Consider the following 57671-nt stretch of genomic DNA (forward strand, 5'->3'; position numbering starts at 1 on the left):
GGGGCGGCTGGCCGGCACTGTTCCTGGCCCTGGCGCCGCTCGCTATGCTGGCGTTCGGCATCGCCTGGCGCTGGCTGCCCACCGGCCAGGGAATGCGTGCGCGAGCGCCACAGGCGCAGGGCGACCCGCTGCCCTGGGGCGGCCTGGGCGCCGGCCTGCTGGTGGCCAGCGTCGTGATGACCACGCTGGTGGTCGGTCCCTTCTACCTGTCCGGCGGCCTCGGGCTGGGCAGCGCCGCCGTCGGGCTGGCGATGTCCTGCGGTCCGCTGGCGGCGATGCTGGCCGGCGTGCCGGCGGGCCGCGCGGTGGACCGCTTCGGCGCGCGGCCATCCATGCTCGCCGGCCTGGCCAGCATGGCGGCCGGCTGCGCCCTGCTCGCCCTGCTGCCCCGTGGTAGCGGCATTGCCGGCTACGTTCTGCCGCTGGCAGTCTGCACGGGCGGCTATGCGCTGTTCCAGGCCGCGAACAACACGGCGCTCATGGCGACCTGCGCGCCGGAGCGGCGCGGCGCCCTGTCAGGCATGATCGGCGTGGCGCGCAACCTGGGCCTGATGGCGGGCGCGTCGCTGATGGGCATGCTGTTCGCACGCACCGCGGGCCTGGATGGCGGTACAGCGCCGGTGACGATCGCCGCGGCCATGCGCACGAGCTTCGGCGCTGCCCTTGTCCTGGTACTGGCGGCGTGGGCGCTGACGATGCGCACGTCGGCCCCGCTGCCGCAGACGAGCACGACTGACCGGGCCTCATGAAGGGCTTACCCTTCCTTCAATTTCCTGTATACAATATTCTGATGTGTGGCCGTATGCCGCCGCAAACAGTCAGGGAGAAGAAGGGATGCATGAACAACTCGCGGACCTGCCGGCCCACACGCCCGGTTTCAAGGATACGCTGAAGGCTGCCGTCCAGAAGCGCAACGGGCAGTTGGCCGAGTACTTCGACCACTGGTCCGCCGCCGGGGCCGCCGCCAACGCGATCCGGCAGCTGACTGGGACGTCGGAGACCGGTATCGGCCCCGCGCTTGCCACCCTGGCCGGCATCGAGGCCTGCCTGGACCGGGTGCACGGCTGCTACACGGAACTGGGCTGGATCCCCCGCCACAACGGCGACTTCGACGGCGACAGCTTCCTGCGCATGGTCCTCGAGCGCAACATCGCCAACAGCAAGATCCGCGCGCTGGGCGAGCTCCCGGAAGAATTTCACGACGAGTTCCGCCACCTGTTCGATGGCGGCAGCCCTGCCCTGCGCAACTCGGACAGCATTCGCGAGGAGCTCGACGCCCTGCGCGCCGACCTGGACGCCCTGCTCGGACGCACGGACGACTTTTCGCTGTTCATGGACACCCCGCCGCAAGAGGCCTCGCCGCGCCTGCAGGCCCTGCGCGCCGATCTCGACATGCTGTGGGAAGGCTTCCGCGCCGCCGCAGGCGCCGCCGCCCGCCAGTTCTGAATCAGCGAAGCTCGAGCCGCCCGTCGCGCAGCTTGAGGCGCTGAATGCCGGGCAGCCCGATCAGGTCGCGGTCGTGGCAGGCCATCACAACGCTGCCGCCGCGATCGAGCAAGGTGGGAATCAGGGCGATCACCTGCTCGCGCGCCGGTCCGTCCAGGTTGGCGGTCGGCTCGTCCAGCAGCAGCAGGCGCGGTTGCAGCACGCGGGCGCGCGCCAGCGCCACGCGCTGCTTCTCGCCGCCCGACAGGCGAGACGGATCGGTATCGCGCAGGTGCGCCACGCCGGCCCATTCCATGGCTTCCTCGACCACTGGCGCAACCGCGCGCCGGTTCTCGCCGCGCGCCAGCAGGCCGTAGGCGATGTTGTGGGCGACGCTGGTCGAGAACAGGATCGGGTGCTGGTGCACGAAGCCGATGGCGCGCCGCAGCGATTGCGGATACGGGTACAGCGGCACGCCGCGCCCCTCGAACTCCACGGTGCAGGCCTCGCAGCGTTCCAGGCCCGCCAGCATGCGCAGCAGGGTCGACTTCCCTGCCCCGTTCACGCCGGTCAGCACATAGGCGCTGGCGGCCGAGATATCCAGCCGCTCGATCTCGAACAGCAGGCGCTCGCCGTGGCGCTTGCGCATCCCCTGCACGCTGAGCAAGGGCTTCACCAGCGGCCTCCCGCCGTGTGGGCTTCGCCCTGCAGCAGCACCAGCGCGCCATTCATCAGGAGCGCCAGCGACACCAGCACGATGCCCAGCGCGATCCCCTGCGCGAACTCGCCCTTGCTGGTCTCCAGCGCGATGGCGGTGGTGATGGTGCGCGTCTGTCCTTCGATGTTCCCGCCCACCATCAGCGCGCAGCCGACTTCCGAAATCACCCGGCCGAAGCCGCTGATGACGGCCGCCATCACCCCGTAGCGCGCCTCGTGCAGAACGGTCCACATCACGCGCCAGCGCGAGGCGCCGAGCGAGACGGCGGTTTCGGCGTAGCGCGGGTCGGCCGCCTGCACCGCGGCCAGCGTAAAGGCGAGCAGCACGGGCAGCCCGATCACCATCTGGCCCAGGATCACGCCCTGCTGCGAGAACAGCCATTCGAGTTCGCCCAGCGGACCACGGCGCGACAGCAGCAGGTAGAGCAGCAGGCCGATCAGGACCGTGGGCAGCGACAGCGCGGCCTGGGCCAGCCAGATGGCCAGGCGCCGTCCCGGGAAGCGGTGCATGGCGATGGCGTAGCCGAGCAGGATCGCGGGCGGGGCCGCCAGCAGCAGGCCGAGCACGCTGGTCTTGAGCGAGACCCAGACGATGTGCCACAAGGCCGCGTCGCCGGAAAACAGCAGCGCGAATGCGTGCGCGGTGGCGTCCAGCACGTCAGGCCATCCGTGGGGCGTTCAGTGGTTCCAGCAGGTCGGGCTCGAACACCAGCCGCTCGTGCCCGGCCAGCAGCAGGAAGTGCTTGCCCGAGCAGCGCGCCAGCAGCGACATGCCGACTTTTTCCGCCACCATGTGGCCCATCTGAGTGGTGCCGGAACGCGACAGCAGGAAGGGAATGCCCATCTGCGCGCCCTTGATCACCATCTCCGAGGTCAGGCGCCCGGTGGTGTAGAACACCTTGTCGCCGCCCTCCAGGCCGTCCAGCCACATCAGGCCAGCGATGGCGTCCACCGCGTTGTGGCGGCCGACGTCTTCCACGAAATACAGCAGCTCGCCCGTGCGCGAGAACAGCGCGCAGCCGTGCACCGAGCCGGCCTGCTTGTACACCGACTGCTGGGTGCGAATCAGCTCGACGATGCGGTACACGACCGACTGCGGCAGGCGCGCATCCTTGGGCAGCACGATCTGGTCGACCTCGTCCATCAGGCCGCCGAACACCGAGCCCTGGCCGCAGCCGGTGGTCACGACCTTCTTCGCGGTGCGCTCCTCGACATCTAGAATGCCGTGGCGGGTGACGACCGCCACCGCGTCGACCGCCCAGTCGACCTGGATCGAGACAATGTCCTCGATCGAACGCACCAGGCGCTGGTTGCGCAGGTAACCCAGGGTCAGGGCCTCGGGCGCACCGCCCAGGGTCATCAGGGTGACGATCTCGCGCTTGTCGACGTAGACCGTGAGCGGGCGCTCGGCGGGGATCGCGATGGTGGACGCGCGGCCGCGCTCGTCCAGCGCGCCCACCTCGTGCGTGAGGGGCGCGCGCGCATCAGAGAGCGCCGGACGGTAGCGTGGCAGGTCGGGACAGTTCATGTTGCCGATTGTGCCATGCCTTTCAGGATTTGGCCGCCACCGTAGCTGCCCTGAGCGGCCACTTCGCCGCCCGGGCTCACCTTGATTGCGCAATACTTGAACTCCGGGATCTTGCCGAAGGGGTCAAGCGCCGCATTCGTCAGGCGGTTGATCGCCGCCTCGTAATAACAGAAGGGCACGAAGATCGCCCCCACCGGCGAGCTGTCGTCGGCGCGCGCGTACAGCACGACTTCGCCGCGGCGCGAGCTGATCGTGATGGCCTCGCCCGGCTTCACGCCCAGGCGCTCGAGGTCGAGCGGGTGTACCAGGGCCACCGGATCGGGCTCGATCGCATCCAGCACGGCGGCGCGCCGGGTCATGCTGCCGGTATGCCAGTGCTCGAGCTGGCGGCCGGTGATCAGGACCATCGGGTAGTCGGCATCGGGACGTTCGGCGGCCGGAATGATGTCGGCCGGGACGAAGCGCGCCCTGCCCCCTTCACGCGGGAACAGTTCGGTGAACACCACCGGCTGGCCGGTGTCGCCTTCGTTCATGCAGGGGTAGACCACCGCGCCGTTGCGCTCCAGCCGCTCCCAGGTGATGCCGCCGATGCTGGGCATCATGTGGCGCATCTCGTCGAACACCTCGGCCACGCTGCCGTAGTGCCAGTCCAGGCCGAGGCGCTGGGCCATCTGCTGGATGATCCACAAGTCCTGCTTCGCTTCGCCCGGCGGGTCGATCGCCTGGCGGCCCAGCTGCACCAGGCGGTCGGTATTGGTGAAGGTGCCGGTCTTCTCCGGGAAGCTCGATGCCGGCAGGATCACGTCGGCCAGGTAGGCGGTCTCGGTCAGGAAGATGTCCTGCACCACCAGGTGCTCCAATGCGGCCAGGGCGGCGCGCGCGTGGTTGGCGTCCGGGTCGGACATGGCCGGGTTCTCGCCCATGATGTACATGCCGCGCACCTGGCCGGCGTCGATCGCGTCCATGATCTCGACCACGGTCAGGCCGGGTTTCGGATCCAGGGTCGCCCCCCAGGCCTTTTCAAAGCGCGCGCGCGCGGCCGGGTTGTCGACGCGCTGGTAGTCCGGCAGCATCATCGGGATCAGGCCGGCGTCCGAGGCGCCCTGCACATTGTTCTGGCCACGCAGCGGATGCAGGCCGGTGCCGGGGCGGCCGATCTGGCCCGTCATCAGGGACAGCGCGATCAGGCAGCGCGCATTGTCGGTACCGTGCACGTGCTGCGACACGCCCATGCCCCACAGGATCATCGATCCTTTCGAGGTGGCATACAGGCGCGCCACGTAACGGATCGTTTCGGCGTCGATGCCGCAGATCGGCGCCATCGCTTCCGGACTGTACTCGGCCACGTTGGCCTGCAGCTCGGCATAGCCGATGGTGCGGCTGGCGATGAAGTCCCGGTCGACCAGGCCCTCGGTGACGATCACGTGCATCATCGCGTTGAGCAGGGCCACGTCGGTGTCGGGCTTGAACTGCAGGTAGCGATGCGCGTGGCGCGCCAGGTCGGAGCGGCGCGGATCGAGCACGACCAGCCTGGTGCCCGTCTTCACCGCATTCTTGATCCAGGTGGCGGCCACGGGGTGGTTGACGGTCGGGTTGGCGCCGATGACGATCACCACGTCGGCCCGGGTCACGTCCATCACCGGATTCGAGACCGCGCCCGAGCCGATGCCTTCCAGCAGGGCCGAAACCGAGGAGGCGTGGCACAGGCGGGTGCAATGGTCGACGTTGTTGGTGCCGAAGCCGGTGCGCACCAGTTTCTGGAACAGGTAGGCTTCCTCGTTGCTGCCCTTGGCCGAGCCGAAGCCGGCAAGCGCCGCGCCGCCGTGCTGGGCGCGGATCTGCGCCAGCCTGCCGCCGGCCAGGGCCAGCGCCTCTTCCCAGCTGGCCTCGCGGAACACTTCATGCACACGGTCGGGGTCCATCGTGAAATCGCCGCTCTTGGGCACGCCCTCGCGGCGGATCAGCGGCCTGGTGAGGCGGTGCGGGTGATGCGCGTAGTCGAAGCCGTAGCGGCCTTTCACGCACAGGCGGCCCAGGTTGGCCGGCCCCTGACGCCCCTCGACGTAGAGGATCCTGTTGTCCTTGACGTTGTAGGTCAGCTGGCAGCCCACGCCGCAATACGGGCAGACCGAATCGACCTGCTTGTCGGGGATGTTCAGGGCCACTTCGCGCGCCGGCATCAGGGCGCCGGTCGGGCAGGCCTGCACGCACTCACCGCAGGCCACGCAGGTGGAGTTCCCCATCGGGTCGTCCTGGTCGAACACGATCTTGCTGTCCTGGCCGCGGAAGGCCAGGCCGATCACGTCGTTGACCTGCTCGTCGCGGCAGGCGCGCACGCAGCGCGTGCACTGGATGCAGGCGTCCAGGTTGACGGTGATCGCGGCGTGGCTGCGGTCCGGCGGCGGCTGGCGCCGGGTCGGCACGAAGCGCGGCTTGCCCACGCCGAGCTTTTCCGCCCACAGGTCGACTTCGTTCCTGCGGGTGTACTCTGCCTCGGGCATATCGGCCTGGAGCAGTTCCAGCACCATTTTCTGGGCCGCCAGGGCGCGCGGGCTGTCGGTCGTGACCTTCATGCCGGCCGAGGGAGTGCGGCAGCAGGACGGCGCCAGCACGCGCTCGCCATCGATCTCGACCATGCAGGAGCGGCAGTTGCCGACAGCCTCCATGCCTTCCTTGTAGCACAGGCGCGGCACCTCGATGCCTTCGCGCGCGGCGACCTCGATCAGGGTCTCGTGCGGCAGCGCCTGGACGCTGCGGCCGTTGAGTTCAATGGTGACGGTTGGGGTGGGCGCGTTCATGATTGGCTCAGCTCGTGCGGGAAGTATTTGATGACGCAATCGAAGGGGTTCGGCGCCGCCTGGCCCAGGCCGCAGATCGAGGCGTCGCGCATCACCTGCGACAGCTCGCCCAGCAGGCCCGTGTCCCACTGCGGCTGGTGGATCAGGTCGAGCGCCTTGGCGGTGCCGTTGCGGCAGGGCGTGCACTGGCCGCAGGATTCGTCCTTGAAGAAGGCGAGGGTATTGCGCGCGGCCGCGACGGCGCTGTCCTGGTGCGACAGCACCACCACTGCGGCCGAGCCGATGAAGCAGCCGTAGGGCTGCAGGGTGTCGAAGTCGAGCGGGATGTCGCCCAGCGAAGCAGGCAGGATGCCGCCCGAGGCGCCGCCCGGCAGATAGGCGTAGAAGCGGTGGCCGTCCTGCATGCCGCCGCAATATTCCTCGATGAGTTCCGTGATCGTGATGCCGGCGGGCGCCAGCTTCACGCCCGGCTCGCGCACCCGGCCCGAGACCGAGAACGAACGCAGGCCGCGCCGGCCGTTGCGCCCATGCCCCGCGAACCAGTCGGCGCCGCGTTCGAGGATCTCGCGCACCCAATGGAGCGACTCGAAATTGTGTTCCAGCGTCGGACGGCCGAACAGGCCGACCTGGGCCACGTAGGGCGGACGCAGGCGCGGCATGCCGCGCTTGCCTTCGATCGATTCGATCATCGCGGACTCTTCGCCGCAGATATAGGCGCCGGCCCCGCGGCGGAGAATGATCGGCGGCATGCCCGCCACCGGCGGATCGGCGCGCAGCTTGTCCAGCTCGGCCTCCAGCATGGCGCGGCAGCCGTGGTATTCGTCGCGCAGGTAGATGTAGATGGCCTCGATACCGACCGCCCAGGCGGCGATCAGGGCGCCTTCCAGGAAACGGTGCGGGTCGCGCTCGAGGTAGACGCGGTCCTTGAAGGTGCCCGGCTCCCCTTCGTCGATGTTGATGGCCATCAGGCGCGGCCCCTGCTCGGCGCGCACGATGCGCCACTTGCGCCCGAGCGGGAAGCCGGCGCCGCCCAGGCCGCGCAGGCCCGAGGCTTCCAGCGTCCCGATCACCTGTTCGACATCGTGCTCGCCGGCCACGCAGGCGCGCAAGAGCGCGTAGCCTCCGGCCGCGCAGTAAGCCGCGTAATCGGCGTAGTCGCCGACGGGCTCGAACGTTTCGCCGGCGCTGACCTTGGCCAGCACCTTCTCGGCGCTGGCCTGGGGCACGGCGCGCTGGCCCACCACCGCCACCGGCGCTTGCTCGCAGCGGCCGACGCAGGGCGCTTCAAGCACCCGCACTTCACGCCCCAGCAATGCCGGCAGCCTGCCCAGCAGGTCGCGCGCACCGGCCATCTCGCAGGACAGGCCGGCGCAGACGCGCACCGTCAGCGCCGCCGGCACTTCCTCGCCCTCCTTCACCAGGTCGAAATGGTGGTAGAAGCTGGCGACCTCGTAGACCTCGGCCTGGGCCAGGCGCATCTCCTGTGCCAGCGCGGCCAGGTGGCGGCTGGCCAGGCAGCCGAAACGGTCCTGGATCTTGTGCAGGTGCTCGATGAGCAGGTCGCGCTGGCGCGACGCTTCGCCCAGCAAGGCCTGGACCTCGGCCAGCGCCTGCGGGTCGACGCGGCGGCCCTTGGGCGCTTCGCGCTTGCGCTGGCGGCTGGCACCGGCGACGGCGATGGGAATGATGGGATGGTTCATGATGGCGATGGTCCGTGATGAAACGAGGTGCGGATATTCACATGATAGTGGAACGCGCGGCCGGCTCAAGCGGCCGCGCGCCGGGGCGGCTTACTTGAACAGCACCGCCGCTTTCTGCAGCGTGACCCAGATCCCGAACAGCAGCGGAATCCCCACCGAAGCCCAGGCGAACGCGGTCACGGCCGGGTTGACGGTCGCGACGGCGCCAGTGCCGCCGCTGCGGGTACCGCTCGCGGCGGCGACGTCGCGCTCCTGCGCCAGCTTCTTCTCGGCCGCCAGCTCGGCCTCGGTCATGAAGTACTTGTCGTCCAGCGGCTTGATCATCGCGTTGAGCACGATGCCCACCACCACCAGGCCGGCCAGCACGTACATGGTGACGTCGTAGGCCTGCGCCTTCGGCACGCCGTGCTCGATCTGGTACTCGCGGATGTAGTTGATCAGGAGCGGGCCGAGCACGCCGGCGGCGGCCCAGGCCGTGAGCAGGCGGCCGTGGATCGCGCCCACCATCTGGGTGCCGAACAGGTCGGCCAGGTAGGCCGGCACGGTGGCGAAGCCGCCGCCGTACATCGACAGGATGATGCAGATGAAGGCGACGAACAGTGCCAGCTGGCCGTTGTGCGCCATCGACGGGATCGACGCGTACAGGATGAAGCCGAGGATCAGGAACACGAAATAGGTCGCTTTGCGGCCGATGTAGTCCGAGCACGAGGCCCAGGCGAAACGGCCGCCGATGTTGAACAGCGAGAGCAGGCCGGTGAAACCGGCCGCGATCGCGGCGATCTGGCCCTTCTGCGCGGCGTCCAGGTCGTTGAAGCCGGCGTCGACGCCGATCAGGCGGCCGCCGAACACTTCCTGCAGCAGGGGCGAGGCCATGCCGAGGATGCCGATGCCGGCCGAGACGTTCAGGAACAGCACGCCCCAGATCAGCCAGAACTGGGGAATACCCCAGACCCGGCTGGCGTGCACATGGCGCGTCGTGACCATGGTGCTGCTGGACTTGGCCGGCGGGGTCCAGCCTTCCGGCTTCCAGCCGGAAGCGGGCACGCGGTAGGTCAGCGCGCCGGCCACCATGAACACGAAGTAGATCGCGGCCAGGGCCAGGAAGGTTTCCCAGACGCCAACCGAGGTCGGGGTGGCGAAGTACTTCATCAAACGGTCGGCCAGCGGCGCGCCGATCATGGCGCCGCCGCCGAAGCCCATGATCGCCATGCCGGTCGCCATGCCGCGGCGGTCGGGGAACCACTTGATCAGGGTCGACACTGGCGAGATATAGCCCAGGCCCAGGCCGATGCCGCCGATCACGCCGGAGCCGAGCCACATCAGCCAGATCTGGTGGGTGTAGATGCCCAGCGCCGAGATCACGAGGCCGCCGCACCAGCAGACCGCCGATACCAGGCCTGCCTTGCGCGGACCCGCGTGCTCGAGCCAGCCGCCGAACAGCCAGGCGGCCAGGCCCAGGAAGACGAAGAACAGCGTGTACATCCAGCCCAGCATCGAGATCTTCCAGTCGCAGGTGGTCGACATGATCTGCGCCATCAGTCCCATGTCGGCCGGGCAGCTGATCGATTCGGTGATGCCGAGCGCTTTCGACAGCGGCAGCCAGAACACCGAGAAGCCGTAGGCCATGCCGATGCACAGGTGGATCGCGAGCGCTGCCGGCGGCACCAGCCAGCGGTTGAAACCGGGCCCTGCGATGGTGTGTTCCTTGTCCAGAAAACTGAATACAGCCATGTCCCCTCCTTGTTTTTAGAACTGTTTAAATATGCTTAAAAAAGCATATTATTTCGTCAATTTTATTATTTTGAGCGAGAGTAACATGATGCTTTTAGCCAAGAAATAGGCTATTTTCAGCATATGCTCAACATCCACATCCGCCCGCACTGGGAGATCAGCCTGAAGGGCGGACGCCCGCTCGACACCGCCGACCTGCTCGGCCTGCTGCTGTCGATCCAGGATACCGGCTCGATCGCCCAGGCCGCGAAGTCGGTCGGACTGTCCTATCGCTACGCCTGGGGCCTGCTGCGCGCGGCCGAGGAGCTGTTCGGCCAGCAGCTGCTGCAGACCGGGCGCGGACGCGGCACCGGCCTCACGCCGCTGGCGCAAAAGCTGGTGTGGGCCGACCGCCGCATCGCCGCGCGCCTGTCGCCCACCCTGCAAAGCCTGGCCTCGGAACTGGAGGTGGAGCTGGCGCGCGTCACTGGCGCCGCGCTGCGTCCGCTGCGCCTGGACGCCAGCCACGGCTTCGCGGTGGCCGCTTTGATGAGTTGCATCGATCGCGACGCGCTGCCCGTCGATTCGCGCTACCGTACCAGCACCGACGCCGTGACGGCGCTGGCGCGGCGCGAATGCGACCTGGCCGGTTTCCACGTGCCGAGCGGGCGCTTCCAGGCGCAGACGGCCAGCTGGTACCTGCGCTGGCTGGACCCGGCCCAGCATTGCCTGGTGCGCGTGGCCGGCCGCGAACAGGGCCTGATCACGGCGCGCGGCAATCCGCTCGGCCTGCGCGCGCTGGCCGACCTGGCGCGCCCCGGCGTGCGCTTCGTGAACCGCCAGGCCGGTTCCGGCACCCGCATGCTGCTCGAGATGATGCTGGCCGCCGACGGCCCGCCGCCTGACGCGATCCAGGGTTTCAACAGCGCCGAGTTCACCCACTCCGCGGTGGCGGCCTATATCGCCAGCGGCATGGCCGACGCCGGCGTCGGCATGCGCGCGGCGGCCGCCCAGTTCAAGCTCGACTTCACGCTGCTGCTGAAGGAAACCTACTATTTCGCGGTGCGCCAGGATGCGCTCGAGGAACCGGCCATGCGCCAGCTGCTCGAGCTGATGCGCACGCCGTCCTACCACGCGATGGTGGACGCCCTGCCCGGTTACGACGCCCGGGGCACCGGCGACATCGTGACGATCCGCGAGGCCTTCGAACTGGGCGCCTGAAACGCGCCACTTGCAGCTGCGGGCGCGCAGCGGTATAAAGCAGGCCGTTCCTCCAAACTTACGCAAAGTTATGCAGAGCAGGCTTTGCCGTTGGATTCCTGCTTCACCGGGGCCGGTTTCGCCTTGTACTCACGCCCAAGGCCAGCGCCTTCCCCTCCACAGGCAGAGACGGTGGAACTTACCGCCATGTTCTTCAGGTTAATGGCCGCATTGATGTCGCGGTCGTGTTGCGTCTTGCAACCTGGGCAGGTCCATTGCCGTGTTCCCAAACCGAGCGCTTCGTGCTTGTAGCCGCAGCAAGAGCACAGGCGACTGCTCGCGAACCACCTATCGGCGACGACCAGGTGCCCACCCCGCCATGCCGACTTGTACTCGAGTTGGCGACGCAGTTCGTAAAAACCCATGTCGGCGATGGCGCGCGCCAGGCGGGAATTGGCCATCATGCCTTTCACGTTAAGATCTTCGATACCGATCGTGTGAAAGCGCCGCGCGATGCTGGTGCTGAGTTGATGCAGGCTGTCACGGCGGATGTTGGCGATCCGCTCATGCAGTCTGGCCAGCTTCAGCCTGGCCCTGGCCTGATTGCGCGAGCCCTTGACCTTGCGCGACAGCGCCCGAGACAGGCGGCGCAGGCGCCCCAGCAGGAAGCGCAGCGCCTTCGGTCCCGCCCGCTTCTCCCCGGTCGACAAGGTGGCCAACGCCGCGATGCCCAAGTCCACCCCCACCGCGCCTTGGTTCTCGGCAGGCGACAAGGATGGGTGCTCTGTATCGACGGTGATGCTGGCGTACCAGTGGCCGGCGGTGCGGGAGATGGTGGCCGCGATGATCCGGCCCGCGAAACGCAGGGCTTCGCGCATGCGCACCCACCCCAGCCGGGGAATCCGGAGCTTCTTGCCCTCGAGGCGGAATTGGTCGTTGGTCAAGCTGAAACGGTCGTGCCGGCCCTTCTTTCGGAAGGCCGGGTAGCGCGCCCGCCGTTCGAAGAAATTCTTGAAAGCCTCACCCAGCTGCATGATCGCCATCTGCGGGGCGTTCTTGGTCACCTCGAGCATCCAGGGGAATTTTTCACGCTTGATGGCATTGAGCTGGCGGCGCAGGGCCGCTTCGCTCGGCTTCGGCAACGCCTGGTCGAGCTTGCCAGCTTCGTACTGCCGCTTCCACTCGGCCAGCGCCCAGTTGTAGGCGAACCGGGCCACACCAGCGGCGCGCGCCAGGTAGGTCGCCTGCATGTTGCTCGGGGCGAGCCGAATGCGGTGCGCTACGAGCATGGGTTCCTAGTGGTAGCCGCGGTCGTCATACTAAATGAGACCGTGTAGAGTTAAACAAGTTCTGGGCGAACTGCTAAAACCCTATGATCGATCCCTCTTCCCTGCCGCCGCGTATCAGCGACGTCGTCCGCGCGGGCGCCGCGCGCACTCCCACCGCACCGGCCCTGGTCGACAACGCGCGCGCCTGGTCCTACGGGGAGCTGCAATGCGACGTCGAACGCCAGGCACGACAGCTACGCGAGCTGGGCGTGCGCGGCGGCGACCGCGTCATGATCATCAGCGAAAACTGCGCCGCCCAGGTCGCGCTGCTGTTCGCCATCGCGCGCCTGGACGCCTGGAGCGTCAACGTCAATGCGCGCCTGAGCCAGGGCGAGCTGGCCGCGATCCGCGCGCACTGCACGCCGCGCCGGGTGCTCACCATTACGGAGCATGGCGAGGTGGTTGCAGGCCCGCTCGATCCGGACACCGTGCCGGAACCGGTGCGGCGCGATGCGGGCCAGGTCGCCGCACTGGTCTACACCACCGGCACCACCGGCCAGCCCAAGGGCGTGATGCTGACCCACGCGAACCTGCTGTTCGTGGCCGCCACGTCGAGCACCTTGCGCGGCCTGCAGCCATCCGACGTGGCATGCGGCGTGCTGCCGATCACCCACGTCTACGGCTTCAGCTCGGTCATGCTCGGCACCCTGTATGCGGGCGCCTGCCTGCACCTGATGCCGCGTTTTTCCGCCGAGGCGCTGCTGGAACAGATCCGCTCGAACGTCCTGACGATCGTGCAGGGCGTGCCGGCCATGTATGCGCGCCTGCTGGCCCTGGCAGGCAGCGAGCCGGTCCCGTCTCGGCTGCGCTTCTGCTATGTCGGCGGTTCGCCGCTCGACCCGGTGCTCAAGCGCGAGGTGGAGCGCGTGTTCGGGCTGCCCCTGCACAACGGCTACGGGCTCACCGAGAGCGGCCCGACCGTGTCCCAGACGCGCCTGGACGCGCCGCGCGCCGATACCTCGGTGGGCCACCCGATTCCGGGCGTCGAGGTGCGCATCGTCGAGGGGACGGGCGAATTGTGGGTACGCGGACCGAACGTGATGGCGGGTTACTACCGGGATCCAGAGCAGACCCGCGCCGCACTGCGGCCGGGCGGCTGGCTCGCCACCGGCGACGTCGCGACCATGGGGCCGGACGGCGCGCTGTTCATCGCCGGCCGGCTGAAGGAACTCATCATCCGCTCCGGCTTCAATGTCTATCCGCTGGAAGTCGAGACGGCGCTCAACAGCCATCCTGCGGTGCTGCAGTCGGCGGTGGTGGGGCGGCCGGCGGGCGCTGGAGAAGAGGAAGTGGTGGCCTACGTGGAGCGTACCGGCGACATCGATGCGGCGGCGCTGCGGGACTGGCTGCAGACTCGCCTGGCGCCCTACAAGCGGCCCTCGCGCATCGTGTTCATGGACGCCCTGCCTGCCGCGCCGAGCGGCAAGGTGCTCAAGAGTAGACTCCCGTAGGGTGGGCGGCTTGACCGCCCACGCGGTGATAGTTTGCAGCAAGATCATCCGGCACGAAAACGGAGCCGATAGCGATCACCGCGTGGGGTGATCTGGTCCGGGGGACCAGATCACGACCCACCCACCCTACCGGCGCCGCTTCTTCCAGTTGTACTCCGGCCCCGTCACGTCCACGCCCGGATGGCCCACCAGGTCCGGGTGCTCGGACGACATAGTGATGAAGCGTATGCCCTCCCCTTCGCGCTGGCGCTTGCGCAGCTCTTCCATGTACTGCATTGCCGCCACCATATCGGTCGTCTCGAACAGCTTCTCGTGCGGCGTGCATTTGTCGGCTTCGACGATCGTCCAGTACACCATGTACATCATGTCCTCCTGTTTGGCCACATTGTCGCCGCTTCGCCGGGTGCACGGCGCACCGGTAAACATGGTTTGATGCCGATAGAAATTTCCAGATAGCAGAAGTTAGCCCCAGAAAAGCGGAACATGCTTACAAAAAGTAGGACTTGTCCGAAAAAGCCTTTTTATGTGTGCCATTTCACACAACCCATCGCAGTGGCCAATTAGGCTGGAGCCTGTCTTCACAAATAGCGGGTCAGAACATGAACACTGAGATGGTTAACCAGCCGAACCGAAGCCCGGAGCTTGAACTCTGGGGTGGACTCGAATGCACCGTAAACCGTGTGCGCGACAATTACTTCAGCCAGATGGACCGTAATGGTCACGCTGAGCGCCTGCAGGACATCGATCGTTTCGCCTCGCTCGGCATCAAGGCTATCCGTTACCCGGTGCTGTGGGAACGCACTGCTCCCGATGGCATCGAGTCCGCCGACTGGTCGTGGTCGGACGAGCGCCTCCCCGCCCTGCAGCAGCTGGGCGTCACGCCGATCGTCGGCCTCCTGCACCATGGCAGCGGTCCACGCGACACCAGCCTGGTCGATCCAGCCTTCCCCGAAAAGCTCGCCGAGTACGCCGGCGCGGTAGCCCGTCGCTACCCCTGGGCCGAGTACTACACCCCGGTCAACGAACCCTTGACCACGGCGCGCTTTTCCGGTCTGGCAGGCGTGTGGTACCCGCACGGCAGCGACGAAGCGACCTTTATCCGCGCCCTGATCAACGAATGCCGCGCCACCGTGCTGGCAATGCGGGCGATCCGCGAAGTCAATCCGGATGCCAAGCTGGTCGCCACCGACGACCTGTCGAAGACCTATGGCACCCCGGAGATGCAGGAAGTGGTCAGCTTCTTCAACGACCGCCGCTGGCTCGGCTGGGACCTGATGTGCGGGAAAGTCGACCAGAACCACGCGCTGTGGGGCTACCTGCTGGAGTCGAACGCTACCGAGGAAGAACTGCTCTGGTTCCGCGACAATCCCTGCCCGCCCGATATCATCGGCGTCAACTACTACGCCACCAGCGAGCGCTGGCTCGACCATCGTCCCGAGCGCTATCCGGAGAACCGGCGCCACGTCTATCGCGGCATCCCGCACGCCGACATCGAGACGCCGCGCGCACTGGCCACGCCGACGCCGGGCATCGCGCCGCTGCTGATGGAAACCTGGGAGCGCTACGGCCTGCCGATCGCCATCACCGAAGCGCACATCGACGCCAACCGTGAAGACCAGATGCGCTGGCTGCTCGAGATCTGGAATGCGGCGCGCAGCGCCCGCCAGCAGGGCGCCGACGTGCGCGCCGTGACGGTCTGGGCCCTGCTCGGCTCCTACGACTGGAACTGCCTGGTCACCGAATGCCGCGGCTACTACGAGCCGGGGCCGTTCGACGTGCGCGGCGGCGAACCGCGTCCGACCGCGGTGGCCACCCTGATGCGCGAACTGTCGACCGGCCGCCCGCTGACCAATCCGGTGCTGCAGGGCGAAGGCTGGTGGCGCCGTCCGGACCGCTTCCTGTGCAAGCCGGTTGCCACCCCGTCCGCTGTTGCAGACCTGGCGATCCGCAGCCAGTTCAAGTCGAACGTGGTGCAGCCGATCCTGATCACGGGCGCTACCGGCACCCTGGGCTCGGCCTATGCCCGTCTCTGCAAGAAGCGCAACCTGGCCTACCACGTGCTGACGCGCCAGGAGATGGACATCACCGATCCCGCATCGGTGGAAGCGGCGATCCAGCGCTACAAGCCATGGGCGATCATCAACGCCGGCGGTTACGTGCGCGTGGACGAGGCCGAGGGCGACGAGGAACGCTGCATGCGCGAAAACACGCTGGGACCGACGGTGCTGGCGCTGGCCTGCATCCGCCACCAGCTGCGCTTCATGACCTTCTCCACCGACCTGGTATTCGACGGCACCAAGGGCGCCCCGTATGTCGAGTCGGACGCCATGAATCCGCTCGGCGTGTACGGCCGCAGCAAGATGGAAGCCGAGCAGCGCGTGCTGGACGCCGACCCGCAGGCCCTGGTGATCCGCACCAGCGCCTTCTTCGGCCCCTGGGACCGCCACAACTTCGTGACCCAGGCGCTCAATGCGCTGGAAGCCGGCCTGCCCTTCCAGGCAGCGGGCGACATGACCGTCTCGCCGACCTACGTGCCGGATCTGGTCAACGTCTCGCTCGACCTGCTGATCGACCGCGAACGCGGCGTCTGGCACCTGACCAATGCGCAAGCCGTGAGCTGGGCCGACCTGGCCAAGCAGGCCTGCGAAGCGGCAGGGGTGGATGCGTCAAGGCTGGAAGTGGTCTCGTCCGAGGCCTGCGGCCAGGTGGCGCGCCGGCCGGAATACAGTGCGCTGTCGAGCGAACGGGCGATGATGCTGCCGTCGCTGGACGATGCGCTGCGCCGGTATGTGGAGGCGGTGCAGGACCGGGCGCATGGGCGGGATGCGGAGGTGCCGGGGGAAGCGGCGCATTACGCCAGCTGACCCGCCTGCGGTCGGATGTTCGTAGGGTGGGCAGGTTTCCTGCCCACGCGTTCAACTACTGCCAGCACGGCCGCGACATATCAAGCCGCAGCGATCACCGCGTGGGCGGCTAAGCCGCCCACCCTACGCCTCATCCGCGGCCACGAACTGCAATCGATACAAATTCGCATACGTCCCATTCGCATCCAGCAGCTCCGCATGCGTCCCCTGCTCGACGATGCGCCCCTGTTCCATCACGACGATCCGGTCGGCCCGCTCGATGGTCGACAGCCGGTGCGCGATCACGATCGTGGTGCGGCCGGCCATCAGGGTTTCCAGCGCCGCCTGCACGGCGCGCTCCGATTCGTTGTCGAGCGCGGAAGTCGCTTCGTCCAGGATCAAAATCGGCGCGTCCTTGTAGATCGCACGGGCGATCGCCACGCGCTGGCGCTGGCCGCCCGACAGGCGCATGCCGTTCTCGCCGATGCGGGTCTCGACGCCGTTTTCCAGCTTGGCCACCACATCCGTCAGGTGGGCCGCCTTCACGGCCGCCGCCAGGCGCTCGTAGTCGATGTTCTCCACGCCGTAGGCAATGTTGGCGGCCAGCGTGTCGTCGAACAGCACCACGTTCTGGCTCACCATCGCCAGCTGGGCGCGCAGGCTGGCGAGCTTGATGTCCTGGTAGGGCACGCCGTCCAGCAGCAGGCGCCCCGCTTCCGGATCGTAGAAGCGCGTCACCAGGTTCACGAAGGTCGACTTGCCGCCGCCCGAAATGCCGACCAGCGCCACCGTCTGGCCCGGCTGCACGTCGAGCGTGACGTCGCGCAGCGCCGGGTTGGCGGCGTTCGGATAGCGGAAGCTGACGTTCTCCAGGCGCACGTGGCCCCGGGCGCGGCCAAGCTCGCGCGTGCCGGTGTCGGATTCGGCCGGCGAATCGATCATGGTGAACACTGTCTCGGCTGCGATCATCCCGCGCTGCATCGGGCCGTTGACCTCGGCCAGCGACTTGAGGGGCGTGAGCAGCATCAGCATGTAGGTCACGAACTGCACGAATTCGCCCTGGCTCAGGTTGGCCTGGATGGCCAGCACGATCACCAGCGACAGGGCCATCGCGGTGGCGATCTGGGTCACCGGAGTGGTAGCGGCAAAGGCCACCGTCATGCGCTGCGAGAAGCCGCGCAGGGCTTCGCTGCGGGCGTGGAAGCGTGCGCGCTCGTAGCGCTCGCCCGAGAACACGCGGATCACCTGGTGGCCGCGCGTGGCTTCCTCGACCACCTGGGTCATCTCCGCCGTCACGCGCTGGTTCTCGCGGTTCAGGCGGCGCAGGCGTCCGGTGGTGGTGCGCACGATCACGGCGGTGAGCGGAACGACGATCACCGCCACCAGGGTCAGCTTCCAGTTCATCCAGAGCAGCGCGCCGAGCAGGCCGACCACCACCAGGGTGTCGCGCACGCAGGCCACGAACACCGACTGCAGCATGTCCACCACCTGGCGCACGTCGGCCACCACGGTGTTGATGATCTTGCCCGTCGACTCTTCCTGGAAGCGCGCCACGGGCAGCTGCAGCACGCGGTCGAACACCATCGCGCGCAGGTCGTTGAGCACGCGGCTGATGACCCAGTTGTTGAAGTAGGCGGTCGAGAAGGTACCGACGCCGCGCAGCACGAAGATCCCGACCAGGATGCCGGGGATCCACCACAGGCTGAACGGCACCTTTTCCTCGAAGCCGAGGTCGATCAGGAGCTTGAGCGCCCAGCCCAGCAGCGGCTGGGTGGCGGCGGTGAGCGCCATCGAGAGCAGCGCCAGCCAGGCGCGCCCCTGGTAGGGCCGGACGACGGCCAGCAGGCGTTTGACGACGATTTTATTGTCCACGCTTATTTTCCACGCTATTTTCCAATTCTTTCGCAGTCAAACAGAAGCCCATGAGCAGGGCCACCATGAGCACGTAGAACATGCTGCCTTTCAGGGACCAGAAGATGACTTCGGTGAGCCCGAAGCCGAAGTAACTGAGCACCACCAGCATCCCGGCCAGGGCCGGTGCGAACTGGGGGGAGGATTGCGAGCGGCCCTGGCCCGCCGCGCGCGCGAAGAAGGCGAAGGGCGCACCGAGGATGCCGAGGTAGGCCAGCAGGCCGAATATGCCGCCACTGGCCTGGGCCTGCAGCAGGTCGTTGTGCAGGTGCTCGAAGGGCAGCACCACGTCCTGGATCGCACCCTGCTCCGCCAGCTTGCGCAGCTCGGCGCGCACGCTCAAGGGATCAAGGCCGAATACCGGGTTCTCCGCGATGATCGTGCGCGCACCCTTCCACAACTCGAGGCGGATGCCGACGTTCGACAGCGCGCTGCCGCCATCGAGCCAGGTCTGCACGTCGTGCACGCCCTGCCCGACCCGCTCCTGGACCCCGAAGGCGGGAATGAAGAAGGTCGAGGCGAACAGCGCGAAGCTGCCGATCAGGAGCAGGCGCACGCGCCGGCTGCGCAGCAGGCGCGCATAGGTGAGGAACAGGATGGCCGCCAGCACCAGCGCGATCCAGCCGCCGCGGGTGCCGCTCAGGAGCGTGCTCGCGAGTCCGGCCAGCGCACCGAGCGCCGGCAGGATGGCCTTGCGGGTGCTGTGGCGGAAGTCGATGGCGGCGGCCAGCGCCACCAGCGCCAGGCACAGCGCGATGTCGCCGAAGGTGATCGGATTGAGGAAGCCGCCCGGCCGGTAGATCTCGAGCACGAGCTTCTGGTAGCCGATGAAAGGCAGCGCGGCGATACTGCCCGCGATCACGCCCCACCACAGGCTGGCCCGCGGGGGCCGCGCCAGCACCACCAGCAGCATAGCCGAGAGGCCCAGGAACATGCGCGACGGCTTGTCGAGGTAGCCCCAGCTGGCTTCGGGGCGCAGCAACACGCTGGCCAGCGCCAGCAGGAAGTAGAAGGCGAATGCCATCACGACCCAGCGGATCTCGAGCCAGTGCGGCTTGATGGCGGCCCACGCCCGGCGCGGCACGCACAGCAGGGCGAGCACGAACACCAGGCTGGAAAAGCCGATACCGGACGGGGTGATAAGGCTGAGGAAAGGGAACAGGAAAACCAGGAAGCCGATCCAACGCTGCATCGGCACTCCGATTTTCGTCGGATTATTGTTCATTCATGTTCTTGTGGGATATTCTTGCCAACCTTGCGCGCGCTTTTTTTCATCGGAACTTCATGCACCACGCCCCGACCATCTCTGTCGTGATCACCACCTACAACCGCCCGGATGCCCTGGCAGCAGTGGTGGAAGCCTGTTTCATGCAGGATGACAAGAATTTTGAAATCATTATCGCTGATGACGGCTCGACTGCCAACACGCGGGACACCATCGTCGCCCTCGCCGCGCGCTCGCCAGTGCCTTTGAAACACGTGTGGCAGCCGGACGAAGGCTTCCGCGCCGCCATGGCGCGCAACCGCGGCACGCTGGCGGCAACCGGCAACTATATCATCTTCCTGGACGGCGACTGCGTGCCGCAGCGCGACTTCATCCGGCGGCACCGGGCGCTGGCACGGCCAGGCTTCCTCGTTTCCGGCAGCCGCATCCTCCTGAGCCAGGCGCTGACGGAGCGCGTCCTGCGCGAGCACATCGACGTCGCCGACCTGGGTTTCGCCGAACGCCTGCGCTACCGCCTGCGCGGCGACATGAACAAGGTGCTGCAGACGATGCTGCGCTGGCCCGATGTCGGCCGCGTGCGGCGCAAGTTCAGCTGGCGCCGCATCAAGAGCTGCAACCTGGCCGTGTGGCGTTCGGACCTGGAGAAGGTCAATGGCTTCGACGAGAGTTTTGTGGGCTGGGGACATGAGGATTCGGACCTGGTGGTGCGCCTGTTCCATGCCGGCGTGCTGAGGAAGGACGGCGCCATGGCGACCGAGGTGCTGCACCTGTGGCACCGGGAGGCCAAGCGCGACGAAGAATCGAGCAACCGGAAGGTGGTGCTGCAAAGGGCGGAGGACAAGACCACGCAAGCGGTGCGCGGACTACGCGAGCATTGCAGTGCGTAGCGTGGGCGGCTTCGCCGCCCACGCGGTCAGCCAGCTTTAAGGCAGACGCGCGGGCGGAATTACCGTAATTTGACCGCGTGGGCGGCGGAGCCGCCCACCCTACAATCAATACTCGACTGCGACGTCTTTGGCGCCTAGCGTCAGCTCCAGCTGCTGCTTGAGCGTATCCGACGGCGCCACCCGCCAGTCGTCGCCCAGCTGCAGGATCGCTTCCACGCCCTGCGGCTTGATACGCAGACTGACCGGCAGCCCGTCCTGCTGGCGGTAGGGCTGCAGCACCTCGGCCAGCTTGGCCGGGTTCAGATCGCAGCCCACGTCCATTTCCAGCTTGAAGCCGTACTGGATGCGCGCCGCGGCGATGTCGAAGACCTTTTCGGCCGTGATGCGCAGGCCGCCGTTGAAGCGGTCTTCGGATACCTTGCCGACCACCAGCAGGAATTCGTCTTCCTTGAAGATGTTCTTGTTCGCTTCCAGGAGCTCGCTGTAGATCGTCACTTCGACCACGCCGGTCTTGTCGTCCAGCGCCACGATCAGGATCTTGCCGCGCTGGGTCATCTGGGTGCGCACGCCGGTGATCACGCCGCACAGCATGCGCGGGTCGCGCGACGGCTCCAGGTCTTTCAGCTTGGTCTTGGCGAAGCGCCGCACCTCGGCCGCATACGAGTCGAACATGTGGCCCGACAGGTAGTAGCCGAGCGCGATCTTCTCTTCGGCCAGCTTCTGGCGGTCGGTCCAGGGCGTCGCTTTCACGTATTCCGGCGGCGCCACCAGGTCGGAATCGTCACCGCCGAACAGGCTGACCTGGTTGGCGGCGGCGGCGGCCTGGCCGGCCGCTTCCATCGCGAAGCCGACGGAAGCGAGCAGCACGGCGCGGTCGACGCCGAATGCGTCCATGGCGCCGGCGCGGATCAGCGACTCGATGGTGCGGCGGTTGATCTGCTTGCGGTCCACCCGCATGCAGAAGTCGAACAGGTCCTTGAACTTGCCGCCGCTGGTCCGGGCGGCGATGATCGCCTCGATCGCGCCCTGCCCCGCACCCTTCACGCCGCCCAGGCCGTAGCGGATGTTCGACACCTGCTTGCCGGTGACGGAACGGGGCTGGCCTTCCGGCGTGAAGCGGAAGTGGGATTCGTTGACGTCCGGCGGCAGGATGGTCAGCTTGCAGACATCGATCGCGTCCTCGACCAGGATCTTGATCTTCTCGGTGTCTTCCATCGCCAGCGACATGTTGGCTGCCATGAACGCGGCGGTGTGGTGCACCTTCAGGTAGGCGGTGTGGTAGGACAGCAGCGCATACGCGGCCGCGTGCGACTTGTTGAAGCCGTAGCCCGCGAACTTCTCCATCAGGTCGAAGATCTCGTCGGCCTTCTCGGTCGACAGGCCGTCTTTCGCCGCACCGGCGCGGAAGATCTCGCGGTGCTCGGCCATCTCTTCGGCCTTCTTCTTGCCCATCGCACGGCGCAGCATGTCCGCGCCGCCCAGCGAGTAGCCGCCGACGATCTGCGCCATCTGCATCACCTGCTCCTGGTAGACCATGATGCCGTAGGTCTCGGACAGGATCGACTCGGTACGCGGGTCCGGGTAGTCGAACTTCTCGCCGTGTTTTCGTTTGCAGAAGTCGGGGATCAGGTCCATCGGGCCCGGACGGTACAGCGCCACCAGCGCAATGATGTCCTCGAAGCGGTCAGGACGCGCGTCCTTCAGCATGCCCTGCATGCCGCGCGATTCAAGCTGGAAGATCGCGACGGTCTTGGCTTCGGACAGCAGTTTATAGGACGGCCGGTCGGTCAGCGGCAGAGTCTCGAGGTTGAAGTCGGCGTCCTGCGGGTCGAGCGCGCGGATGTAGTTCACCGCGCGGTCGAGAATGGTGAGCGTGGTCAGGCCCAGGAAGTCGAACTTCACCAGGCCCACGGCTTCGACGTCGTCCTTGTCGTACTGCGACACCACGCCGGCGTCGCCGCCCTGGGTGTACAACGGGCAGAAGTCGGTGAGCTTGCCCGGGGCGATCAGCACGCCGCCGGCGTGCATGCCGATGCCGCGCGTGATGCCTTCGACCTGCTGGGCGAGGTCGAGCAGCTGCTTGACCTCTTCCTCGTTCTCGAGGCGTTCCTTGAGCAGCGGCTCCTCTTCGATCGCCTCGGCGATCGAGACTGGTTTGCCCGGCTTGAACGGGATCAGCTTGGAGATGCCGTCGCAGAAGTTGTAGCCGAAATCGAGCACGCGGCCGACGTCGCGGATCGCGCCCTTTGCCGCCATGGTGCCGAAGGTGGCGATCTGCGAGACCGCGTCGCGGCCATACAAATCCTTCACGTGCTGGATCACCAGTTCGCGCTTTTCCTGGCAAAAGTCGATGTCGAAGTCGGGCATCGAGACGCGTTCCGGGTTCAGGAAGCGCTCGAACAGCAGGTTGTATTTCAGCGGATCGAGGTCGGTGATCTTCAACGCATACGCGACGAGCGAGCCCGCACCCGAACCACGGCCCGGGCCGATCGGCACGCCGTTGTTCTTGCCCCACTGGATGAACTCCGCCACGATCAGGAAGTAGCCCGGGAACTTCATCTTGATGATGGTCTGGTTCTCGAACTCGAGGCGCGCCTCGTAGCGCGGGCGCTCCTTCTCGCGCTGCTCCTCGTTCGGATACAGCTGCACCAGGCGCTCTTCCAGGCCCTTCTTGGTCTCCGCCACCAGGAAGTCGTCGATGCTCATGCCGTCCGGGGTCGGGAAGTCCGGCAGCTGCGGTTTGCCCAGCGTGAGGGTGACGTTGCAGCGCTTGGCGATTTCCACCGAGTTGGCGAGCGCGCCCGGCAGGTCGGCGAACAGCTCCGCCATCTCGGCCTGCGACTTGAAGCACATCTCTTCGTTGAAGCGGCGCACGCGCTTGGCGTTGGCCAGCATCTCGCCCTCGGCGATACAGGTACGCGCCTCGTGGGCGATGAATTCGTCCTTGTTCAGGAACTGCACCGGGTGGGTCGCCACCACCGGCAGCTTCAGTCGCGAAGCCAGCGCCACCGAGTGGCGCACGCCCTGCTCCTGGTTTGCTTGGCCCGCGCGCTGGATCTCGATGTAGAAGTGGCCCGGGAAGATGCGCGCCCAGCGTTCCGCCGCCCGTTCGGCGCGCTCGATGTCGCCCTGGTCGATGGCCTGGCCGACGTCGCCGAAACAGGCGCCCGACAGCACGATCAGCGCATTGGCCTGGTCCACGTCCGGCTCGAGCGTGGATGTCGAGGTGGCGAGCGCTTCCAGCCACTCGACGCGGATCTCGGCGCGGCCCTTGTACTGGTTGGTGAGCCAGGCTTTCGACAGCAGGTCGCACAGCTGCAGGTAGCCGGTGCGGTTCTTTGCCAGGATCAGGAGGCGCGACGGCTTGTCGCGGTTCTCGTCATTGGTGATCCAGGCATCGACCCCGACGATCGGCTTGATCCCCTTCCCGCGCGCCGCCTTGTAGAAACGCACCAGGCAGAACATGTTGGCCAGGTCGGTCACGGCCAGCGCCGGCTGCTGGTCCTTCGCCGCGGCTCCGACGATGTCGTCGATGCGCACGAGGCCATCGACGATCGAGTATTCGGAGTGGACGCGGAGGTGGGTGAAAGTCGGGGAAGTCATCCGGACATTTTACCGCGACCGGAGCGGGCATGGCATGCTGAACTTGCCAGTCGGCATGCCACCGTGGCGATTTCGCCAAGCTTCGCGCCAGGGTCAGGCGGCCTTGCGCGCCCCACGCCGACGCATCGCCACCATGCCGGCAGCCGCCAGTCCCAGCAGCGATAACGATCCCGGCTCCGGCACGTCAGTGACCGTGATGTTGGTGAAATTCACCGTGATGTCATTGAGGTTGGCGGTACGGATGCCGAAGCTGGAAAAGGCGTTGAATCCGCTGTTGCCGGATGCGAATGCATCCGAACCGGTCAGGGAGGCTTTTTCCTGGGCGGTAGGGTTCAGCCAAAGGTCGAAGCGGTTGTAGTTGTTGCTCGTTCCCAGCTTGGACAGGCGCCCGAACAAGGTGTAGGTGGCAGGCAGCGGAGCGATATCGGAAGGATTCACGTAGTTCTGCGGTAGCCAGTTCGATCCGTTCATGCGAACGAACAGGTCGTTGTTGCAGCTGCTGTCGCAATTCGCCTTGAGCCCGATGTTCGGTCCGTCGCTGTTACCGAAATAAAAGACTGCGAAATCGTTGTTTCCGAGCGTCCCATCGTAACTGACAGTAAATTCGATCAGGATGTCGTTCCGGGCGGGAGAAAGGAAATTGAACGTTGCTGCTGGATTGGCATTGGTAGTCAGAGTCTGGTTCGGTACTGTGATCACACTGGCGTGCGCCGATTGCGCGAGGAGGCCGAATGCAAGGCTGGCGAGCGCCATTCGAAGTTTATTCATGGAAATCCCCTTTGGTTATCGTGGTGTAGCTACTACGGGTATGCAAACGCCGTGCCATACCATGAGTTACAGAGTGAAGGCAGGTAAATTCGCGTATGCCGAATGCATGGCGATGTAAGGAATGTCGACACTCGCCGGGTGGGAGGCATCAATAGCTTCGTGTCCGGCCCGTGGGACGAGACCGACGCCTACCTGGCCTGGTGCGCAGCTCAGGCCTTGCGCCGGCGGCCCAGTGCGCCTATCCCTGCAAGAGCCAGGCCCAACAGCGACAGCGTGCCCGGCTCTGGAACGGCATTGATGCTCACGTTCTCGAAGCGGACGCTCACGTCATTCAGGTTGACGGTGCGGATGCCGAAGTTGGTGAACGACGTCAGCCCGGTATCGCCCTTGGCGATCGCATCCGGCGTAATGAATTTCGTCATTTCATCCGCGGTCGGATTGAGCCAGATGGCGAAGCGGTCGTAGTCGCCCTTGGCTTCCGACTTGTACAGGCGGCCGAACACGTGATACGAGCCGGTCTGCGCCACCATGTCGGTGTTGGCGAGATAGGCGGAGGTCTCGAGGCCGGTACCGTACATGCGCGCAAACAGGTCATTGCTGCAGGAAGCATTGCCGCAGTTGGCCTTCAGGCCGATGTTCGGGCCATCGGTCTTGCCGAACCAGAAGGAGGCGAAGTCGTTGTCGCCCAATACGCCGGTGTAGCTGATGCGGAAGTCGACCAGAACGTCGTTGCGGGCTCCAGTGGCGAGCTTCCACTGGGCTGCGGTGTCGCTATTGGTGGTGAAGGTCATTGGTGCCGGCGTGATCGTCACGGCAGCGGCGCTACCGGCGGCAGCGGTCATGAAGAGTGCAACGAAGGCAGTGGTCAGCTTTTTCACAAAAACACCTCTGTTAAAGTAGATGCTTTCGCAAATGCAATTTTCATGCCAGTAAAGCAATACTATTGCAAATCAAACATTTAGTATTTCTTGATTGAACTCTTCGGTTCCGCCATGTAAAGAATTCCGACACGCGATGATCAGGGTTTGCTGCGCAATTTTTGAAACGGGCGGAACAGGTATTCGCGCACGTTCTGTGCTTCGTCGTACTCGTCCAGCCCGGTGTCCGGCCACTCGTTGCGCTTCGGGAAGTGGGCGGTGCGGAACACCAGGTCCCAGAACGACGAGAAGGAGCCGAAGTTGCGGTTCCAATGATGCTTCTCGACCGAGTGGTGGATGCGGTGGAAGCGGTTGTCGGCCACGATATAGCGCAGCGGCCCCAGCGACAGCTTGGTGTGCGAGTGGATGTACTGCCCCTGGGCGCCCAGCAGCAGCCAGGCCAGCACCGGCACGAAGCCCGGATCGACCCTGACCAGCAGGCTCATCGGGATGATCATGAAGGGGATGCGGAAGATCTCTTCGGTCCAGTGGTGATTGCTGTTCCACGCGCTCATTTCGCGGATCGCGTGGTGTTCGGCGTGGAAGACCCACAGGAACTTCCAGGTATGCTGGGCGCGGTGGAACCAGTAATAGAAGAAATCGCTGACGAGGAGGGACAGCAGCGGCGCCACGATCCAGCCCAGTACGGTGAGGACCTTGTTTTCGGAAGCGAAGTATTCGCTCAGGGTGATGCTGACCAGGGGCTGGATGCCGAGCTTGCCCCAGAAGCTGGTGAACGCGGTGAGGAAAGCGACCGTGATGACGATGTAGACGGTCCACAGCATGGCGCCCCGCAGCCGCGACTTGAGCGAGTACTTGTTCCAGCCGATGATCAGCTCGAGCACGCACAGGATCATGGAGACGTACAGGATACGCCATCCGTAATCGAGCATGTTGTGGCCGGCCTGGGTCAGGTACTCCATCGTTCGTCGTTTATCTGTTCAAGAATGCCGGACATGATAGCCGAAAATGTGTGCGGCCGCGTATCGCGGTAGGGTGGGCGGGTCTCCCGCCCACGCGGCGATTGTTATCGGTTCCGATCACGTGCTCGACGATCTTGCTGCCGCGTATCACCGCGTGGGCGGAGAATCCGCCCACCCTACGAAACCGAGGCTACCGGCATGGTGCGTCCGGCCCCATAACTACGTCGCATGCGCAGGAAAGGTTCTTCAACGATGTGGTAGCAAAGCGTCGCCAGCGCCCAAGTGCCGGCGTAGCACACTGCAAACATGATGGCGGCGTCCACCAGGGGCGTGCCCGTCGGCGCGATCAGGCGGAAGCGCACGGCCATGATGTGCAGCAAGGCCATGTGCAGCAGATAGAAGGAAAAACTCACCTTGCCGCCCTGGCTGAGCGCGCGTTCGATCGGTCCCGGCAGGCGTGGAGCGAACGACACCCAGGCCAGGATCAGCGCGGCCCACCCCAGGCTCTCGATCATCGACCAGTAGACCCAGAAGCCGGATTTCGGCGTGGCGCCGAAAGGCGCGATACGGTGCATTAGGGCCGTGTCCCACATCACCAGCGCGATGCTGGCCACAAGCAAAACGGGCGCGAAGCGCGCCAGCGACGCCTGCCAGCGCCCGTAGAGCATGGCCGCGGCCATGCCGATCAGGAACTGGTCGAAGCGGCCGACCCAGGTGCTGAAGTACATCAGCGTGCTGTTGTCGTTGACGGTGAAGGCCGCTACCTTGAAGAAGGCCATCAGGACCAGCCAGCCGCCCAGGTAGGCGATGCCGCGCTCGAGCGTAAAACGGGCCAGGAAAGGGAAGACCATATAAAACAGGAATTCCAGCGAAATGGTCCAGGCTGCGCCCGTGATCACCGTTCCCGAGGTCGGGGCCAGCCCGAGGTTCGAGACGAAGAGATACAGCAGGTCTTGCGGCTGGAACTTGTCGCGACCGATCGAGGTCGCCAGCAGATAGATGACGAGGTAAAGCGGCAGGATGCGCAGCACGCGGTTGCGCAGGAAGTCACGGTAGACGATCTCGCGCCCGGCCCCATGCTGGTGCAGGGCGATCTGCATGAACAGGAAACCGGACAGCGTGAAGAACAAGCCGACGCCGGTATGCCCTTCCGTGATCAGCGCCGTCCAGCCTCCGGTCAGGCCGGCGCCGCCCGCGCCGCGGTATTCAAGGTGAAAATGGAACAGGAAAACGAGAGTGGCGGCAAGCCAGCGCAGCTGGTCGAGGCGGGGGTTGTACTGAATGTTCGGCGAATGCATGAAGATGGGCCGGTGGCATGTTGTTCTAGTCCGACTATTCTAATGTGAAATGATCTATTCCTTTTGGAATCTTGCGGGCTTATGTATGCGTGATTTGACCGCGTGGGCAGGTTTCCTGGCCACCCTACCATTGTCGGCAGCCGTAGGGTGGGCGGGTTTTCCCGCCCACGCGGTGACCGGTAACCCGCACGGCACGATCAGCTGGCTTATAATAGCCGGCTGTCTTTCCTGCCGGTTCTTCATTCCGCCATGCACGTCAATATCGCCGCCTACAAATTCATCACCCTCGACAATCTCGAAGACCTGCGCCCTGCCTACCAGGCAAAGTGCAACGAGCTGGGCCTGAAGGGGACCGTCCTGTTGACGCCGGAAGGCATCAATATGTTCGTGTCCGGCCCGCGCGAACAGATCGACGGGTACCTGGACTGGGTCCGCAACGACCCGCGCCTGGCCGACCTCGAGTGGAAGGAAAGCCTGTCGAACGAGCAGTCGCACAAGCGCATGCTGGTGAAGATCAAGAAGGAGATCATCACGATGCGCATGCCGCTCATCAAGCCGGAACTCGGACGTGCGCCGTCGGTCGATCCAAAGACGCTCAAGCGCTGGCTCGACCAGGGCCACGACGACGATGGCGTGCCGGTGGTGATGATGGAAACCCGCAATGCCTTCGAAGTCGACGTCGGCACTTTCGAGAACACGCTCGACTACCGCATCGAGAAGTTCACGGAATTCCCGGAAGTGGCGGCCCGGCACAAGGATGAGCTGGCCGGCAAGACGGTGGTCACCTTCTGCACCGGCGGCATCCGCTGCGAAAAGGCGGCGATCCACATGAAGGACATCGGCTACGAGCGCGTCTACCAGCTCGAAGGCGGCATCCTGAAATACTTCGAGGAAGTCGGCGGCGACCACTACCAGGGCGACTGCTTCGTGTTCGACTACCGCACCGCGCTCAACCCCAAGCTCGAGCCGACCGAAACCGTGCAATGCTTCGCCTGCCGCGCCGTGGTCACGCCGCGCCAGCAACTGTCGCCCGATTATGTGGTGGGAGTATCTTGCCCGCACTGCGCCGGCAAGAAGCTGGAACAGGCAGGACAGGTGTCGGCCGCGCAATAAAGCCTTGCGCGCGCCGCCACCCGGCGCCTTGTTTGACAACCCGGGACGACCATGCTGCGATTGTGCGCTACCTGCGCCATACCGCGTCGTTCCGAGTCTCGGGACTGCTCGGCGGTTGTACCCGCCCTACTTCTCAAAAATTTCAGAAAACGTCTGTTTTTGAAATAATATTTCAGGCCACTGCCATCTCGTCGAAGCCCAGGCCGCTCGGGGTACCGACGATGCGTGCGATGGTGGCATCGATGTTGCCCGGGTCCATGTGCATGGCGATCGTGTCCAGGCTCTTGATGCCGGCGAGGTAGTCGATGGCGATCTTGTTGGCAGCCGCACCGCTGTATGCGGTTCGTTCGGCCTGGGTATCAACATGCGAGGTGAAGGATTCCGCGACCGCGACCTTGCCGTTTAGGACCAGGCGGTCATTGTTCTGGGAACCGGCGGCGACCTGGGTCACGACGTTGTCGATGGTGATGCGTCCGGTGGCCATCTGGCCTACCCAGTAATCCACACCCGCCTGTTCCGCCGGACGACCGAACAGGTTGTCGTACACCTCGGCGATGATCGCGCGGTTGTCCATGCCGGCGAAGACGAGCCGGTATTCATTGGTTGCCGAGAAAGTCGCAGCCATCTGCTGATAACCATTCGGATCCTTCTCCAGGATATTCGTCCAGTACGCCAGGCCCGCCGGGTCCGCAGGACGGCTGAAATATGCGACATACAGTTTCTGGACTTCGGCGACGTAATCAATTGCCATCATGGCCTCCTCATCAAATAAGTGATGAAAATATACCGTAACAAATCAAACAACAAGCTGAAATGCTCAACCGTGCGCGGTCAATTTCTTCAAGAAAATCAATTACATAGAGAAAAATATTGCAAGGCGGAAGGGGCACTCAGCAACATTCCCGATCTATATTATGGATGAGCGTAAACGGCTGAAAACCGCTGTCCATGCGCCTTCCAGCGTGTCGAAAAGCGGTTTTCCGAGGTCTTAAAAACTGTCCTCGGGAGCCGATAAAACTTGTTCGTTTGTAAAAAAGTTAGACCAGCGAAACTGACTTGCAGGGCTTCCGCAGGGGCAAAATGTGGTATCAAACGGACAAGATCAGAGACCTCAGCCGCAGCGCGCTGAGCTGGAGCTGGAGGATCAGTAGGGTGGGCGGATTCCGCCCACGCGGTAATGGCTGCGGGCGCCGATTTCATGCCCGATGATCTGCTGCCAACAATCACCGCGTGGGCGGAGGATCCGCCCACCCTACCATGGCGGAGGTTTAGCGGAAGTACGCCGCGATCTCGCGGATTTCCTGGGCGCCGATATTGCTGGTGAAGCTGCGCAGGCGCATCACCGCAACCAGGTAGGAGAAACGTGCCTGGGCCAGGTCGCGCTGGCTGGTGAACAGCTGTTGCTGGGCGTTGAGCAGGTCGAGGTTGATGCGGACCCCGCCCTTGATGCTCTGTTCGGTCGCCGTCATCAGGAGCTTGGCCGACTCGACCGCCTTCATCAAGGCGTCGACCTTGCGCACGCTGCTCTGCGCCAGGCTGTGGGCCTTGCGTACTTCCACCAGCAGGCGGTCGGTGCGCACTTCCAGGTCGGCCCGTGCGCGCTCGTAATTGGCGGCGGCCTGGCGCGTCTGGGCATTCACGGCGCCACCGGCGTACAGCGGAATGTTGACCTGCACGCCGAGGCTGCGGTTCAGGTTGTCCTGGTTGAGGGTGTTGATGGTCTCGTTGTCACCCTTGCTGTAGGTGCCGACGAAGTCGATGCGCGGCAGGTGGCCCGCCTTCTGGCGGCCGATCTCGAGGCGCGCGTTTTCCACCGCCAGGCGGGCGACTTCCAGCTCGTTGCTGTTGTCGACCGCGCGCTTGCTCCACTCCTCGAACGAACCCTTGACCAGCTCGCCGACGCGGAAGTCGTCGGACAGGCGGTCGAGCGTGCCCGCCGGGCCGCCGATGATGCCTTCCAGGACTTCGCGCTGGGCCCGCGCATTGTCCTGCGCCTCGATCAGCTGGGCTTCGGCCAGGTCGAGCCGGGCCTGGGTCTCGAGCATGTCGGTCTTGGTGCCCTCGCCCTTTTCGAACAGGCGCTGGTTGACCTTCTGGGTCTCGGCGAAGGCATCGCGCTGCACGCGCGCCAGCGCCACCTGCTCTTCGGAGAACAGGGCATCCAGGTAGGCGCCGACGACACGCACCGCCACGTCATTGGAATCGGCTTCGAACTGCTCGGCGCCCTGTTGCGTCTGGACCTTGCCCTGGCGGTAGCGCTGCACCGCATCCAGGTTCAGGATCGGCTGGCGCAGCTGCACCACGGACGAGCGGCTGATGTACTTCGAATGACTCGGCGGCCGAGCCACGCCGCCAAAGGTGGATTCCTGCTCCAGCACGTTCTTGCTGCCATTGAAGCTGGCCGACACGCTCGGCAGCAGCTGGGAGCGGCCGAGAATACGGTTTTCCTTGGCGGCCTCGTTGGCGTAGTAGCCCATGCGGTAGGCCGGATCGTTCTTCAACGCGGCCTCGTAGGCCTGCTGCAGGCTGACCGCGCCGGCATTGCCGGCGGCCAACGCGGCGCCGAGCGCCAGCGCTGCGAGTTTGAAGGGGCGGCGCATCATCAGTCTCCGCCCACCGACGCCTTAGCGCGATCGAACACCGGCTTGAGCAGGTAGTTCATCATCGTACGTTCGCCGGTCTTCACGAATAGCTCGACCGGCATGCCCGGGATGATATTCAGCTTGTGAGCGGCAACCTTCTTGGCGCCTTCCTTGCTCACCCTCACGCGCACTTTATAGTACGGCATGCCGGTGTGCTCATCGACCGAGCGGTCGGCGGAAATGGTCGTCACTTCGCCTTCGATGTGCGGCGTCGTATTGGTATTGAACGCCGAGAACATCAGCTCGACCGGCAGGCCTGGATGCACTTTGTCGACCAGGTTGGTCGGCAGCTGGCCTTCGACCACCAGCGGGTCGTCGCTCGGGACGATGTCCATCATCTTGAAGCCCGGCGGCACCACGCCGCCTTCGGTGAACACGGCCAGGCCGACCACGATGCCGTCGGCCGGCGACTTCACCTCGACGCTCTGCAGCTCGAACTTCTGGCCTTCCAGGCGCGCAGCCAATGCTTCCGCTTCTTTCTGCACATCGGTCAGCTGGGTGCGCACTTCCTTCTGGTAATCGGACAGGCGCTGGGCACGGCGCAGGCTCAGCTCCATCACCTGGCGCTGCGAGCGGCCGATATTGCCGATATCTTCCGAGATCGAACCGTTCAGCTGGGCGTAGGTGCGCTCGAGGTCAAGCAGGCGATTACGCGCTACATAGCCTTCCTTGGCCAGGTCGCGCATACCACCGAGCTGCTCCTTCAGCATCGTAACCTGCTCCTTCTTGCTTTCACGCGATTCCTGCAGGCCCTGGATCTGCAGCTTGAGGCCGGCGATGGTGGCGTCCACGCTGCCCAATTCATTCTGCAGCGACATCTGGCGCGACATCATGAGCTGTTCCTGCAGGCGCATCGCTTCCGCCACGCGCGGCTCGCTGGCGCGCTGCTTCAGCTCGGCCGGGAAATCGATGCTCTTGCGATTCGCCATCTCGGCGAGCAGTCGGGCTTCGACCGCGCGCGAGGTGAGGTATTGGCCTTCCGTCATGTCGAAGGCCGACTTGGCGATGATCGGGTTCATGCGCACCAGCACCTGGCCGCGCTTGACCACATCGCCGTCCTTGACCAGCAGGTCCTGGACGGTGCCGCCACCTTGATGTTGCACCGTCTGGCGGTTCGACTCCTTGGCCACCGTACCTGACAGCGGCACGCCCTTGTCGAGCGGCGCGGTCGATGCCCACACCAGGAAGCCGCAAAAGCCCAGCAACACCACGATCCAGCCGAAGCGTGCATAGCGGCGTGCGTCAGTATTCACTTCCACCGGAACGACGTCGTGCGAGACGACGTCAGCGGTGCTATCACTCTTGAGTAGTTTCATCAGTTGTTCTCTCCAGTCGCCGCATTCGCGGTTGCCTGATCTGCCTGGGCGCGCTGTTGTTGCGCCGCTTGCTGTGCTGCCTGCTGCTGAGCCGCTGCCTGCTGTTGGGCTTGCTGCTGTGCGAGCATCGCCTTTTTGTTCGCTTCCTGCAGCGCTGCCAGCACGTCATTGGTCGGGCCGAACATCTGGGCCGTACCGTCACGCAGGAGCAGCAGCTTGCTGGTGATGCCGAGAACCGTGGTGCGGTGGGTGATCAGCACGATGGTCTTGCCGCGCTGGCGCAAGTCGGCCACTGCCTGGACCAAGGCCTGTTCGCCGATGTCGTCCAGGTTCGAGTTCGGTTCGTCCAGCACGATCAGCGACGGGTCGCCATACATGGCGCGTGCCAGGCCGATGCGCTGCTTCTGGCCGCCGGACAGGCCGGCGCCGCCGTCGCCCAGCTTGGTGTCATAGCCTTCCGGCATGTGCAGGATCATGTCGTGCACGCCGGCGCGTTTCGCTGCCAGCACCACTTTTTCCGCGTCGATCTCGCCGAAACGGGCGATGTTCTCGCTCACGGTACCGCTGAACAACTCGATGTCCTGCGGCAGGTAGCCCACGTGCGGCCCGAGTTCACCTTTGTTCCACTGGTAGATGTCGGCGCCATCCAGGCGCACCTTGCCCATCGCCGACGGCCACACACCGACCAGCAGTCGCGCCAGGGTCGATTTGCCAGAGCCGCTCGGGCCGATCACGCCGAGCACGTCGCCCGCATTGATGCCGAAGCTCAGACCCTTGATAATCGGCGTCTTGGCGCCCGGCGGAGCGGCGGTCACGCCTTCCACTGTCAGCGCGCCTTGCGGCTTCGGCAGTTCCATGCCAGCGGGACGTTCCGGATTCGCTTCCAGCAGCTTGCTCAGGCGCTCGAAGGCGCTGCGGGTGCTTGCCCACGACTTCCAGACACCGATGACCTGTTGCACCGGGGCCAGCGCGCGGCCGACCAGGATCGAGGCAGCGATCATCATGCCCGGGGTCATCTTGTTTTCCAGGACCAGCAGCGCGCCGAAACCAAGCACCAGCGACTGCAGCGAAACCTGCACGAACTTGGTGGCCGACGCGATTTGCGCGGCTTTCTCGCTCGCTTCGGCCTGCAGTTGCAGGAACTTGCCATGGGTTTTGTACCAACGAGCGATCAGGTTCGGCAGCATGCCCATCGATTCGATGACTTCGGCATTGCGCAGATTGTTGGTCGCCATCGTGGTCGACGCGATCGCCATACCGTTGGCTTCGCTCAGCGGTTTCTTGGTCACGCGTTCGTTGACGATGGCCAGTACGACCAGCACAAGGGTGCCGCCAAGCGCAAACCAGCCCAGCGCCGGTGAGAAGACGAAGATGACGATCAGGTAGATCGGGAACCAGGGCGCGTCGAAGAAAGCGAACAGCGCATTACCGGTCAGGAATTGACGCAAGTTCGTCAGGTCAGCCAGCGCCTGGCCGGCGTTGGTGCCGGACTGCTTCAGGTTCTGCTCGAACGCCGCTGTATAGATGCGCTTGTTCATGTTCATGTCGAACTTCGCACCAACGCGCACCAGTACATAGGAGCGTACGAGTTCCAGGCCAACCATCAGGAGGTAAGCACCCAACATCAGCACGGTGAGCATCAACAGCGTCAGTTCGTTGCGGCTGGCCAGCACGCGGTCGTACACCTGCAGCATATACAGCGAAGGCACCAGCATTAGCAGGTTGGTAATCGCGCTGAAAGTTCCGACGGTCCAGAACGTGCTCTTGAAAGCGAGCAGGGCCTGCTCGATCTCGTTTTTCTTGTTGAAGAGTTTGGTATTCATGTAGTCCGATGAACGCGTAATAGAGACGCTTCCATCCTGTCAAACGGACTGAGCAGGAGAAGCGAGCGAGACATTATCGCGCAAATCCTGCCGGAAATGTGATGTGCATCACATTTTTTGAATATTTCGATAAGACGAATTTGTAACCGCGGGCTACTCCTGTCGCATCGTGGCGACAGGCGCTTGTCGATGACAAGCGCCTGATAGCGGTTTAACACTCGATTCGCAGTGTCTTCAGGATTGGCACGAGAATACGTTCGAAATTCATGCCGACTCGCAGCGCTTCGTCCATTTCCGCTTCCGGCGTTTCCGGAACCTTGCCGTCCTTCTGGACGATGCGTTGGCCGCTAAGCTTCAGGATATTGATCACATAACGCCCCGTTTCCTCCGGCGTTTTGGCACCATTGGCCCTGGCCAGCATGAACAGCTTGTCGACGCGCCCCAAGTTGATGCCGCCACCCGTCACGGGGGATGCCAGCACCGAGACCTCGTCGGAATACCTCGCCTGTTCGCATAGCATCCGGTTGAGCCGGGTGGTTGCCGGCAAGGCCGCTTTGATGATTTTTTCTTCCTGCGCCGGATAGACCGCCATTTTGCCGACCAGGATCATCATCGCCTGTTGCAATACGTTGAAGTCGATCGCGGTGCCTGCGAATGCTTCCTGCAGCTCGGCGAGGGAATGTGGACGGTGGTCAGCCATCCGCTCGAGGATTGGGCGATACAGATCCTCCTGCAGCGTTGCCTCGCCGCGCGGCCCGGCAACCGTCATGGCGACCTTATCGACCGGCACGGCCAGCACGAAACGCTGCCGGCGCAGAATCTCGACCCGCTCGACCATGGTCAGCGGACGCAGGCCGCGCACCCAGTAGTCTTTGCGGAACTGGCGGTTGACGATGAAGTCGCGCACGGTTTCACGGAAATTCCGGTCCGGGATTTCACTCAGCAATTGCTGCTGTTCAGGCGTCAGGTTGATCACGTTGATGTGATCGATGTGGTGTGCCGAACATGCATAGCTGAGCTTTGCGTCCTCGAGCCAGCTGTTCATGCGCGAGAACGGCATCGGCGCCCAGTCGCGGTTGAAATATTCATGCGCCAGGTAGTTCCGATTGTGCTGCTTCAGCTTGTCCAGGCGCTCCACGATTTGCGGGTTGGCGCTGAAGTACAGGGCGCCGCTGTCCTTGAGCTTGTCCGCGAAGGCAAGCGCCGCATCGATGCGCGGAACAATGCCGCCCCCCGGCGCGTTCATCACTGCAGCGTGTTCGGTCAACAGGTCGCGCATCGGGACCATCGCCCCCCAGCCGGGCTGGGTGTTATAGCTGATGTAGACCACGCCGCCGACCTTGAGCTTGCGGCGGATGAATTCGGTAATGATCTTGCGGTTGGCGTCCGATACCCAGCTCCAGATGCCATGCAAGCCGATGAAGTCGAAATCCGGGAGGTCCGGACGGTTGCAGAACTCGTCGAAGGCTTCATCGAACAGCTGTGCGCCGGCGCCGGAGACCGAAGCCAGTTCTTGCGCGAAGCTGGCCTGGGTCGGATTGAAGTCGGTGCCATACCAGCGTGTGACTGAAGCGGCAGCATGGACGTTGGTACTGATACCTTGACCAAAGCCGAGCTCGCATGCAGTGCCCGTCTCGGGAAATGCATACCCGGCATTCAAGAAAGCGAGCTTGAGGCGTTGCGGATTCAACTCAGGATAATAGCCGTGGGTATAGGCAATATCCGCTACATAGCCTCCAGTCCATTCCGACATACGATCTCCATGCATGCAAAAAGAATGAACATCCTAGCAGGTTCATTTGACAATGTTGCATAAGAAATGGAAAAAAAGCGCCGGGAGACCGGCGCCGATCGTCTAGACGAGCATCAAGGTGCCTGCACTCTCTTTGTTAAAAGATGCCGTGCTTAAGTCCACCAAGCCGGTGAGCTTCACGATGATATCGACGCCGCCGTCGAAATTGCCATTACCGTCAACGTCCTGGACGATGAAGGTATTGCCGCGATACTGGAACCAGGCGATGCCATGGCTGGCTGCCTTCGCGTCCGCAGCACGCGCCGCTTCGCTTGCATAGTTATCGAAAGTCGCTTCGTCGATCAAGGTGACGCGCGAGCTGACAAAATCGGCGCTGGCGCTGCTGGCGAAGGCGATCCGCTCGCCTTTTGCCAGGTCGGTAATCGTGACCGCCGCGCCGGCATTGGCGGCACGGAATTCGCTGACGTCGAACTTGTCCTCGCCCTGACCGCCAGTCAGGGTAACGGCACTGGCAGAGACCCCATAGACCTTGAGGACATCCTGGCCTGCGCCGCCTTGTAAAACCGCGTTGGCGCCACGTGCACTGAGCGAATCATCCGCAGCCCCGCCTTTGACCGTGACGCCCGTACCAGCAGTAATGCCCAGCACACCACCTGAGCCGGAACCATCGATCAATCGCACGCCGGCCAGGTCGGCGCTGTCCATCCACACGGTGCCGGTGCCGACCAGCTCAAGGGTCTCGATGTTTTTGCCGCCCACGAGCATCATGCCGTCCAGCCGCGTATAAGCGGCGATCACCAGCGTATCCTCCCCTGCCCCGCCGTCGATGACGTCGCTGGGGCCGAGGGTGTGCCAGCGGGAGTCTACGGTAGTGTCGATCGCGCCAAAGAAGCGGTCTTTTCCTTCCGTACCGGTCAGCGTGTCTTTCTCGGCGGTGAGGCTGTTCGGCAGTATGACCAGGGGCCCGGCTTGGGCGGCCTTGCTGATGACCTGTGCCAGGGCAATTGGTTCAATGGCTTTCGCAAGAGCCGTACCAGTGGTAATACCGGCCAACCACTCCTTGGCGACTGTGTTTGCCTTCATCCCGGCGTAGCCATCTGCTTCAAACGGTGTATCCAGGGCGTTCGTGAACGCATCCGACGCCGCCACCTTGCTCGCGAAACTGATGATGTCGTCGCCCGCTGCTGCGACGGAGATGCGCTGTACTGCGTTGTCGACCGTGATCGCGCCGGTATCGAGCGCATTGCCCCAGTATTCCAGCCCGGCGGGCTCCGGCGTACGGCCGAACAGATTGCGGTAAATCGTGTCGATGACAGCGACTCCGGATTTACCGGCATAGGTATCGCGGTATTCCTGCGACGCGGCGAATGCAGCGGCGACTGCTGAGATGTCACCTTGAGCGTTGCTGACGACCTGCTTCCAGTATGCAAGACCGGCAGGATCGGCAGGACGGCTGAAATAAGCAACGTAAAGCTTCTGTACTGCTTCGGTGTAGGTATCCATGTGCTGTCTGAAGTTTTGGCAATCAATCATGACAGACTTTTCTTCATTGCAACAGTGACAGTCGTCACCGGCAATAAAAAAACCCCGATGCCGAAGCATCGGGGTTTTTAGCATCCATCGAAAGGGAGCTTGCGCTCCCGATCTGTGGATTACAGGTACTGCAGGGTGCCCTGGCCGACTTCGTTGAACGAAGCAGCGCTCAGGTCGACGATACCGGTCAGCTTGACGATGATGTCGGTGCCGTTGTTGAAGGCGCCGTCGCCGTTCACGTCCTGAACGATGAAGGTATTGCCGTTGAACTGGAACCAGGCGATGCCGTGGTCAGCAGTTGCAGCGTCAGCAGCCTTGGCAGCTTCGGTAACGTAGTTGTCGAAGGTTGCTTCAGCGATCAGCGACACTTTCGAGCTGACGAAGTCTGCATCGGCGTCCGACACGAACTTGATCTTCTCGCCCTTGGTCAGGTCGGTGATCGACACTGCTGCACCGGCGTTGGCAGCAACGAAGCCGCTCACGTCGAACATGTCCACGCCTTCGCCGCCGGTCAGGGTGACAGCGCTTGCAACGCCGCCCATGACTTTCAGCACGTCGTTGCCAGCACCGCCCTGCAGGACGTCGTTAGCGCCCATTGCGGTCAGCACGTCAGCAGCCGAACCACCCTTCACAGTGGTAGCAGCGGTGTCGCTGGCCACGGTGGTGATGCTCAGGATGCCGGTAGCAGCGCTGCCGTCGATCAGGGTGACTGCCTTGGTGTCAGCCGACAGGGTCAGGGTCAGGTTACCAGCGCCGCCAACGGTGATGGTCGAAGCTGCGTCGGCATCCACGTTCAGGGTGTTGGTCGAGACGTTCGGCACGCCGCCAGTCGACGAAGTGTCGGTGTCGGTCACGTTGATCTTGATCGTTTCGACCTTGTCAGCGGTTGCGGTACCGATGTTCACGCCGGTACCAGCAGCGGTGACGAAGTTGACAGTGTCAGCGGTGCCCGAAGCATCGGCCAGCTTGACTTCGACGTCGCCCTGAGCTGCGAACTCGACGGTTGCGTTGTTCAGCATCTTGTCGAGGGTCAGCACGTTGGTGCCCGGCACAGCGGCGCCAGCAGCCGACACAGCGATGTCGGTGACGTTGGTGCCAGCGGTGGTGCTGGTGAAGGTCACGTCATTGGTCGAAGCAGCGCTCGGGGTCCAGCCGGTCATGGTGCCCGAGACGGTCACGGTGCCAGCGATGGTTGCGCCGGTGCTGCTGAAGGCGGTTGCCACTTGAGCTGCGGTCAGGGCGGTCACGGCGGTGACGGTACGACCGGCAACGGTGTAGCTCTGGCCTGCGGTCAGCGCGTTGAAGGTGATGACCGACGACTCGGTGACAGGACCCACAGCGTTGCCCTGGGTGGTGACCGGAGTCAGTGCAGTCGGAGCTGCGCCGACGCCAGCGGCCGAACCGTTCGAGATGACGTAATTGATGTCATCCAGGTTGTCCATGTTCACGGTGCTGTTGGTGCTGGTTGCGCCAACCGAGATCTTCTCGAAGCCGGTGAAACGGTCCTGGAAGGTCACGCCAGCCGAACGTGCGACTGCGGTAGCAGCCGACAGCGCCAGGGTGTCGGTGCCTTCGCCGCCGTTCAGTTCCACGGTCGATGCCGGGTCGATTGCCAGCACGGTCGACAGGCTCAGGGTGTCGTTGCCGGCGCCCAGGTTGATCGACTTGCTGATCGCGGTGTCGCCGTTGGTGATGGTGACGCGGTCCGAACCGGCGCCGCCGGCGTAGGTTGCCTTGTTGCCCTGGATGCTGACGGTCACGGTGCCAGTGGTGGCGGTGGTGTCAACCGATTCCAGGGTGTCGGCGGTAGCGGCAGCCAGGGTCAGGCCAGCGGTTTCGCTGACTTTGACGGTCTTCAGGCCAGCCAGGTCGGCATTGTTGTTCAGGGTGCCGGTGCCGGTGACGTTCAGGGTCTCAGTAGCAGCAGCGGTCAGGGACACGAAGTTCGAACCGGTGCTCTTCACGTTCAGGGTGGTCGGCGCTGCGGTCAGGGTGACTGCTGCACGAGCGCTGGTGCCGAAACCAACCTTGTTCAGGTTCAGGGCCAGGGTCGATGCGGTGTCAGCGACGGTCAGGCTTGCCACGGAGGTGACATTGCCGTCCACGTCGTAGAGTGCGCCGCTGTTCGACAGGTTCAGGGTTTCCAGAACTGCGCCGCCGGTGATCGACGAGGTACCGCCATACGAATCGATGGTAGCGGTTTTGATCGAACCAGCTGCGTCGTTGATGGTAACTGCGCCAGCGATGATGCCGAGTTGGCCAGCTGCTGCGTCAACGCCGGTCACACCAGCAACGCGGCCTTGTGCCACTGCGGTCACGGTAGCTGCGCCGCCACCGACGGTAGCAACGGTAACGTCCAGGTCAGCCGAAGCGGTGGTGCTGGTGAACACGACCTTCGAGGAGGTTGCGCTGACAGTTTCGACTGCGCCCGAGGTCCAACGGTTGGTCACGCCACCGGTTGCGTCGGTGTAGATACCCAGCTCAGCCGATGCCGAACCCTGGGTTGCGCCGCGGGTCAGGTTGGCGAATGCCGAAGCCACTTGAGCAGCGGTCAGGTCTTTCTTGGCGGTGAACCACAGTTCGCCGTCGCCGAAGTCAACCTTGACGATGTCGCCGGCTTTAGCCGCGCCGAACACGATCTCTTCGGTAGTCGACTTGGCAGCAACAGCGGTCACAGCTGCAAATTCAGCTTGTGCGACGTCTTGCTTGACGCTGACGGTGGTGGTAGCGGCGGTGCCGGTAACGCTCACTGCGCCTTGGGTGACGGTGGCGCCGGTGGTGTCAGCCACGGCAGCAGCAGCGCTGCTGGTCGCTTTTTCGGTCACGTTGATGCTGGTGCCGCCGGTGACGGTCACGCCAGCCAGGGTTACGTCGGTAGCAGCAACGGTAGCTGCGCCGGTGGTGGCGACAGCGACGGTGCCAGCAGCAGCCTGGCCGGCCGAGCCAACCTGGATTGCGCCGGTGGTTGCGGTCACGTCGCTCAGGGCAACATTGACGTTCTTACCGCCCAGCAGGGTGGTAGTAGCCGAGCTTGCCTTCAGGTTCAGGCCGATGTCGGTGGTCGCAGCGGTGGTCAGGCTGATTGCGCCGCCAGCACGAACGACGTTGACAGCCGAAACGCCGGTCAGGCCGGTGGTGTTCAGGTTGACTGCGTCAGCAGCTTGGACTTCGATAACTTCAACGTTCTTGATGTTTGCCAGTGCTGCGGTCGTCAGCGGGGTGCCCGAAGCTGCCGCGATCACCAGGGTGTCGACGCCTGCGGCGCCGTCGATGGTGTCAACCGAGCTCAGGGTGTTGACTTCTGCGTTGTTGTCGTCGATCGAAGCGATGATGCGGTCATTGCCGGCGGTGCCAGGGATGACGTCCAGGCCCTTGGTCAGGGTGTAGGTCTGGTTGGTAGTGCCGGCGCCGATCGACTGGTTGACGGTTGCGTCCAGGTTTGCCGGAGCAACGGCGGCTGCCAGGGTGGCAGCGTCGGTCACGCTAGCGATGTAGGTCTTGGCAACTGCGTTTGCCTTTTCGCCGCTGTAGCCCAGGCGCTCGTCGGTGGTGTCCAGAGCGTCGGTGAACGAGGTTGCTGCGGTGACTTTCGAAGCGAAAGCGGTCTTGTCGGCGTTCTGTGCGCCGGCCGAGATCATCAGGACAGCGTTCGACAGGGTCACGCGACCAGCTGCGATTTCGTTGTTCCAGTACTCGAGACCAGCTTCTTCAGCCGAGCGGCCGAACAGGTTCTTGTAGATGTTGTTGATGACTTGGCGGGTGTTCTGGCCAGCGTAGGTGTCGGTGTATTCTTTCGACTGGGCGAAGCTAGCTGCCAGTTGCGAGAGGACAGCAGTGGCGTTGCCCGATTTGGCGATGACGCCATCCCAGTACTGCAGGCCGTAGTAGTCGGCTGGGCGGTTGAAGAATGCCACGTACAGCTTCTGGATTGCTTCGGCATTTTGGAAAGCCATGTATTACTCCTAGATTTAGATCAATGATCAGAAAAGTTCAACCTGCAGCTTCTTCACTCGTGTGACTGCAGCCCAACGACCCGGATGATGACAGAGGTCAAGGACGCAGCTATGTGACGGCCGTCACATGAACGTACAATCTGTGGCGAAATTGCGGTTTTTTTTCCACTCCGTTTTAACGGCGGATCATTATCAGAGAAAGTTTCCCGTGACGCAATGACTTCGTAGCCACTGTCATAGGGGAAATCTCTGCCATAGTAGAGAAGGCATCAAGCGGGCACGAACAGCCATGCGGCGCGCATAACACGTGTGATGGGCGAAAAAAAACCGCCACAAAGTGGCGGTTTATCGAAATTCCCTTTTTTACTTCTGGGCGCCCCAGTAAGTCGCGCCATTGATTATGCGCTGGTCGTCGAGGCGGCGATCAAATATATATGCAGCGGCCCCACCGTTTTCATTACTCAGCTGGCCCTCGACGTTCATATTGGTAGGTGCCTTCCAGAGTTCGTTACCGGTCAGCCTTCCGTTATAACCCACGGCACCTTCGGAGTTCATTTTGAACAACTCGCCTGAAGCGGTAGTCAGGTCGAATCCCGTGGTAAACGTACGCGCCCCAAAATCCACATTCAGCTTGCCGTTGCTGATCTTGGCTTCGCTGGGCAGCGCCCCATCGGCCGTGTATACATAGGCTTCGCTGGCTTGCAGGTTGAAACCAACACTGCCGCGCTCGGGAACGACGTACTCGGCGCCAGGGGTCTGGAACAGCGCGTAATTGCGGCGCAGGGCAACCTTTTTGTTCTCAGAGTTCAGCTGCTTTTCCAGATCAAGCGTGATTTCCGCTCCGGCGAACGATTGCCAGCGGCCCCACACGAGCTGCTTCGGCGGAGGGGGAGGCTCGACCACTACCGGAGGCGGCTTGATCGGGTCCGGCTCCGGCCCGACCACGACCGGGTCGAGCGGCGGCGTAATGACCGGATCCTTGGACGGCGGCGGCTGTGTCGGCTGCGAAGGCCCCTTCACAAGCTTGTCGAAGTCATTGCTCTTGCGCGCATCCAGGACCGGCCCGGAAGCACTACTGCCTCCGGTACTGCCGGATTTCGCCACCGGTTCATCCGCACGCGGCGGCGAGACCTGGTCCGGGCCGGTGCTGCTGGACTGCAGCAGTTGCGGCGCGGTGTCGCCACGCTTGACCTGCAGCAGCTGGCCGCGCTGGCCTGCGAACAGTTCGCGGCTGGCGGCGCCCTCGCAGGGGCCGACGCCATCCGGGTTGCAGCCGCCGGCAAAGCCGCTGACCACCACGCCGCCGGTCAGCACCGTGACGCGCGAGGTTTCCTGGTCCGTATACACAGTAAAGTCGGTGCCGCGCACGCCGATCGCCGCCACCGGGGTGTTGAAGCGGAAGTTCTGGCGCGCCTGCTTGACCGCATCGCCCGACTTGCTGCGGGCCACGCCGCTGATCAGTTCGAGCTTGATGCGGTTGTTGGCGGGGTTCTTCTGGTCGATGTGGTAGGCGACGATGCGCGCCTTGGTGTTCGGACGCAGGATGAACAGGCCATTGTCGACCGTTTTCACATAGAGGAAGCCGTCCTTGCCCGTCATCAGAAGCTCGCCTTCCTGGACGGACGTGCCTTCCGCGCCGGCCTTGTCGGCAACCTGGGCCTGGCCGGCGGCAAAGATGACCTTGCCGGCCTCGGCCGCGTGCGCCGCGGCAGCGAATGCCAACGAGCTGATGATGAGTAATGGACGCAACATACTTTTTCCCCTTTTCGCGCTATTATCCGGGCCGCGCCAGCCTCTTCCGTGATGGCCGTCACATTTTAGAGCAAACTCATGTGTTACCCGATGTGCTTACAATTTGTAGCAATTGCCCTCGGAGCAACGCTTTGGCCTTATACTTCTAGTTTCTCGTCATAAATTTCTCGCTCCTACACTGGTCCTGACGGCGTGACCGATTCCCCTTCTTCCCAGAGCAAGCACCGGCTGGCGCCACGCCAGCAGGCGGTCTTCGCACGCGCGCTGATCGGCGTCGTGGCCGTGTTGCTGACCGTGCTGGTGCAATGGGGCCCCTCCTTCGGCCTGTCGCATCTGGACAACATCTCTTTCGGAAGCGAGACCCTGCGCGACCAGTTCATCCGCTGGCGCGCCACGACCGACGTTGAGCCGCGCATCCTGGTGGTCGATATCGACGAGGCCAGCCTGGCGGCGGAAGGCGCCTGGCCATGGTCCAGCTCGCGCATTGCCGACCTGGTGGAGATTTTGCTCAGCCGCTACGAGGCGCGCGGGGTGGCGCTCGATATCGTGCGCGAAAAGGCCGGCGACCCCGAGGGCGACATGCGGCTGGCGGCGCTGTCCACCCACGGGCCGCTGGTGCTGGGCCAGGCTTTCGACTTCGACTACGAGCAGCGCCGTCCCGAACCGCTGCGCCAGGGCGTGCCGGCGGGCGCCCTGCCCCAGCCGGCGCCGCAGGCACGGACGGCCGATGGCTACATCGCCAACCACGCGGGCTTTGCCGGGGCGCGCCACGTCGGCAACATCGGCTTCGTGCCCGACCGCGACGGCGTGCTGCGCCACGTGCCGCTGCTGACCCGCTTCGGCGGACGCGACTATCCGGCCCTGGGCCTGGCCCTGCTCGACTGCTGCAGCGGCGCCAGGGCGCCGGCCCTGCCGGACGCCGCCCACATGCGCATTCCCTTCAAGCGCGACTGGGAAGCCTTCACCATCGCCAGCGCCACCGACATCCTGAACGAAAGCATCGATCCGGCGAGCGCCAGGGGTCGGCTGGTGCTGGTCGGATCGTCCTCGCTAGGCCTGGGCGACCGCGTCACCACCCCGCACGCCGCCAAGCGCCCGGGACTGGGCGTGCAGGCGGAGATCCTGTCCGCCCTGCTCGACCGCCAGGCCGGCAGCACCCCGGCACCCTGGCCGGGACGCCTGATCGCCTGCGCCTTCGCCCTGCTGTCGGCGCTGCTGGCCACCCTTGCCTTCCCGCGCCTGCCGGCCTGGGCCAGCGTCGCGCTGCTCGGCCTGGTGTCGGCGCTGTGGCTGCGCGCCGCCTATGAGATCGCACCGCACGATCCGCTGTTCTCGACCACCGCTCCCTTGCTGAGCAACCTGTTCCTGCTGGCGGTCGCCGTGCCCTACCAGTGGCAGCTGGCGCAGCGCCGCTCGCGCCGCCTGCTCGGCACCCTGCAGCAGTACGTGGCGCCCTCGGTGGTGCGCGAGCTGCTGCGCAGCGACCTGGAAGACCCGCTGGCGCCGCGCCAGCTGGACGTCACCACCCTGATCGCCGACATGGAGGGCTATACCACCCAGGTCGAATCGCTGTCGATGGAAGAATCGGCGCGCCTGACGCGCGAATTCCTCGACTGCCTGACCGGTCCCGTGATCGCGGGCGGCGGCACCCTGGATAAATACACCGGCGATGGCCTGGTCGCCTTCTGGGGCGCGCCGCTGCCGATCGAGCAGCACGCCGACCGCGCGCTGGATGCGGCGCGCACCATCGTCGAACGGGTCGAGGCGCTGTCGCTGGTACGCGAAGCGCAGGGCCATCCGCCCCTGCGGGTGCGCATCGGGATCGAGAGCGGACCGGCGGTCGCGGGCGACTTCGGCACCTCGTTCCGCAGCATTTATACGGCGGTCGGCGACAGCGTGAACACGGCCTCGCGCCTGGAACAGGCGGCGCGCGACTTCCCCTACGACGTGATCGTCGGCGCCGGCACCGTCGAGCGCGCGCTGCGCCACGGCTTCATCGCGCTCGGCGAACGGCGCCTGCGCGGCAAGGGCAAGGCCACCGCGCTGTTCACCCCAAGCGACATCCCGCGCTCGCGCAGCGCGGCGCCCGACATGACAGAAGTGGCGGCAATGGCCGCAGTCAAAGGTAGTTCATGAGTTTCGCATCGCTGCGCGCCTGGTGCGCGCTTTCCATCCTGCTGTTCGCGACGGCCGTGCACGCCGCCGACGACCCGCAGCAGGCCGCACCCACTTCGAGCGAGGAGCTGTACCTGCAGGCCTTGCAGTCGATCGCCGAAGGCCGGCGCACCGACGCCACGGCCGAACTGCGCCGTGCGATCGAGCAGTCGCCAAACCACGCCGGCGCCTGGCTCGAGCTGGCGCTCACCCACTGCGCGCTCGGTAACTCGGATGAAGCCGAGCGCCTGTTCGCGGTCATCGAGATGCGCTTCAACCCCTCGCCCGCCCTGCTGGAACTGATCGCGCAGACGCGCGAACAGGGTTGCTCGCGCTGGGACCGCTTCTCGAGCACGGTGGTGATGGCCAGCCGCGGCTACGACCAGAACGTCAACCAGGGCGCGCGCACCAACCGCTACGTGGTCGATGCGCCGGACGGCCAGGTGGAATACGAACTGTCGGGCGACTTCCTGCCGCGCAGCGACCAGTACACCCAGCTGTCGGGCGAAACCATGCGCGAAGTCACGCCCAACGGCCTGCTCGGCTTCGCCCAGTACCAGCTGCGCCACAACGACAGCCTGCACCAGTACAACACCAGCTCGCTGTTCGCCGGCCTGGAAGCGCCTTATCGCTGGGGACGCTGGCGCGTGCGCGCCACCGGCACGCTCGGCCTGGTCACCCTGGGCGGCCAGCTCTACCAGCGCCAGGGGCAGTTGCAGGCGCGCGTGGTGCCGCCGCTGCGGCTGCCGACCGGCATGCAGTTAAACGTGGTGGGGGCGATCACCTACAATACCTTCCCCTCGCTGACCAATTTCGACTCGACCACGCAGGAGCTGCGCGGCCACCTGTCGTGGCGCCGCGGCGACCACACGGTGAATGCCGCATTCGGCGTGCAGAACGACCACGCGCTGGCCCAGCGCCCTGGGGGCGACCGCAAGGGTACGTACCTGAACCTGCTGGTGCGGCGCCACATGGGGCACGGCATCAACACCGAACTGGGCTACTCGCGCCAGACGTGGGACAGCAGCCGCGTCTATTCGCCGGACGTGATCGAGGTGGTGCGCGACCAGACCACGCAGGTGCTGCGCGGCAGCGTGAGCTACGCGATCAACCGGCAGCATGCGCTGGTGCTGGAAGCGCGCGTGGTGCGCAACCGCGAGAACATTTCGATTTTCCAATACAACAACAAGCAGTTGCAGCTGAGCTGGCAGTGGCAACTGCCCTGATTCGCAGACACACAACACGAATCGTTAAATCCGCAATCAATTCCGTAATTTGTTGATTTTGGGCATTACACTGGGTTGGCAAGCAATAACACGCCCAACCGGGCGCACAACCTGGAAGACACCATGATCAGCATTGCCAATTTCTTTAGCGACGTTCGCCTGCCCACCATTTCCGACGTGGCGCATGCGCTGATCGCCACCCTCGACAACGAGGACGCCTCGGCCAAGAGCGTTGCCGCCATCATCGCGCGCGATCCGGCGCTGACCGCCAAGCTGATGCGCCTGGCAAACAGCGCCCGCTTCGGCTCCAGCCGCAACGTCAGCTCGCTCGACGACGCGATCGCGCTGGCCGGCATGTCGCACATCCGCACGCTGGCGCTGGCTGCCTGCTTCGCCGAGTCCTTCCCCGCCCTGCCCGGCCTGGATACCGACGAGTTCTGGCAAAGCAGCATGGCCTGCGCCGGCTACGCCAAATGGCTGGCCAACGGCGCCGGCGCCGATCCATCCGACGCTTGGCTGTCGGGCATGGTGCTGCGCCTGGGCGAACTGCTGATCTACCAGGTGGCCCCCGGCGCCTTTGCCGAAATCGAACAGCTGCCGCACCTGCCGGGCGCGCGCTGGGAGCGCGAGCAGCGCCTGCTGGGCCTGTCGGAAGGCCAGATCACGGCCGAGCTGTGCCGCCGCTGGAACTTCCCGGCGCGTATCGCCGAGGCTGTCGAGCGCTCGTCCGACCCGATGGCCGCCCCGCCCTTCTGCAAGCTGGCGGGCGTGGTGCACCTGGCCAGCCTGCTGGCCGATACGCCGAGCGACGATCCGGCCATCCTGGAGACGCTGCCGGCGGACGTCGTCGCCGCCCTCGGCCTGGGCATGGACTGGATGCGCGCCCGTTTCCCGACCCATGCGTCGTTCGCCGCCGCGGCCTGACACCGCCCCGCCGCGTTGACAGGCTGACCATGCTTCGTTGCAGGCACGCGCCAGGCGCGGCTTGCGGCGGCCCCAAAACCACCTTAAGCAGGCTCGACCGTATACAATCACGGCTGTCGGAAATTCAGGAAGGGCCGTTTGATCGTGGTGGGAGACATGGTGTTGTTGGGCATGGCCGCGCTCGCTGTTTGCGTGGGATGCCTGGTTCCGAACCGCTGGCTGCCGCCGCTGCCGAACGATAAGTTCCTTCACTTTGCCAGCTTCGCCGTGCTGTCCGTGCTCGCACTGCGCGTGGCCAGGAGCCCGCTCGAGGCGCTATTCTGGCTGCTGGGGCTGCTCGTTGCGGGCTGGCTGATCGAGTGCCTGCAGGCGCTGGTGCCGGACCGCAGCTTCTGCTGGCGCGATATCGGCGCCAACGCGGCCGGCATCGCCTTCGCGGCGGTCGGCGCCCAAGTCTACGTCAGTTTTTTCTGAGGCACGCCATTTCAGCACACACCATGACCGCCACCGCCAAGACCGCCCCGGCCCGCCGGGCTCCCGCCGACAACGATGCAGCCGCGCCGGAAGAGCGCCAGGTGCAGGTTCACCTGCGCAAGATCCCGCTGCTGGCCGAGCTGTCGGACGAGGAGATCATCCGGGTCAAGCAGGACTTGCGCTATCGCCAGTACAGCAAGCGCGACATCGTGCTGCAGAAAGGCGGCCATGGCGACGGCCTGATGTTCCTGCTGTCGGGCCAGTTGCAGGTGATCGACGTCACCGAAGACGGCCGCGCCATCGGCCTGCGCATGCTGGCGCCGGGTGACTTCTTCGGCGAGATCGCCCTGATCAACAATTCGACCCGCTCGGCTTCGGTGGTGGCGATGTCGGACGCCCTGGTCGCCTTCCTGCCGGCGGCCACCGCCATGCACCTGTTCGCGCACTCGCCCTCGGTGGCGACCCACATGCTGAAACACCTGGCGCAAAAGATCCAGCGCGATTCGGAATTCCGCTCGCTGCTGAGTATCAACAATACCGCCAAGCGTATCTACACCTACCTGGTGCTGATGCAGAAGAACAAGCAGCCCGAGCCGGGCGCCCCGGCGGTGGTGGAAAACCTCCCGACCCACCAGGACATCGCCAACATGATCAACACCAGCCGCGAAACCGTGACGCGGGCGCTGACGGCGCTGGCGCAGCAGGGGATCGTGCAGAAGGATGCGCATCGCCTGATCATCGTGAAGCCGGATGCCTTGCAGAAGCTGGTGCAGGGTTCGTAGGGTGGGCGGGTGTTCCCGCCCACCCGTTCAGCTAGCGGCAAGTTCAACGCGCCTGGTCACCGGCTGATAACGATCACCGCGTGGGCGGGAATCCGCCCACCCTACGTGCGGCATGCTACATTAATGTCATGATGGCCACTCGCCGCTCCCCTGTCCCAAGGAGATGACAATGAGCACCATGACCGGCAATGAGCTCCACCTCAAACCCAGCCTCGCCAAAAGCCTGCTGACCGTCGCCCTGGTCACAGCGGCCATCCTGCTCATTCCGCTGGTCGCCATGCAGTTCACCACCGAGGTCGTGTGGACCGGCTCCGATTTCGTCATCGCCGGCATCCTGCTCGCCTTTACCGGCCTGGTCCTCACCTTCGCCCTGCGCAAGCTGCGCACCACCAAAAGTCGCCTGATCGCCGCCGGCGTCATCGGCCTGGGCTTCGTGTATTGCTGGGCAGAGCTGGCGGTCGGGATCTTTACCAATCTGGGCAGCTGAATCTGCCACTGCGCCCACGACAATCCATTACAAATCTTTCTTGACTTCAGACAAGATGTTACACCTGTAACAAGGGATCGGCTGTTGGATGAAGTATAATTTTGCGCTCATCCGGCTCAGCCATTCCAAATGTTGACAATCCTGACGTACCCGACCGGGGCGCTGCCAGAGCGGGCCGCCCCATGATCTCGCCACTGATGCTGCGCGGCCTGTGGGCCTATCGCGGTTTCGTGCTGGGCAGCGTCAAGCGCGAATTCCAGTCGAAATACGTGAACGCGATGCTGGGCGCCGTCTGGTCGGTGCTCAGCCCGCTCGCCATGATCCTCGTGTACACCGTGATCTTTTCCGAGGTCATGCGTGCCAAGCTGCCCGGCAACGATTCGAGCGCCGCCTATTCCATCTACCTGTGCGCCGGCATCCTGACCTGGGGCCTGTTCGCCGAGATCGTCGCCCGCGGGCAGAACATGTTCCTCGAGCAGGCGAATCTGCTGAAGAAGATCAGTTTCCCGCGCATCTGCCTGCCGGTCATCGTGGTGCTCAATGCGCTGGTGAACTTCGGCGTCATCTTCGGCCTGTTTGTGGTGTACCTCATCGTTTCCGGACACTTCCCGGGCGCCGTCTTCTTCGCCATCATCCCGGTGCTGCTGTTGCAGATCCTGCTGGCCATCGGGCTCGGCATGGTGACCGGCATCTTGAACGTGTTCTTCCGCGACGTTGGCCAGTTCGTGACGATCGCGATGCAGTTCTGGTTCTGGCTCACGCCCATCGTCTACCCGGCTTCGATCCTGCCGGAAGAAGTACGCCCGGTACTGCTCTACAACCCGATGGCGCCGATCGTGCAGGCGCACCAGGCGATCCTGGTCGAAGGCCGCCTGCCCGACTGGCACGCGCTGGTTCCGGCGAGCTTGCTGGCCCTGCTGCTGTGCATCCTGGGCCTGCGCCTGTTCCGCAAGCGCTCCGGCGAAATGGTGGATGAACTCTGATGGGCACCATCGTCGTATCGAACCTGGGCAAGGCCTATAAACAGTATCCGACGCGCTGGTCGCGCCTGGGCGAATGGCTGCTGCCCTTCCGCGGGCAGCGCCACAAGCTCAAGTGGGTGCTCACTGACATCAACTTCCAGGTCTCGCCGGGCGAAGCCGTGGGCCTGATCGGCATCAACGGCGCGGGCAAGAGCACGCTGCTGAAACTCATCACCGGCACCACGCAGCCCACCACCGGCAGCGTCTGGATGGAGGGGCGCGTGGCCGCGCTGCTCGAACTGGGCATGGGCTTCCATCCCGACTTCACCGGGCGCCAGAACGTCTACACGGCCGGCCAGCTGCTGGGAATGACGGTGGACGAGATCACGCAGCTGATGCCGCAGATCGAGGAATTCGCCGGCATCGGCGAGTACATGGACCAGCCGGTGCGCGTGTACTCGAGCGGCATGCAGGTGCGCGTGGCCTTCTCGGTGGCCACGGCGCGCCGCCCGGACATCCTGATCGTCGACGAGGCCCTGTCGGTGGGCGACGCCTACTTCCAGCACAAGTCCTTCGACCGCATCCGCCAGTTCCGCAAGGAGGGCACCACCCTGCTGCTGGTCTCGCACGACAAGCAGGCGATCCAGTCGGTGTGCGACCGCGCCATCCTGCTCGACGGCGGGCGCCTGGCCAAGGAAGGCCGGCCGGAAGAGATCATGGACTACTACAACGCCATGATCGCGGAGCGCGAGAACGCTCAGGGGCGTGACACCGTGCGCCTGCAGGAAACCGAAGGCGGCAAGGTGCAGACCATCTCCGGCACCGGCGAAGCGAGCGTCAGCGATATCGCCCTGCTGGACGAGACCGGGCAGCGCGCCGAAGTGGTCGACGTGGGCGCCGCCGTCACGCTCGAGGTGCGGGTCAAGGTCAATGCGCCGATCCCGCGCATGGTGCTGGGCTACATGATCAAGGACCGCCTCGGCCAGCCGATGTACGGCACCAATACCCACCTGAAGCAGCTGCCGCTCGAGAACGTCGCGGCTGGCGAGGAAGTGGTGTACCGCTTCGCCTTCCCGATGAACCTCGGCCCCGGCACCTATTCGGTCGCGACCGCGATCGTCAGCACCGAGACCCACCTGGTGAACAACTACGAATGGCGCGACCTGGCGCTGGTGTTCACCGTGATGAACATGCGCCGCCCCCATTTCGAGGGCTCGGCCTGGCTCGACCCGGCCATCGACATCCAACGCACATGACACTTATCTCCTACTCGCAGAATTCCGAAGACGTGCTGCTGTGGCGCGCGCTCGGACACGTGCAGAACGGCTTCTACATCGACGTCGGCGCCAACGACCCGGAAGAGCATTCGGTCACCAAGGCCTTCTACGACGCCGGCTGGCGCGGGATCAGCATCGAGCCGCTGCCCTCCTTCCACCAGGCCTTCCTCGAGCAGCGCCCGCGCGACGTCAACCTGGCGATTGCGGCAGGCGCTGCCAACGGCGAACTGACCCTGTACGACACCCCGCAGGTGCGCGGCTGGGCGTCGCCGGAAGCATCGGTGGCCGAGCTGCATCGCGCCGAAGGCCATGAAGTGGTCGAGATGACGGTGCCGGTGCGCACCCTGGCTTCGGTGTGCGAAGAGTACGTGCGGAGTGACATCCACTTCCTGAAGATCGACGTCGAAGGCTTCGAGGGCGAAGTCATCAAGGGCATGGACTTCGCACGCTGGCGCCCGTGGGTGCTGGTCATCGAAGCGACGCTGCCGAACAGCCGCGAGACCAACCACGCGGCCTGGGACGCCCTCGTCACCAGCCAGGGCTACCGCTTCGTGTGGTTCGATGGCCTGAACCGCTACTACGTGGCGGACGAGCACCCGGAACTGCTGCAGCACTTCGGCATCCAGCCGAATGTGTTCGACGAATTCATCTCGCACCACCTGGACAAGGCCTGGAAGAACGGCAAGGCGCTCGACAAGCAGCTGCGCGCCACCCAGGAAGACGCGAAGAAGCTGTCGGCCTGGCAGCGCGAACTGGAGACCCAGCTGAACGACCGCGCCGCCGAGCTGAAGGCACGCAACGAGCAGCTGCACGCCAGCATGGCGCAGGCGCTCGAGCTGGAGGAACAGTTGCGCGTCACCCGGCTGCAGGTCGAACAGGCGGAAGAAGCCAAGGCCCTGCTGCAGGACAAGCTGGTCGAGGCCCACGACGCCAACCGCCAGATGTCGCAATGGGCGCACAGCCTCGACGAGCGCCTGCGGGCCACGCTGTCGAGCACCTCGTGGAAGCTCACCAGGCCGGTGCGCGCCCTCGGCCTGCTGGTGCACTCGCTGCGCCAGCCGAAGCTGGCGCGCCGCGTGGTCAACCGCCTGACCGCCAACGAACGCCTGCGCCGCCTTGTGATCCCGGTGCTGCGGCGCCACCCGGTGATCGGCGAGCGCGTCTCGGCCTCGATCGCCGCCGTCAAGCTCGATCCGCCCCAGCAGGCGCCGGCCGGCATCGAGGTCCCGGAAGAACTCAAGGGCCTGCCGGTCTCGGTCCGCAAGGTGCTGGCCGACCTGCAGCACGCCAAGGCCAAACAGCAGGCAGGACAATAAATGCGTATCGTCATCGACTTCCTCGACCACCCGCAGCCGGAACCCGCGCTGCTTGCGCTGGCGCGCGAGCTGGCAGGGCACGCCAGGGACCACGAACTGTGGGTCGCGGCCCCGTCCGCGCCCGAAGGCGCCTTCGACGCCCTGCGCCTGGCCTTCGACGGCCTGGTGCCGCGCCGCCGCGTGCGTCCCTTCACCCTGCCCGCCGAGCCGCGCCTGGCGGCGCTGCTGCGCGACCAGGCGCTGGCCAGCCTCGTGCCCGACGTCGTCGTCACGGCAGGCAGCACGCCGGCCGCGGACAGCTTCGCCAGCGTGGCGCTGGACGGCACGGCCGAGGCATTGTGGCAGCGCGTGCGCGACGTTTCGGCGCCGCTTGCTGGAGCGCCCGGCAACAAGCCGCGCCTGGCCTACGTGTCGCCGCTGCCGCCGGAAAAATCCGGCATCGCTGACTACAGCGCCGAGCTGGTGCCGGAACTGGCCAGGTACTATGAGATCGAGCTGATCGTCGAGCAGGACCGCGTGAGCGACGCGCGCGTCGAGCGCTTCACGCAGCGCAGCGCGGCCTGGCTGCGCGAGCATGCCGCGTCCTACGACCGCGTGCTCTACCACTTCGGCAATTCGCCGGCGCACCGCCACATGTTCGAGCTGATCCGCGACGTGCCGGGCGTGGTGGTGCTGCACGACTTCTACCTGTCGAACGTGATCGAGCACCTCGAGAACATCGACTACCTGCCGCTGGGCTTCACCAAGGCCTTGTACGAGTCGCACGGCTACACCGGCCTGGCCGGCCACCTCAAGCTCGGGCGCCATCCGACCGTGTGGCAGTACCCGCTCAACAAGGGCGTGCTGGACAACGCCACCGGCATCATCGTCCACTCCGAATTCCCGAAAGGGCTGGCGGCCGAATGGTATGGCGAAGGCGCCGCCGACGACTGGCGCAGCATTCCCCTGTTGCGCGGCAAACCCGAAGGCGCCGCGTCGCCCGAGGCGCGCGCCGCGGCCCGTGCGCGCCTGGGCCTCAAGGCCGACGACTACGTGGTGTGCAGCTTCGGCCTGCTCGGCAAGACCAAGCTCAACGAAGAACTGCTGGACGCCTTCCTCGCCTCGCCGCTGGCGGCCGATCCGCACTGCTCGCTGGTCTTTGTCGGCGAGAACGACGCCGGCAAGTATGGCGCCAACCTGAGCAAGAAGATCCGCGCCGCCAGGTGCGCGGACCGGATCCGGATCACCGGCTTCGTCGACCCGGCCACCTATGCCGACTACCTGGCCGGCGGCGACTGCGCGGTGCAGCTGCGCGGTTCCTCGCGCGGCGAGACCTCGGCCGCGGTGCTGGACTGCCTGCTGTACGGCGTGCCGACCATCGTCAACGCGCATGGCTCGACCGCCTCGATCGACGACAGTCTCCTGCTCAAGCTGCGCGACGGCTTCGCCTGCGAAGAACTGGCCGAGGCGCTGGGCCGCCTGCGCGCCGACAGCGCGCTGCGCGCCCGGCTGTCGCAGCGCGCCCTGGCCTACATGGAAAGCCAGCATGCACCCGGCCACGCCGGCCGCATGTGCATGGAAGCGATCGAACACTTCGCCACCCGCGGCGCCCGCGCCGGCTACCGCCAGCTGATCGAGGCCGCGGCGCGCGCCTGTCCGATGGAGTCGCTCCCGGCGCTGGCCGGCGCGATCGCCGCCAACCGCGCGGCGAGCGGCCCGCGCCAGCTGCTGGTGGACGTCTCGGCCCTGGTCCAGCACGACCTCAAGACCGGCATCCAGCGCGTGGTGCGCAGCATCCTGCTGGCGCTGATCGCCAGCCCGCCGCCGGGCTTCCGCATCGAGCCGGTGTTCGGCACCGGCGGCAACCGCCCCTACCACTACGCGCGCAACTGGGCGCTGAACCTGGTCGGCGAGACCGGCCTGTCGGTCGAGGACGCGCCGGTCGAGCTGCGCCCGGGCGACGTGTTCCTGGGCCTGGACCTGTACATCAGCGGCGTGGCCCAGAACGAGCAGCTGCTGCAGTCCATGCGCGACCGCGGCGTCGAGATCTACTTCGTGGTCTACGACCTGCTGCCGGTGCTGCGCCCGGACGTGTTCCCGTTCGGGACCGAGGACGGCTTCGCCGACTTCCTGCGCACCGTGCACCGCGTCTCCGACGGTGTGCTGTGCATCTCGCGCGCCGTGGCCGACGAGTACGCGGCCTGGACGCAAGCCCAGGGCCTGCGCCGCACCATGCCGCTGCAGCTGGGCTGGTTCCACCTGGGCGCCGACATCAACGCCAGCGCGCCCAGCACCGGCCTGCCGCCGAACGCCAGCCAGGTGCTCGACGCCCTCGGCCAGCGCCCCAGCTTCCTGATGGTCGGCACGGTGGAGCCGCGCAAGGGCCATGCCCAGACCCTGGCCGCCTTTGACCTGCTGTGGGAACGCGGCGTCGACGTCAACCTGGTCGTGGTCGGCAAGCAGGGCTGGATGATGGAAGCCGTGGCCGAGCGCATGAACAACCACCCGGAAAAAGCCAAACGGCTGTTCTGGATGGCCGGCATCTCGGACGAGATGCTGCTGAAGCTCTACGGTGCCTCGGCCGCCCTGCTGTCTCCCTCGGAAGGCGAAGGCTTCGGCCTGCCGCTGATCGAGGCGGCCCAGTACGGCATCCCGATCATCGCGCGCAGCCTGCCGGTGTTCCGCGAAGTGGCGGGCGAGCACGCCTGGTATTTCGACGGCCTGGCGCCGGACGACCTGGCGCAGGCGATCGAAGCCTGGCTGGAGCGCCGGCGCGAGGGCAGCATCCCGGAATCAACAGGCATGCCCTGGCTGACCTGGAACCAGAGCGCGCGCCAGGTGCTGGCCGGCCTGGTCCGCCAGCGCTGGTACCGCACGCTGCCTCCGAGCGCGCCGGAAACGACCATCGACGATGAGCCCGAAGGCGATGCGAAAGCGGCCTGACCCCGCGCGTAGCGCAAGCCCGCTGTGGCGCTTCGCGCTGCTGCTGGCGCTGCTTCTCGCGGCCCTGTTCGCGGCGCGCCCGGTCTCGCTCAGCGGCGACATCCTCGAGTACTCGGTGAACACCGTGGGGATCGCCACGCACGGCACGCCCGACCTGCGCATCGAGGACTTCGAGCGCACCAAGGCGCTGGCGCCGGAGCGCTTCACGCCACTGTTCGCGATGCTGCAGGACGAAATGCGGCGCGGCGTGCAGGACGTCTACCCGGCCTTCCAGCGCGGCAGCAGCGGCCATGTCTACAGCGTCCACTTCTTCGGCTATCCGATGATGGCCGCCCTGCCCCTGCGCCTGCTCGAAGCGCTGGGACAGGAGCCGTTCAAGGCCTTCCAGGTAGTCAACCTGGTCTTCGTGTTCATTCTGGGACTGGCCCTGCACCGCTTCTTCGGCGCGAGCGGGCGCGCGGCCCTTGCCCTGGCGCTCTTCATGCTGTGCGGCGGCCTCCTGTACTGGAACTGGTCCAGCCCGGAAACCGTCGGCGCAGCAAGCCTGCTTGCCGGGCTGCTGCTGTTCACGGCCGGCATGCCGGTGGCGGGCAGCGTGCTGGCGGGCCTGGCGGCCCAGCAGAACCCGACCATCGTGTTCTTCTTCCTGTTCGCGCCCTTCATTCGCGCCGCTGTCGGACGGATGCAGCCGATTCCATCCGTATCGCTGGCGCGCCTCGTGAGCGCCCTCGGCCTCGGCCTGGCGGTGGCGGCGGTGCCGGTGCTGTTCAACCTGATCGAATACGGGGTGCCGAACCTGATCGCCAGCCGCTTCTCGCGCGCCTCCCTGATCAGTACCACGCGCCTGGTCTCCTTCTTCTTCGACCTGAACCAGGGCATGATCCTCGCGATTCCCGGCGTGCTGCTCGGCCTGCTGCTGGCGCGCGGCGCCGCGCTGCGCCTGCTGCTGCTGTGCTTTGCCTTGACGCTGGCGCTGGTGCTGCCGGCGCTCGCGGTGATCAACTGGAACTCGGCCGCCGCCGGCCCGATG

At 65.1% G+C, this 57671-nt stretch carries 41 protein-coding genes (2 of these 41 running past the window's edge); 18 read left to right on the forward strand and 23 right to left on the reverse strand.

Going from position 1 to position 57671, the window contains the following annotated elements:
• On the forward strand, positions 1-749 hold the 3' portion of the coding sequence (locus LK539_RS04090) for an MFS transporter (protein ID WP_227799624.1). Its footprint begins 487 nt before the window's first position; 749 of the gene's 1236 nt are visible here — the last part of the coding sequence; the start codon falls outside the window, past its left edge; the stop codon is at positions 747-749.
• Positions 750-834: 85 nt separating this feature from the next.
• Positions 835-1446, forward strand: coding sequence for a hypothetical protein (locus tag LK539_RS04095; RefSeq protein WP_227799625.1), 612 nt, complete (start codon positions 835-837; stop codon positions 1444-1446).
• A 1-nt stretch (position 1447) separates the two neighbouring features.
• Here LK539_RS04095 and LK539_RS04100 read toward each other — a convergent pair whose 3' ends face one another.
• From LK539_RS04100 to LK539_RS04125, 6 genes are all read right to left on the reverse strand, one after another.
• Positions 1448-2101 carry an ATP-binding cassette domain-containing protein gene (locus tag LK539_RS04100; protein WP_227799626.1) on the reverse strand — a complete coding sequence of 218 codons (654 nt, stop codon included), beginning with the start codon at positions 2099-2101 and terminating at the stop codon, positions 1448-1450.
• Positions 2098-2799 carry an ABC transporter permease gene (locus LK539_RS04105; RefSeq protein ID WP_227799627.1) on the reverse strand — a complete coding sequence of 234 codons (702 nt, stop codon included), beginning with the start codon at positions 2797-2799 and terminating at the stop codon, positions 2098-2100. Before LK539_RS04105 ends, LK539_RS04100 begins: the two co-directional genes overlap by 4 nt.
• 1 nt (position 2800) lies before the next feature.
• Positions 2801-3670, reverse strand: coding sequence for a formate dehydrogenase accessory sulfurtransferase FdhD (locus tag LK539_RS04110; protein ID WP_227799628.1), 870 nt, complete (start codon positions 3668-3670; stop codon positions 2801-2803).
• Complete coding sequence (fdhF, locus tag LK539_RS04115) at positions 3667-6468, reverse strand: formate dehydrogenase subunit alpha (RefSeq protein WP_227799629.1); 2802 nt, start codon at positions 6466-6468, stop codon at positions 3667-3669. The genes LK539_RS04110 and fdhF overlap by 4 nt, the downstream gene beginning before the upstream one ends.
• On the reverse strand, positions 6465-8168 hold the full coding sequence (locus LK539_RS04120; RefSeq protein WP_227799630.1) for an NAD(P)H-dependent oxidoreductase subunit E: 1704 nt from the start codon (positions 8166-8168) through the stop codon (positions 6465-6467). Before LK539_RS04120 ends, fdhF begins: the two co-directional genes overlap by 4 nt.
• Positions 8169-8258: 90 nt before the next feature.
• Entirely contained in the window at positions 8259-9899 is a 1641-nt protein-coding gene (locus tag LK539_RS04125) for an OFA family MFS transporter (RefSeq protein ID WP_227799631.1), read from the reverse strand.
• A 123-nt stretch (positions 9900-10022) separates the two neighbouring features.
• Here LK539_RS04125 and LK539_RS04130 point away from each other — a divergent pair, with 123 nt between their 5' ends.
• Positions 10023-11099 (forward strand): substrate-binding domain-containing protein, encoded by a 1077-nt coding sequence (locus LK539_RS04130; protein WP_227799632.1) that lies wholly within the window; start codon positions 10023-10025, stop codon positions 11097-11099.
• Between the two features lie 68 nt (positions 11100-11167).
• Here LK539_RS04130 and LK539_RS04135 read toward each other — a convergent pair whose 3' ends face one another.
• Positions 11168-12367 carry a transposase gene (locus tag LK539_RS04135; protein ID WP_227799633.1) on the reverse strand — a complete coding sequence of 400 codons (1200 nt, stop codon included), beginning with the start codon at positions 12365-12367 and terminating at the stop codon, positions 11168-11170.
• An 83-nt stretch (positions 12368-12450) separates the two neighbouring features.
• Here LK539_RS04135 and LK539_RS04140 point away from each other — a divergent pair, with 83 nt between their 5' ends.
• A complete protein-coding gene (locus LK539_RS04140; protein ID WP_227799634.1) occupies positions 12451-13857 on the forward strand; it encodes a class I adenylate-forming enzyme family protein in 1407 nt (468 codons plus the stop codon).
• 126 nt (positions 13858-13983) lie between these two features.
• On the opposite strand, the gene LK539_RS04145 is transcribed toward LK539_RS04140, so the two are convergent.
• Positions 13984-14241, reverse strand: coding sequence for a hypothetical protein (locus LK539_RS04145; RefSeq protein ID WP_227799635.1), 258 nt, complete (start codon positions 14239-14241; stop codon positions 13984-13986).
• Positions 14242-14456: 215 nt separating this feature from the next.
• Here LK539_RS04145 and rfbD point away from each other — a divergent pair, with 215 nt between their 5' ends.
• Positions 14457-16721: a dTDP-4-dehydrorhamnose reductase gene (rfbD, locus tag LK539_RS04150; RefSeq protein ID WP_227799636.1), complete on the forward strand. Its 2265-nt coding sequence runs from the start codon at positions 14457-14459 to the stop codon at positions 16719-16721.
• A gap of 123 nt (positions 16722-16844) precedes the next feature.
• Here the strand turns inward: rfbD and msbA are convergent, their stop codons facing one another.
• Positions 16845-18572, reverse strand: coding sequence for a lipid A export permease/ATP-binding protein MsbA (gene msbA / locus LK539_RS04155; RefSeq protein WP_227799637.1), 1728 nt, complete (start codon positions 18570-18572; stop codon positions 16845-16847).
• Positions 18562-19803, reverse strand: coding sequence for an O-antigen ligase (locus LK539_RS04160; RefSeq protein ID WP_227799638.1), 1242 nt, complete (start codon positions 19801-19803; stop codon positions 18562-18564). The genes msbA and LK539_RS04160 overlap by 11 nt, the downstream gene beginning before the upstream one ends.
• A gap of 92 nt (positions 19804-19895) precedes the next feature.
• Here LK539_RS04160 and LK539_RS04165 point away from each other — a divergent pair, with 92 nt between their 5' ends.
• Positions 19896-20723, forward strand: a complete 828-nt coding sequence (locus LK539_RS04165) for a glycosyltransferase family 2 protein (protein ID WP_227799639.1) — start codon at positions 19896-19898, stop codon at positions 20721-20723.
• Positions 20724-20828: 105 nt separating this feature from the next.
• On the opposite strand, the gene dnaE is transcribed toward LK539_RS04165, so the two are convergent.
• The 5 genes from dnaE to LK539_RS04190 form a co-directional block, all read right to left on the reverse strand.
• Positions 20829-24326, reverse strand: coding sequence for a DNA polymerase III subunit alpha (gene dnaE / locus LK539_RS04170; protein ID WP_227799640.1), 3498 nt, complete (start codon positions 24324-24326; stop codon positions 20829-20831).
• A 93-nt stretch (positions 24327-24419) separates the two neighbouring features.
• On the reverse strand, positions 24420-25094 hold the full coding sequence (locus LK539_RS04175) for a PEP-CTERM sorting domain-containing protein (protein ID WP_227799641.1): 675 nt from the start codon (positions 25092-25094) through the stop codon (positions 24420-24422).
• Positions 25095-25303: 209 nt separating this feature from the next.
• Positions 25304-25972, reverse strand: a complete 669-nt coding sequence (locus LK539_RS04180) for a PEP-CTERM sorting domain-containing protein (protein WP_227799642.1) — start codon at positions 25970-25972, stop codon at positions 25304-25306.
• 140 nt (positions 25973-26112) lie between these two features.
• A complete protein-coding gene (locus LK539_RS04185) occupies positions 26113-26934 on the reverse strand; it encodes a sterol desaturase family protein (RefSeq protein ID WP_227799643.1) in 822 nt (273 codons plus the stop codon).
• A 176-nt stretch (positions 26935-27110) separates the two neighbouring features.
• Positions 27111-28232: an acyltransferase gene (locus LK539_RS04190; protein ID WP_227799644.1), complete on the reverse strand. Its 1122-nt coding sequence runs from the start codon at positions 28230-28232 to the stop codon at positions 27111-27113.
• A 249-nt stretch (positions 28233-28481) separates the two neighbouring features.
• Here LK539_RS04190 and LK539_RS04195 point away from each other — a divergent pair, with 249 nt between their 5' ends.
• Positions 28482-29345 (forward strand): sulfurtransferase, encoded by an 864-nt coding sequence (locus LK539_RS04195; RefSeq protein ID WP_227799645.1) that lies wholly within the window; start codon positions 28482-28484, stop codon positions 29343-29345.
• A gap of 172 nt (positions 29346-29517) precedes the next feature.
• Here LK539_RS04195 and LK539_RS04200 read toward each other — a convergent pair whose 3' ends face one another.
• From LK539_RS04200 to LK539_RS04235, 8 genes are all read right to left on the reverse strand, one after another.
• The gene (locus tag LK539_RS04200; RefSeq protein ID WP_227799646.1) at positions 29518-30099 is read right to left on the reverse strand and encodes a DUF4214 domain-containing protein; all 582 of its coding nucleotides are present in this window, start codon (positions 30097-30099) and stop codon (positions 29518-29520) included.
• A gap of 514 nt (positions 30100-30613) precedes the next feature.
• Positions 30614-31948 carry a TolC family outer membrane protein gene (locus LK539_RS04205; RefSeq protein WP_227799647.1) on the reverse strand — a complete coding sequence of 445 codons (1335 nt, stop codon included), beginning with the start codon at positions 31946-31948 and terminating at the stop codon, positions 30614-30616.
• Positions 31948-33303, reverse strand: coding sequence for an HlyD family type I secretion periplasmic adaptor subunit (locus LK539_RS04210; RefSeq protein ID WP_227799648.1), 1356 nt, complete (start codon positions 33301-33303; stop codon positions 31948-31950). The genes LK539_RS04205 and LK539_RS04210 overlap by 1 nt, the downstream gene beginning before the upstream one ends.
• Positions 33303-35126 carry a type I secretion system permease/ATPase gene (locus LK539_RS04215; protein ID WP_227799649.1) on the reverse strand — a complete coding sequence of 608 codons (1824 nt, stop codon included), beginning with the start codon at positions 35124-35126 and terminating at the stop codon, positions 33303-33305. Before LK539_RS04215 ends, LK539_RS04210 begins: the two co-directional genes overlap by 1 nt.
• Positions 35127-35337: 211 nt before the next feature.
• Positions 35338-36879, reverse strand: a complete 1542-nt coding sequence (locus LK539_RS04220; RefSeq protein ID WP_227799650.1) for a class I SAM-dependent methyltransferase — start codon at positions 36877-36879, stop codon at positions 35338-35340.
• A gap of 102 nt (positions 36880-36981) precedes the next feature.
• Positions 36982-38382, reverse strand: a complete 1401-nt coding sequence (locus LK539_RS04225) for a DUF4214 domain-containing protein (protein ID WP_227799651.1) — start codon at positions 38380-38382, stop codon at positions 36982-36984.
• A gap of 149 nt (positions 38383-38531) precedes the next feature.
• Positions 38532-42365 carry a DUF4214 domain-containing protein gene (locus tag LK539_RS04230; protein WP_227799652.1) on the reverse strand — a complete coding sequence of 1278 codons (3834 nt, stop codon included), beginning with the start codon at positions 42363-42365 and terminating at the stop codon, positions 38532-38534.
• A 363-nt stretch (positions 42366-42728) separates the two neighbouring features.
• On the reverse strand, positions 42729-44117 hold the full coding sequence (locus LK539_RS04235; protein WP_227799653.1) for a FecR domain-containing protein: 1389 nt from the start codon (positions 44115-44117) through the stop codon (positions 42729-42731).
• A gap of 192 nt (positions 44118-44309) precedes the next feature.
• Between LK539_RS04235 and LK539_RS04240 the strand changes: the two genes are divergently transcribed.
• From LK539_RS04240 to LK539_RS04290, 11 genes are all read left to right on the forward strand, one after another.
• Positions 44310-46253 (forward strand): CHASE2 domain-containing protein, encoded by a 1944-nt coding sequence (locus LK539_RS04240; protein WP_227799654.1) that lies wholly within the window; start codon positions 44310-44312, stop codon positions 46251-46253.
• On the forward strand, positions 46250-47497 hold the full coding sequence (locus tag LK539_RS04245) for a tetratricopeptide repeat protein (RefSeq protein ID WP_227799655.1): 1248 nt from the start codon (positions 46250-46252) through the stop codon (positions 47495-47497). The genes LK539_RS04240 and LK539_RS04245 overlap by 4 nt, the downstream gene beginning before the upstream one ends.
• A gap of 123 nt (positions 47498-47620) precedes the next feature.
• Complete coding sequence (locus tag LK539_RS04250; RefSeq protein ID WP_227799656.1) at positions 47621-48421, forward strand: HDOD domain-containing protein; 801 nt, start codon at positions 47621-47623, stop codon at positions 48419-48421.
• A gap of 144 nt (positions 48422-48565) precedes the next feature.
• On the forward strand, positions 48566-48895 hold the full coding sequence (locus LK539_RS04255; protein ID WP_227799778.1) for a VanZ family protein: 330 nt from the start codon (positions 48566-48568) through the stop codon (positions 48893-48895).
• Between the two features lie 23 nt (positions 48896-48918).
• On the forward strand, positions 48919-49677 hold the full coding sequence (locus LK539_RS04260) for a Crp/Fnr family transcriptional regulator (RefSeq protein WP_227799657.1): 759 nt from the start codon (positions 48919-48921) through the stop codon (positions 49675-49677).
• A gap of 169 nt (positions 49678-49846) precedes the next feature.
• Positions 49847-50164, forward strand: a complete 318-nt coding sequence (locus LK539_RS04265; protein WP_227799658.1) for a hypothetical protein — start codon at positions 49847-49849, stop codon at positions 50162-50164.
• Between the two features lie 182 nt (positions 50165-50346).
• Positions 50347-51147: an ABC transporter permease gene (locus LK539_RS04270; protein WP_307729079.1), complete on the forward strand. Its 801-nt coding sequence runs from the start codon at positions 50347-50349 to the stop codon at positions 51145-51147.
• Positions 51147-52382, forward strand: a complete 1236-nt coding sequence (locus LK539_RS04275) for an ABC transporter ATP-binding protein (protein WP_227799659.1) — start codon at positions 51147-51149, stop codon at positions 52380-52382. The genes LK539_RS04270 and LK539_RS04275 overlap by 1 nt, the downstream gene beginning before the upstream one ends.
• A complete protein-coding gene (locus LK539_RS04280; RefSeq protein WP_227799660.1) occupies positions 52379-53719 on the forward strand; it encodes an FkbM family methyltransferase in 1341 nt (446 codons plus the stop codon). Before LK539_RS04275 ends, LK539_RS04280 begins: the two co-directional genes overlap by 4 nt.
• Complete coding sequence (locus LK539_RS04285) at positions 53720-56641, forward strand: glycosyltransferase (protein WP_227799661.1); 2922 nt, start codon at positions 53720-53722, stop codon at positions 56639-56641. It abuts the gene before it with no gap.
• Positions 56625-57671: the 5' portion of a hypothetical protein gene (locus LK539_RS04290; protein ID WP_227799662.1), read on the forward strand. It continues 801 nt past the right edge of the window; the window shows 1047 of its 1848 coding nt (coding positions 1-1047); the start codon lies at positions 56625-56627; its stop codon lies off the right edge, out of view. Before LK539_RS04285 ends, LK539_RS04290 begins: the two co-directional genes overlap by 17 nt.

It is taken from the genome of Massilia sp. IC2-476 (assembly GCF_020707295.1).
Classification (GTDB): domain Bacteria; phylum Pseudomonadota; class Gammaproteobacteria; order Burkholderiales; family Burkholderiaceae_D; genus Telluria.

Bases quoted from the DNA above. Each gene is read 5' to 3' on its own strand.
- rfbD (WP_227799636.1), top strand. From the start codon at position 14,457: ATGAACACTGAGATGGTTAACCAGCCGAACCGAAGCCCGGAGCTTGAA.
- LK539_RS04280 (WP_227799660.1), top strand. From the start codon at position 52,379: ATGACACTTATCTCCTACTCGCAGAATTCCGAAGACGTGCTGCTGTGG.
- LK539_RS04205 (WP_227799647.1), bottom strand. From the start codon at position 31,948: ATGATGCGCCGCCCCTTCAAACTCGCAGCGCTGGCGCTCGGCGCCGCG.
- LK539_RS04215 (WP_227799649.1), bottom strand. From the start codon at position 35,126: ATGAATACCAAACTCTTCAACAAGAAAAACGAGATCGAGCAGGCCCTG.
- LK539_RS04190 (WP_227799644.1), bottom strand. From the start codon at position 28,232: ATGCATTCGCCGAACATTCAGTACAACCCCCGCCTCGACCAGCTGCGC.
- fdhF (WP_227799629.1), bottom strand. From the start codon at position 6,468: ATGAACGCGCCCACCCCAACCGTCACCATTGAACTCAACGGCCGCAGC.
- LK539_RS04245 (WP_227799655.1), top strand. From the start codon at position 46,250: ATGAGTTTCGCATCGCTGCGCGCCTGGTGCGCGCTTTCCATCCTGCTG.
- LK539_RS04285 (WP_227799661.1), top strand. From the start codon at position 53,720: ATGCGTATCGTCATCGACTTCCTCGACCACCCGCAGCCGGAACCCGCG.
- LK539_RS04235 (WP_227799653.1), bottom strand. From the start codon at position 44,117: ATGTTGCGTCCATTACTCATCATCAGCTCGTTGGCATTCGCTGCCGCG.
- LK539_RS04140 (WP_227799634.1), top strand. From the start codon at position 12,451: ATGATCGATCCCTCTTCCCTGCCGCCGCGTATCAGCGACGTCGTCCGC.
- LK539_RS04260 (WP_227799657.1), top strand. From the start codon at position 48,919: ATGACCGCCACCGCCAAGACCGCCCCGGCCCGCCGGGCTCCCGCCGAC.
- LK539_RS04120 (WP_227799630.1), bottom strand. From the start codon at position 8,168: ATGAACCATCCCATCATTCCCATCGCCGTCGCCGGTGCCAGCCGCCAG.
- LK539_RS04265 (WP_227799658.1), top strand. From the start codon at position 49,847: ATGAGCACCATGACCGGCAATGAGCTCCACCTCAAACCCAGCCTCGCC.
- LK539_RS04095 (WP_227799625.1), top strand. From the start codon at position 835: ATGCATGAACAACTCGCGGACCTGCCGGCCCACACGCCCGGTTTCAAG.
- LK539_RS04110 (WP_227799628.1), bottom strand. From the start codon at position 3,670: ATGAACTGTCCCGACCTGCCACGCTACCGTCCGGCGCTCTCTGATGCG.
- LK539_RS04135 (WP_227799633.1), bottom strand. From the start codon at position 12,367: ATGCTCGTAGCGCACCGCATTCGGCTCGCCCCGAGCAACATGCAGGCG.
- LK539_RS04275 (WP_227799659.1), top strand. From the start codon at position 51,147: ATGGGCACCATCGTCGTATCGAACCTGGGCAAGGCCTATAAACAGTAT.
- LK539_RS04200 (WP_227799646.1), bottom strand. From the start codon at position 30,099: ATGATGGCAATTGATTACGTCGCCGAAGTCCAGAAACTGTATGTCGCA.
- LK539_RS04130 (WP_227799632.1), top strand. From the start codon at position 10,023: ATGCTCAACATCCACATCCGCCCGCACTGGGAGATCAGCCTGAAGGGC.
- LK539_RS04125 (WP_227799631.1), bottom strand. From the start codon at position 9,899: ATGGCTGTATTCAGTTTTCTGGACAAGGAACACACCATCGCAGGGCCC.
- LK539_RS04230 (WP_227799652.1), bottom strand. From the start codon at position 42,365: ATGGCTTTCCAAAATGCCGAAGCAATCCAGAAGCTGTACGTGGCATTC.
- LK539_RS04250 (WP_227799656.1), top strand. From the start codon at position 47,621: ATGATCAGCATTGCCAATTTCTTTAGCGACGTTCGCCTGCCCACCATT.
- LK539_RS04270 (WP_307729079.1), top strand. From the start codon at position 50,347: ATGATCTCGCCACTGATGCTGCGCGGCCTGTGGGCCTATCGCGGTTTC.
- LK539_RS04225 (WP_227799651.1), bottom strand. From the start codon at position 38,382: ATGGATACCTACACCGAAGCAGTACAGAAGCTTTACGTTGCTTATTTC.
- LK539_RS04210 (WP_227799648.1), bottom strand. From the start codon at position 33,303: ATGAAACTACTCAAGAGTGATAGCACCGCTGACGTCGTCTCGCACGAC.
- dnaE (WP_227799640.1), bottom strand. From the start codon at position 24,326: ATGACTTCCCCGACTTTCACCCACCTCCGCGTCCACTCCGAATACTCG.
- LK539_RS04220 (WP_227799650.1), bottom strand. From the start codon at position 36,879: ATGTCGGAATGGACTGGAGGCTATGTAGCGGATATTGCCTATACCCAC.
- LK539_RS04195 (WP_227799645.1), top strand. From the start codon at position 28,482: ATGCACGTCAATATCGCCGCCTACAAATTCATCACCCTCGACAATCTC.
- LK539_RS04185 (WP_227799643.1), bottom strand. From the start codon at position 26,934: ATGGAGTACCTGACCCAGGCCGGCCACAACATGCTCGATTACGGATGG.
- LK539_RS04160 (WP_227799638.1), bottom strand. From the start codon at position 19,803: ATGCAGCGTTGGATCGGCTTCCTGGTTTTCCTGTTCCCTTTCCTCAGC.
- LK539_RS04165 (WP_227799639.1), top strand. From the start codon at position 19,896: ATGCACCACGCCCCGACCATCTCTGTCGTGATCACCACCTACAACCGC.
- LK539_RS04175 (WP_227799641.1), bottom strand. From the start codon at position 25,094: ATGAATAAACTTCGAATGGCGCTCGCCAGCCTTGCATTCGGCCTCCTC.